Origin of the sequence: Stenotrophomonas sp. TWI1183, assembly GCF_039673115.1 — a bacterium.
Taxonomy (GTDB): Bacteria; Pseudomonadota; Gammaproteobacteria; order Xanthomonadales; family Xanthomonadaceae; genus Stenotrophomonas; species Stenotrophomonas maltophilia_AA.
In genome coordinates, this window is record NZ_JBDJKZ010000024.1 from 1 (window position 1) to 57,671 (window position 57,671).

The 57,671-nt window shown below is 66.8% G+C and carries 40 protein-coding genes and 1 pseudogene (1 of these 41 running past the window's edge); 13 read left to right on the plus strand and 28 right to left on the minus strand.

What is annotated here, in order from left to right:
* On the plus strand, window positions 1-1,189 hold a 1,189-nt coding region (locus ABE434_RS17180; protein WP_346479651.1), incomplete at its 5' end, for a DUF1254 domain-containing protein.
* 5 nt (window positions 1,190-1,194) lie between these two features.
* Here the strand turns inward: ABE434_RS17180 and ABE434_RS17185 are convergent.
* The 7 genes and pseudogenes from ABE434_RS17185 to ABE434_RS17215 form a co-directional block, all read right to left on the minus strand.
* Window positions 1,195-2,064, minus strand: a complete 870-nt coding sequence (locus ABE434_RS17185; RefSeq protein WP_346479652.1) for an aldose epimerase — start codon at window positions 2,062-2,064, stop codon at window positions 1,195-1,197.
* The gene (locus ABE434_RS17190; RefSeq protein WP_346479689.1) at window positions 2,054-3,070 is read right to left on the minus strand and encodes a glycoside hydrolase family 43 protein; all 1,017 of its coding nucleotides are present in this window, start codon (window positions 3,068-3,070) and stop codon (window positions 2,054-2,056) included. Before ABE434_RS17190 ends, ABE434_RS17185 begins: the two co-directional genes overlap by 11 nt.
* Window positions 3,053-4,516 (minus strand): annotated as a pseudogene (locus ABE434_RS17195) (MFS transporter); the annotation flags it as partial. The gene ABE434_RS17190 and the pseudogene ABE434_RS17195, both read right to left, overlap by 18 nt.
* Before the next feature lie 10 nt (window positions 4,517-4,526).
* A complete protein-coding gene (locus tag ABE434_RS17200; RefSeq protein WP_346479690.1) occupies window positions 4,527-7,151 on the minus strand; it encodes a glycoside hydrolase family 3 C-terminal domain-containing protein in 2,625 nt (874 codons plus the stop codon).
* Between the two features lie 71 nt (window positions 7,152-7,222).
* Window positions 7,223-8,914 (minus strand): glycoside hydrolase family 43 protein, encoded by a 1,692-nt coding sequence (locus tag ABE434_RS17205; RefSeq protein WP_346479653.1) that lies wholly within the window; start codon window positions 8,912-8,914, stop codon window positions 7,223-7,225.
* Entirely contained in the window at window positions 8,914-10,953 is a 2,040-nt protein-coding gene (locus ABE434_RS17210; protein ID WP_346479654.1) for a sialate O-acetylesterase, read from the minus strand. The genes ABE434_RS17205 and ABE434_RS17210 overlap by 1 nt, the downstream gene beginning before the upstream one ends.
* Entirely contained in the window at window positions 10,950-13,064 is a 2,115-nt protein-coding gene (locus ABE434_RS17215) for an alpha-glucuronidase family glycosyl hydrolase (protein ID WP_346479655.1), read from the minus strand. Before ABE434_RS17215 ends, ABE434_RS17210 begins: the two co-directional genes overlap by 4 nt.
* A 111-nt stretch (window positions 13,065-13,175) precedes the next feature.
* On the opposite strand from ABE434_RS17215, the gene ABE434_RS17220 reads away from it, so the two are divergent.
* Entirely contained in the window at window positions 13,176-14,231 is a 1,056-nt protein-coding gene (locus tag ABE434_RS17220; protein WP_346462363.1) for a LacI family DNA-binding transcriptional regulator, read from the plus strand.
* 17 nt (window positions 14,232-14,248) lie between these two features.
* Here the strand turns inward: ABE434_RS17220 and ABE434_RS17225 are convergent, their stop codons facing one another.
* The 8 genes from ABE434_RS17225 to ABE434_RS17260 all read right to left on the minus strand — a co-directional run bounded on the left by ABE434_RS17225 (window position 14,249) and on the right by ABE434_RS17260 (window position 27,729).
* Window positions 14,249-16,813 (minus strand): exo 1,3/1,4-beta-D-glucan glucohydrolase, encoded by a 2,565-nt coding sequence (locus ABE434_RS17225; protein ID WP_346479656.1) that lies wholly within the window; start codon window positions 16,811-16,813, stop codon window positions 14,249-14,251.
* The gene (locus ABE434_RS17230; protein WP_346479657.1) at window positions 16,810-18,219 is read right to left on the minus strand and encodes a sugar porter family MFS transporter; all 1,410 of its coding nucleotides are present in this window, start codon (window positions 18,217-18,219) and stop codon (window positions 16,810-16,812) included. Before ABE434_RS17230 ends, ABE434_RS17225 begins: the two co-directional genes overlap by 4 nt.
* A 47-nt stretch (window positions 18,220-18,266) precedes the next feature.
* Complete coding sequence (gene xylA / locus ABE434_RS17235; RefSeq protein WP_346479658.1) at window positions 18,267-19,601, minus strand: xylose isomerase; 1,335 nt, start codon at window positions 19,599-19,601, stop codon at window positions 18,267-18,269.
* Between the two features lie 42 nt (window positions 19,602-19,643).
* On the minus strand, window positions 19,644-21,137 hold the full coding sequence (gene xylB / locus ABE434_RS17240) for a xylulokinase (RefSeq protein WP_346479659.1): 1,494 nt from the start codon (window positions 21,135-21,137) through the stop codon (window positions 19,644-19,646).
* Between the two features lie 64 nt (window positions 21,138-21,201).
* Window positions 21,202-22,731 carry a tryptophan halogenase family protein gene (locus tag ABE434_RS17245; protein WP_346479660.1) on the minus strand — a complete coding sequence of 510 codons (1,530 nt, stop codon included), beginning with the start codon at window positions 22,729-22,731 and terminating at the stop codon, window positions 21,202-21,204.
* A gap of 13 nt (window positions 22,732-22,744) precedes the next feature.
* Window positions 22,745-23,764, minus strand: a complete 1,020-nt coding sequence (locus ABE434_RS17250; protein ID WP_346479661.1) for a cupin-like domain-containing protein — start codon at window positions 23,762-23,764, stop codon at window positions 22,745-22,747.
* A gap of 3 nt (window positions 23,765-23,767) precedes the next feature.
* The gene (locus ABE434_RS17255) at window positions 23,768-24,526 is read right to left on the minus strand and encodes a SapC family protein (RefSeq protein WP_346479662.1); all 759 of its coding nucleotides are present in this window, start codon (window positions 24,524-24,526) and stop codon (window positions 23,768-23,770) included.
* 68 nt (window positions 24,527-24,594) lie between these two features.
* Window positions 24,595-27,729, minus strand: coding sequence for a TonB-dependent receptor (locus ABE434_RS17260; RefSeq protein ID WP_346479663.1), 3,135 nt, complete (start codon window positions 27,727-27,729; stop codon window positions 24,595-24,597).
* A gap of 299 nt (window positions 27,730-28,028) precedes the next feature.
* Here ABE434_RS17260 and ABE434_RS17265 point away from each other — a divergent pair, with 299 nt between their 5' ends.
* On the plus strand, window positions 28,029-29,117 hold the full coding sequence (locus ABE434_RS17265) for a LacI family DNA-binding transcriptional regulator (protein WP_346479664.1): 1,089 nt from the start codon (window positions 28,029-28,031) through the stop codon (window positions 29,115-29,117).
* Between the two features lie 24 nt (window positions 29,118-29,141).
* On the opposite strand, the gene ABE434_RS17270 is transcribed toward ABE434_RS17265, so the two are convergent.
* Window positions 29,142-29,666: a GNAT family N-acetyltransferase gene (locus ABE434_RS17270; protein ID WP_346479665.1), complete on the minus strand. Its 525-nt coding sequence runs from the start codon at window positions 29,664-29,666 to the stop codon at window positions 29,142-29,144.
* A gap of 145 nt (window positions 29,667-29,811) precedes the next feature.
* Here ABE434_RS17270 and ABE434_RS17275 point away from each other — a divergent pair, with 145 nt between their 5' ends.
* Window positions 29,812-30,159: a hypothetical protein gene (locus ABE434_RS17275; protein ID WP_176988922.1), complete on the plus strand. Its 348-nt coding sequence runs from the start codon at window positions 29,812-29,814 to the stop codon at window positions 30,157-30,159.
* Window positions 30,160-30,179: 20 nt separating this feature from the next.
* Here the strand turns inward: ABE434_RS17275 and ABE434_RS17280 are convergent, their stop codons facing one another.
* Genes ABE434_RS17280 through ABE434_RS17295 form a run of 4 tightly spaced genes read right to left on the minus strand, consistent with a single transcriptional unit; the run spans window position 30,180 to window position 33,705 of the window.
* Entirely contained in the window at window positions 30,180-30,557 is a 378-nt protein-coding gene (locus tag ABE434_RS17280) for an antibiotic biosynthesis monooxygenase family protein (RefSeq protein ID WP_241696436.1), read from the minus strand.
* 48 nt (window positions 30,558-30,605) lie between these two features.
* Window positions 30,606-31,430 carry a carboxymuconolactone decarboxylase family protein gene (locus ABE434_RS17285; RefSeq protein WP_346479666.1) on the minus strand — a complete coding sequence of 275 codons (825 nt, stop codon included), beginning with the start codon at window positions 31,428-31,430 and terminating at the stop codon, window positions 30,606-30,608.
* 8 nt (window positions 31,431-31,438) lie between these two features.
* Window positions 31,439-32,629, minus strand: a complete 1,191-nt coding sequence (locus ABE434_RS17290; RefSeq protein ID WP_346479667.1) for an MFS transporter — start codon at window positions 32,627-32,629, stop codon at window positions 31,439-31,441.
* Between the two features lie 17 nt (window positions 32,630-32,646).
* The gene (locus ABE434_RS17295; RefSeq protein ID WP_346479668.1) at window positions 32,647-33,705 is read right to left on the minus strand and encodes an alpha/beta hydrolase; all 1,059 of its coding nucleotides are present in this window, start codon (window positions 33,703-33,705) and stop codon (window positions 32,647-32,649) included.
* Window positions 33,706-33,811: 106 nt separating this feature from the next.
* Between ABE434_RS17295 and ABE434_RS17300 the strand changes: the two genes are divergently transcribed.
* A complete protein-coding gene (locus tag ABE434_RS17300) occupies window positions 33,812-34,705 on the plus strand; it encodes a LysR family transcriptional regulator (RefSeq protein WP_346479669.1) in 894 nt (297 codons plus the stop codon).
* Window positions 34,706-34,708: 3 nt separating this feature from the next.
* On the opposite strand, the gene ABE434_RS17305 is transcribed toward ABE434_RS17300, so the two are convergent.
* From ABE434_RS17305 to ABE434_RS17325, 5 genes are all read right to left on the minus strand, one after another.
* On the minus strand, window positions 34,709-35,194 hold the full coding sequence (locus ABE434_RS17305) for a DUF2165 family protein (protein WP_346479670.1): 486 nt from the start codon (window positions 35,192-35,194) through the stop codon (window positions 34,709-34,711).
* A 179-nt stretch (window positions 35,195-35,373) separates the two neighbouring features.
* Entirely contained in the window at window positions 35,374-35,721 is a 348-nt protein-coding gene (locus ABE434_RS17310) for an RcnB family protein (RefSeq protein ID WP_346479671.1), read from the minus strand.
* A gap of 134 nt (window positions 35,722-35,855) precedes the next feature.
* Window positions 35,856-36,383: a DUF6622 family protein gene (locus ABE434_RS17315; RefSeq protein ID WP_346479672.1), complete on the minus strand. Its 528-nt coding sequence runs from the start codon at window positions 36,381-36,383 to the stop codon at window positions 35,856-35,858.
* 196 nt (window positions 36,384-36,579) lie between these two features.
* Window positions 36,580-37,584 (minus strand): PHB depolymerase family esterase, encoded by a 1,005-nt coding sequence (locus ABE434_RS17320; protein ID WP_346479673.1) that lies wholly within the window; start codon window positions 37,582-37,584, stop codon window positions 36,580-36,582.
* 49 nt (window positions 37,585-37,633) lie between these two features.
* On the minus strand, window positions 37,634-39,037 hold the full coding sequence (locus tag ABE434_RS17325) for a GntP family permease (protein WP_346479674.1): 1,404 nt from the start codon (window positions 39,035-39,037) through the stop codon (window positions 37,634-37,636).
* A gap of 157 nt (window positions 39,038-39,194) precedes the next feature.
* Here ABE434_RS17325 and ABE434_RS17330 point away from each other — a divergent pair, with 157 nt between their 5' ends.
* From ABE434_RS17330 to ABE434_RS17345, 4 genes are all read left to right on the plus strand, one after another.
* A complete protein-coding gene (locus tag ABE434_RS17330) occupies window positions 39,195-41,393 on the plus strand; it encodes a TonB-dependent receptor (protein ID WP_346479675.1) in 2,199 nt (732 codons plus the stop codon).
* A gap of 11 nt (window positions 41,394-41,404) precedes the next feature.
* Window positions 41,405-42,283: an alpha/beta hydrolase gene (locus ABE434_RS17335; RefSeq protein WP_346479676.1), complete on the plus strand. Its 879-nt coding sequence runs from the start codon at window positions 41,405-41,407 to the stop codon at window positions 42,281-42,283.
* Entirely contained in the window at window positions 42,280-42,762 is a 483-nt protein-coding gene (locus ABE434_RS17340; RefSeq protein ID WP_346479677.1) for a MaoC family dehydratase, read from the plus strand. Before ABE434_RS17335 ends, ABE434_RS17340 begins: the two co-directional genes overlap by 4 nt.
* Before the next feature lie 69 nt (window positions 42,763-42,831).
* On the plus strand, window positions 42,832-46,167 hold the full coding sequence (locus ABE434_RS17345) for a PAS-domain containing protein (RefSeq protein WP_346479678.1): 3,336 nt from the start codon (window positions 42,832-42,834) through the stop codon (window positions 46,165-46,167).
* Window positions 46,168-46,209: 42 nt separating this feature from the next.
* Here ABE434_RS17345 and ABE434_RS17350 read toward each other — a convergent pair whose 3' ends face one another.
* A complete protein-coding gene (locus ABE434_RS17350; protein WP_346479679.1) occupies window positions 46,210-46,884 on the minus strand; it encodes a response regulator transcription factor in 675 nt (224 codons plus the stop codon).
* 88 nt (window positions 46,885-46,972) lie between these two features.
* On the opposite strand from ABE434_RS17350, the gene ABE434_RS17355 reads away from it, so the two are divergent.
* Complete coding sequence (locus ABE434_RS17355; RefSeq protein WP_346479680.1) at window positions 46,973-48,826, plus strand: 3-hydroxybutyrate oligomer hydrolase family protein; 1,854 nt, start codon at window positions 46,973-46,975, stop codon at window positions 48,824-48,826.
* A 24-nt stretch (window positions 48,827-48,850) separates the two neighbouring features.
* A complete protein-coding gene (locus ABE434_RS17360) occupies window positions 48,851-50,512 on the plus strand; it encodes a fatty acid--CoA ligase (protein ID WP_346479681.1) in 1,662 nt (553 codons plus the stop codon).
* Between the two features lie 594 nt (window positions 50,513-51,106).
* Here the strand turns inward: ABE434_RS17360 and ABE434_RS17365 are convergent.
* Both ABE434_RS17365 and ABE434_RS17370 read right to left on the minus strand, forming a co-directional pair.
* Window positions 51,107-52,489 (minus strand): aldehyde dehydrogenase family protein, encoded by a 1,383-nt coding sequence (locus ABE434_RS17365; RefSeq protein WP_346479682.1) that lies wholly within the window; start codon window positions 52,487-52,489, stop codon window positions 51,107-51,109.
* Window positions 52,490-52,523: 34 nt separating this feature from the next.
* The gene (locus ABE434_RS17370) at window positions 52,524-54,179 is read right to left on the minus strand and encodes an acetolactate synthase large subunit (protein WP_346479691.1); all 1,656 of its coding nucleotides are present in this window, start codon (window positions 54,177-54,179) and stop codon (window positions 52,524-52,526) included.
* Between the two features lie 114 nt (window positions 54,180-54,293).
* Between ABE434_RS17370 and ABE434_RS17375 the strand changes: the two genes are divergently transcribed.
* Both ABE434_RS17375 and ABE434_RS17380 read left to right on the plus strand, forming a co-directional pair.
* Window positions 54,294-55,481, plus strand: coding sequence for a DUF6708 domain-containing protein (locus ABE434_RS17375; protein ID WP_346479683.1), 1,188 nt, complete (start codon window positions 54,294-54,296; stop codon window positions 55,479-55,481).
* 161 nt (window positions 55,482-55,642) lie between these two features.
* Window positions 55,643-57,671: the start of an autotransporter outer membrane beta-barrel domain-containing protein gene (locus ABE434_RS17380; RefSeq protein WP_346479684.1), read on the plus strand. It continues 2,621 nt past the right edge of the window; only the first 2,029 of its 4,650 coding nucleotides appear in the window; it begins with the start codon at window positions 55,643-55,645; its stop codon lies beyond the right edge, outside the window.

Genomic DNA, 57,671 nt, shown 5'->3' on the forward strand with positions numbered 1-57,671 from the left:
GGACGACACTGCCTTCGTGACGCCGAATTCGGACACCCCCTACTCCTTTGCCATGCTGGATCTGCGGGCAGAGCCGGTGGTGATCACCGTGCCCAGGATGGCGAAGGATCGTTACTTCGTCTTCCAGCTGATGGATCTTTACACCTTCAATTTCGACTACATCGGCAGCCGCACGACCGGCAATGACGGCGGCAGCTTCCTGATCGCCGGGCCGGGCTGGAAGGGGGAAGCGCCCAAGGGCATCACCAAGGTGATCCGTTCGGAGACCGACCTGGTCAGCGTGGTTGGCCGTACCCAGCTCTTCAACGCGGCAGACCTGGAGAACGTGAAGAAGATCCAGGCCGGCTACAAGGTGCAGCCGTTGTCAGCCTTCGCCGGGACACCAGCCCCGCCGCCGGCACCCGCCATCGCATGGATCACGCCCACGCCGGCGGCGCAGGATCGGACGTCGCTGGAGTTCTTCAACCAGCTGGCGTTCCTGCTGCAGTTCGCGCAGCCGCCGCACCCGAGTGAGGCTGCCCTGCGCGAACGCTTCGCCACGCTGGGTATCGAGCCGGGCAAGCCCTTTGATGCGAACCGCCTGCCGCCGCCGATGCAGGCTGCGCTCAAGGAGGGCATGGCCGAAGGGCAGAAGCAGATCGATGACAAGCGCGCGTCGCTGGGCGGCAAGACCGATGCCCTGTTCGGCAGTCGGGACTTCCTGAAAAACGACTACGTCGCCCGTGCGACCGGGACCCAGGTGGGCATCGGCGCGAACTCCCGCGAAGAGGCGATGTACCCCATCCTGGACAAGGATTCCGAAGGCCAGCCCCTGGACGGCAGTAAAGGCGCCTACACCCTGCGCTTTGCCACGGACCAGCTGCCGCCCGTGGACGCCTTCTGGTCGGTCACGATGTACGGACTGCCGCAGCAGCTGCTGGTCAAGAATCCGATCAACCGCTACCTGATCAACTCGCCGATGCTGGCTGGATTGAAGAAGGATCCTGACGGTGGGCTGACGATCTACATCCAGGCGGACTCGCCCGGCAAGGAGAGGCAGGCCAACTGGCTGCCCGCTCCCAAGGGTCCGTTCGTGATGTTCATGCGCTACTACCGTCCCAAGCCGGCGCTGCTGGAGGGCCGCTGGACCACCCCCGCCGTGGTCAAAACGACCGATGGCGGAGCAGCGGCGAAACAAGCCGATCAGTGACCCGGCTACCGATCCCCGGGCGCCGGAACATCGCCTGTGTCGATCTGCCACCTCAGCTCGAAGGTCAGCTCCAGCCGCTGACCTGGCTGCAGATGGTTCGGTGCCAGCGTGAACCCATCGGGCGGGCCGGTCTGTGGCTCCACGCAGGTGGCGTGCGCGGCGCCGTCGTAGATCACCCAGTGATCGGTGTCCGCTCGCATACGCAGCCGCTGGCCGGCTGAGACGAGCATGACGTCGGCGGGGCTTACAAAGCAGTCATCCCAGGGGCCGGGCGCCGGACTCACACAGGGCAAGGTGGCGATGCCCTCCCCGTCCCGGGGGTACATCGCCTTGGGAGCGAACAGCAGTTGGTCCGGTTTGCGGAACCAGGGATGCCAGCCGAGTACGGCTGGCATCGGCTGGTCGCCAGCCTGCACGACAAGTTGCAGATCGAGGCCGTCGGAATGCACGTGGATGGCCTGTGTCGCTGTGCCACCGAAAGGCCAATACCCATCCTCAGGAAGCGCCAGCGACAGCGCCGCGCCGTCCGCCCCGAGACTGTCGATACGCCACGGCCGTGAGAAGCCCACCCCGTGGATCGCGTGCCCGCCAAAGTTCCGCGGCAGCACATACGGCTTGCCATCAAAGGAAAATTGCCCCTGCCGGATCCGCCCAGCCCACGGCACCATCGGATAGCACCCCCATCCGATCGCAGCCGCCCCACCCTCCTGCTCACCCACCAGCCAGTCCACACCGTCATAGCGAATCTGCGCAATGCGTCCACCGGCTTCCGGTGCGAGCGCGACCTCCAGCTTTCCTGCCCGCAACCAGTACAGGCGCCCACCCGGCAGCGGCGCCTGCGCATCATCTTTCGGTGACGCCGCTTCAAGCGCCATACGGATGGATCGTCCGGATGCTGCCGTCGGCTTCCATCTGCAGCGGCGTGCACTTGACCGAGCGCAGATGGGTCACGCCGCCCGACAACAAGGCGTCATGGTAGAAGAGATACCACTGCCCCTTGAACGCACAGATGGAGTGATGCGTGGTCCAGCCCACAACGGGCTTCAGGATCACCCCGGCATAGGTGAACGGTCCGTACGGGCTGTCACCGATGGCGTAGCACAGCAGGTGCGTATTGCCCGTGGAGTACGACAGGTAATAGCGGCCCTGGTACTTGTGCAGCCACGGTCCTTCGAAGAACCGGCGCGCATGGTCATCGGCACGCAGCGGCTGTCCGTGCTCGTCCAGGATGACGACCTCTCGCGTTGGCTCCGCCAGCCGCGTCATTCCCGCCTCCAGTCGCCCGACACGCGGTCCCAGTGCGGGCGCTTCCCCGGTCGGCTCTTCATGCGTCGCATCGAAGCGGTTGTCACGGTACTTCTGCAACTGGCCGCCCCAGATGCCGCCGAAGTAGAGGTAATGCGTGCCGTCGTCGTCTTCGTATACGGCCGGGTCGATCGAGTACGTGCCCTCCATCGGCTCGGGTTCGGCAGTGAACGGTCCCTCCGGGCGATCCGCCACCGCCACGCCGATCCGGAACATGCCCTGCCCGTCCTTGGCCGGGAAATACAGGTAGTAGCGGCCGTCGCGGTGGGCCGCGTCCGGTGCCCACATCTGCTGCGCAGCCCAGGGTACGTCGCGCACATGCAACGCCATGCCGCAGTCGATGGCGTCGGCCTCGGGCGAGTCCATCCGCAGCACGTGGTAATCCTCCATGCCGAAATGCCCACCGTCATCGTCGAAGGGCGCGCCGCCGTCGATATCGTGCGACGGATAGATGTACAGGCGCCCCTCGAACACGTGTGCCGACGGATCGGCCGTATAGATGTGGGTCACCAGCGGCTGGGAGATGGCATGTGCCGCGAGCTGATCAAGCGTGTTTCCCTGGCGACGCAGATGCAGGTCATGCTCGATGCGCGTCTCCATCCCTTTGTCGATCTTGTAGAGGAAGAGCAGCGCAACCGCGACCAGGAAGGGAATGGAGCAGTAGAGGCTCACGGTCAGGCGGATTCCGTCCACCACGGCCTGGGGCTGCTGTTCCGCACCGGCCTGATAACCATGGTGCGCGAGAATCCCGGCGACCAGTGCACCGCCGATGCTGAGCCCGATCTTCAACCCGCACAGCATCGCGGAGAAGATGATCGCGGTGGCGCGGCGATGGTTCTTCCATTCCGAATAGTCGGCAACGTCGGCGATCATCGCCCACAGCAGCGGGATGGTGATGCCGTAGCAGAATCCGTGCAGCATGAAGGCGCCAAAGGCCACGCCGACCGCCGTGGGCGGAAACAGGTAGAACACCAGCAGGAACACGGTGGATACCAGCAGCGCACCGCCGAAGACATCACGCTTGCCGAAGCGGTCGGCCAGGCGGCGGGAGACGCCGATGCCCAGGATCATGCAGAGGATGCCGCAGGCGTTGAACAGGCTGAAGGCGGACGTCGCTGGATCCTCAGGCCAGGTGAAGCCGGACAGGCCCCATCCGTTGAGGGTCGCGTTCACTCCCCCGATGAAGCGGTTGAAGCCGGAGGCGTCGAGAAAACCCGCCAACGCGGCTTCGCTCATGTAGTACTGGAAGTAGTAGATGTAGGTGCCGCCCTTCAGGGCGAGGTTGATGAAGACCAGCACCGTCAGGGCCAGCATCACCTTCCACGGCCGGTTGTGCAGCAGGTCGGACAGGTCCTGCATCACCCCGCCGGTCTGTTCCTTGGCCGGCACGATGCGCTCGCGGGTGGTGGCGAAGGTGATCAGGAAGAACAGCGTGCCCACGACCGCAAACACGGTCATTACCCGCTCGAAGCCCTGCACGCGATCCCCGTCGCCCAGGATCAGCACCAGCGGCAGCAACAGCACCTGGATGATGAACTGCGCGATCATCACCGCCACGAAGCGGTAGGCCGACAGGCTGTTGCGTTGGGCCATGTTGCCGGTCAGCACGCCGCTGAGCGCGGAGTACGGCAGGTTGTTGGCCGCGTACACGAACATCAGCAGGCCATAGGTCACCAGGGCGTAGATGACCTTGCCATGCCCGCCGAGGTCCGGCGTACTGAAGGCCAGCAGCGACAGCGCGCCGAAGGGAATCGCCGTCCACAGGATCCAGGGCCGGAACTTTCCCCAGCGGCTGACCGTGCGGTCAGCGGCAATGCCGATCAGCGGGGTGAACACGAAAGCGCCCAGCAGGCCGATGACAAGGATGATCGTCGCCGCCGTGGCGGGCGGCAACCGGTACACATCGGTGTAGAAGAACGCCAGGTAGGTGATCAGCGTCTGGAAGATCAGGTTGGCCGCGAGGTCGCCCAGGCTGTAGCCCAGCTTCTCCCGGACGGACAGCGTGTGCTCGGGAATACCCATGTGGCGGGCATCAGTCACGACGTGCCTCCACGGTGAAGCGGCTCTGCGCACGGGCATCGGCGCTGGAGCCGCCGACCCTTACTTCGTACTCCCCCGGCGGGACCGCATAGGTGCCGCGTGCGTCGTCGTACTGGCGCAGCGCCTGCTGTGCGTGCAGATCGAATGCCACGGTGCGCCGCTCGCCAGGCGCCACGTGGACACGCTGGAAGCCCTGCAAGGTCTGCTGCGCATCGCCTGCGCCGGCGGCCAGTCGCCGCACATACACCTGCACCACTTCATCACCCGCGCGCTTGCCCGTGTTGGAGACGTCCACCTGCACCTTGAGCGTGCCGTTGTCGGCGATGCTGGGCGCATCCAGACGGAGTCTGCCGTAGCCGAACCGGGTATAGGACAGCCCGTAGCCGAACGGATACAGCGGCGTGCCGCGGAAGTAGCGGTAGGTGCGGCCCTCCATCGTGTAGTCGTCGAAGGCCGGCATCGCCTGGCCCGCGGTGTAGAAGGTCACCGGCAGCCGGCCCGCGGGATTGGTGTCGCCGAACAGCGCTTCGCCCACCGCGGTGCCACCGCGCTGCCCGGGATACCAGCTCATCAGGATCGCGGACAGGTTCGCCTGGGCCCATTCCACCGCCAGCGCCGAGCCCCCGGTCAGCACCATCACCACCGGCTTGCCCGTGGCATGCAGCGCTTCCAGCAGGGCGCGCTGGGTGGCGGGCAGGCGCAGGTCGGTGCGGTCGCCGCCCGCGAAGCCCGGATAGTTCACCGTCATCTCCTCGCCCTCGACATCGCCGGTCAGGCCGCCGACGAAGACCACCACGTCCGCGTTGCGGGCGGCATCGACCGCCTCCTCGAACGGCGGCTTCGCGCCGGGCATGCGCCAGCCCAGCCGCACGCCGGCGTCGCGCTCGTTATCGAAGTACTCCAGCGTGAGCTCGTAGGCGCGGCCCGCCTGTAGGTCCAGGTCGACACCGTCGCTGCGCAGGCGATCACTGTTGGCCCAGTGGTCCAGCACCCGCTTTCCATCGACGTAGAGACGGAAGCCGTCGTCGGCGGCCGCCTCGATCCGGTAGCGGCCCGAGACCGGCGGCAGCAGCTGGCCCTGCCAGCGGATGCTGAAGCCATCGTTGGGAATGCCCTGCCCCGGCGCCGCTTCGCCGCGGGCCAGCAGGTTGTCGGTGGGTGAACCCCGGTCCCAGCGGAAACCGATCTGTGCATCGGTGCGAACCAGGGCCGGCGTCCCTGACAGATCGGGCGTGCGGAAGTACTCACCGCGCAGGCCACGTTCCGGGGAATCGGCCGACGGCCGCAGGTACGCTGCCTCGATCAGCGGTGTCGCACCGGGATCGTCGCGCCCTTCGACCAGGTCGACGCCGCGTGCGTACTGCACCTCGACGCCCTTCGCCGCGTCGCGGATCCCCTGCAGGATGGTCACCGGCGCGGCCGGCGTGCCGAAGTAGTTGCCGAGCAGGGCCATGGTGTCATCGGCGGTCGGGCCGACCACGGCAATGCGCTTGAGGCTGCGCGACAACGGCAGCACGCCATCGTTCTTCAGCAGCACCAGTGAGTGCTGCGCGGCCTTCAGGGCCAGTGCGTCGTGCGCGGGGGCCTGGTTCACCGAGGCCGGTATCCGCGCCCAGCGCACGCGCTCGGGCGGATCGAACATGCCCAGCCGCATCCGCGCGGTGAACAGCCGCGTCACCGCATCGTCGATCTCCGCCTCGCTGATCAGCCCTTGGCGTACTGCGGCCGGCAGCGTCGCGTATTCCTGGCCGCACTCCAGCTCGGTGCCGTTCTTGACCGCCAGTGCCGCGGCGGCCTCGCGGCTTGGCACGATTTTGTGATGCTTCCAGATATCGACGATGGCCCAGCAGTCGGACACTACATAACCCTTGAAGCCCCAATCGCGGCGCAGCACGTCGCGCAGCAGGAACGTGCTGGCGCTGGCGGACTCGCCGTACACCCGGTTGTAGGCGCCCATCACCGCGTCGACCTGGCCTTCCTTCACCAGCGCCTCGAAGGCCGGAAGGTAGGTGTCGTACAGGTCGCGTTTGCTGGGGCGCGCGTCGAAGTGGTGGCGGTCGGCCTCGGGGCCGCTGTGCACGGCCAGATGCTTGGCCGTGGCGTCGAGCTTGCGGTACACCGGGTCGTCGCCCTGCAGGCCGTGCACGAAGGCGACGCCCATGCGCGCGGTCAGGTACGGGTCCTCACCGTAGGTTTCCTGGCCCCGACCCCACCGAGGATCGCGGAAGATGTTGATGTTCGGCGACCAGTAGGTCAGGCCCTGGTAGCGGCCATGCGACCCCTCGCGCACGAACTGGTGATGTTTGGCGCGCGCCTCGTCGCTGATGGTGGTCGCGACCTGCGCCATCAACGGCACGTCGAAAGTGGCAGCCAGCCCGATCGCCTGCGGGAAGACGGTGGCCTGCCCTGCCCTCGCCACACCGTGCAGGCCTTCGTTCCACCAGTCGTAGGCCGGAACGCCCAGGCGCTCGATGGCCGGCGCGGCGTTCTGCATCTGGGCAGCCTTTTCCTCCAGGGTCATCTGCCCCACCAGCGCGGCGGCGCGGGTTTCAAAGCTGGCCGAGGTGTCCAGCCAGGGCTGGGTTTCCGCGGCATGACCGGCGGTCGCCGCTGCCATGGCAGCGCACAGCACCAGGGTGCGGAAGGTGGGGCCACGACGGCCACTGAAGAGGTAAGGCGCACGCGTCATCATTTGCTCCTCAAGGCGCGCTCGTCGCGCGCGAATGGTCCCAGCAGCGCGCCGACAAAGCCGCCTGCGCGATCCGTACTCAACACCGTTCCGTCCACGTCGTCGGCGAGCGTCTGCCAGCCTTGCCCATCACCCGTGTCGAAGGCGAACGCATAGCTGCCCTCGTCACCGGCGATCTTCAGGCGCAGCGACGTGGACGCCGTCGCGGTGCGCGTGGCCAGGGTGCGGGTCGCCCCGCTGCCATCGCGCCCTTCCAGGAAGATCGCCACGCGATCCCCGCCGAGGCTGCGCACGCCCACGAAGTACCAGTAACTCTCGCTCTGGAACGCAGCAAGGCCCGCCGCCACACCCGTCGCCGGCCGCGTCATTTCAGTGCTGGCCTCGAAGCGCAGATGCTGCTGACGGCGACCAAGGAAGGCAGGGTTACGCAGCGTGTCGAGGTTCTCCGGCAGCGGATGCACGGCCAAGCTGCCCGGGCGCAGGCCCAGGTCTGCCCACGCCCGTTTGGGTACGCGCACCTGCAACCATCCCGTGCCGAGCGTCGGTGCATCGAAACCTTCGCGATCGACGAAGTTGCCGGTTGATGGCGCCTGGGAGGTATCGCCCCGCATCCATGACGGCGCCTTGACCACATACGGGATGGCCTGCTCGGCCGGCAGGATCACCGGCCAGCCATCCCGCCACTGCACGGGCAGCAGATACGTCTCCCGCCCCGTGTTGTAGTGGCGCGTCTGGTAATTGCGACTGGCCAGGAACACCGCCCACCAGGTGCCGTCCGGACCTTCCACCAGATCGGCATGGCCGGCGTTGGTGATCGGCAGCGGCCGGTCGTCCGGCAGGTCGCGCTGGGTAAGAATCGGATTGCCCGCGTACGGGAGGTACGGCCCCCAGACCTTGCGGCTGCGCAGGACCACCTGGGAATGCTGCGGCCCGGTGCCCCCCTCGGCGTCGGAGAGGTAGTACCAGCCATCGCGCTTGAAGACATGCGGCCCCTCGATCCAGATCGGGTTCTTCGCCGGCTCCACCCCGCCGTCGATGAGCACCCTGCGCGGCCCTACCGGCTTGAACGCGGCCAGATCGATCTGCTGCATCCAGATGGCGCGGTGGCCTTCGTAGCGCTGCGGACCGGGCGGCACATCGTTGTTGACCAGGTAGACGGCGCCGTCTTCGTCGAAGAACAGCGACGGGTCGATGCCCTCCACGCTGGGCAGCCAGTGCGGGTCGGACCAGGGGCCGGCAGGGTCACGCGCGGTCGCGATGAAGTTGCCGCCACTGTCGACGGCCGTGGTGACTACATAGAACATGCCGTCGTGGTACTCGATCGCCGGCGCGAAGATGCCGCGCGATACGCTCAGTCCATCGAAGTCCAGCTGCGTCGGTCGGTCGATTACGTTGCCGATCTGTTTCCAGTGCACCAGATCGATGCTTTCGAATACCGGAATACCCGGGAAGTAGGTGAAGCTGGAATTGACCAGATAGAAGCGGTCGTTGGCGCGAACGATGCTCGGATCCGCATGGAAGCCGGCCAGGATCGGGTTGCGGAAGTGACCGGCTGGAAGAGGTGTTTCGAACGCCGCGTCGTGACCCGAATATTCGAACCAGTCGAAATAAACCGGCGGCGCCGGCGCAGCGCCCAGTGGCGACACCGTCGCCGACAACAGCAGAACGACCGTGGCCATCAGTAGGCGCATCAGCGAACCTCCGCAGCGTTAAGGGGAATCTCGAAGGGGCCGGCCGGCGCACCGCTGCTGTCGCGCAGCGTGCAGACCGGACCGTCGGCCCAGCAGTAGCGGACACGCAGGGGGGCGCCACGGTAGTGCCGGCCGCTGGCCGGCTCCACGCAATCCAGGCAATCCAGGCAATCCAGGCAATCCCGGCACGACAGCACCACGTCGCGCCCCTCCAGCACCGCCTCGGCATAGCGGCAGTGCCGTGCGTCGGCATCACAGAGCTCGAATCCTATGGGGCCGTTCGCACCGGTCGTGACCAGGGTGCCGGTGACGTTGTCGAACGCGATCCTTGTTTCGCCCTGCGCACGCGACGCCGTGCGAACCGTCGGGCCGGAAGGTGCCAGCCCGCGTTCGCCGTAGACCACGTGACGCGCCACCCGGGCCAGGCGCCGGCCCAGCTCCTGTTTGTTGGGCGGGTGGATGTCGTACGCATCTCCGATGTCGATCGCCACCGCGAGCCCGGTATGCGGGTCTTCCGCCGCGACGCGACGCTGCGCCTCGCGCACCTGTGCCCAGCCACTCTCCACCGGCGCCTGGGGCGGCTGCCCATAGCCGGCCAACTGCACCACCAGCAGCGGCATCCGCGCACCGAACCGGCTGCGCCAGTCATCGCGCAGGCTGCGCAGCCGGTTGGCATAAGCGGCGCCGTCATCCGTGTTGGACTCGCCTTGGTACCAGAGCATCCCACGCAGGCCATAGCTGCCGAGCGGCGCGATCATGCCGTTGTACAGCGTCGACAGACCCGTGGCGGCATGCCAGGGCGCCAGCGGCGGTGCCTGTGCACCGGGCGCCACCCGGTAGTGCCACGGTGCGTCAAGGACGATGCGCGTGCCGTCGTCGAGCTCCACCGCGTGGGCGGCGGCCGGTCCCGACAGCCCACCCTCGCCGTAGGTATCCAGCACGTTGATCACCACCGTGTTCTCACCGGCGTTCAAGAGACCGGCCGGAAGGGTGTAACGCCGCGCCTCCCCTGCACCGTACTGGCTGCCCACCGCCACGCCGTTGACCCAGGTCATGTCCGTCTCATCCACGGCGCCCAGCGCAAGCCGTGCGCCCTGCGCCGCCTGCGCGGCGGTCAGCGTGACCTGGGTGCGGTACCAGACCATGCCGTTGTACGTGGCAAGGTCCGGCACGCCCCAACGCTCCCATGCCCCCAGCGCGGCGGGGGCCGTGTGCCATGCCGTGTTGTCTGCGCCCGGTTGCCAGGGAGTGTCGCCTTGCCGGGCTCCCTCGCGCTTCGACCACCACTGCTGCCATACCTCGCCCCAGCCCGCGGTTGCCGCCGCAGGGTTGCTTGCGTAGAGCGCGAGCAGGTCAAGCGCGGGGTCCATGCCGCCCTGCGTACGCAGCGCGTCGGCGCTGGTCCACGCCTCGATCCGCGAGCCGCCCCACGCGGTCTGGATCAGCCCCATCGGGACGTTGACGGTCTTCTGCAGTTCACGCGCAAAGTAGAAGCAGGCCGCTGAAAAGTCGCGCACCGCGGCTGGCGACGCCGGCTTCCACGCCGTCGGCGCCGGGAACGTGCTCTGCGGCGTAACGGCTGCCGCCTTGGGCACGGTGAACAGGCGGATCGTCGGGTGCGTGGCAGAGGCGACCTCACTGTCTGCGTCGAGCGCGCGCCACACTGGCAGTTCCATGTTCGACTGCCCGGAACACAACCAGACATCGCCCATCTGGACGTCATGCACGATCTGGGCGGTCTGCCCTGCGCGGACGGTCATTTCGTGAGGGCCGCCAGCGGGAATGGGTTTCAGCGTTGCACGCCACTGGCCGCCGGCATCCGCGCGCGTGGTGACGGTTTGTCGCGCGAACGCCACGGAAACCAGAGTGCCGGGCGCAGCATGGCCCCAGACCGGAATCGGTTGGTCGCGCTGCAGCACGGCGTGATCCTGGAACAGCGGATGCAACAGCGGTGTTGCCGGTTCCTGTGCCACGGCCGGCATGGCAGCGCATGCCACGGCGGTCGCCAGCATCCAGACGATCACCCGTGTCCGACTCATCGCCCATCTCCCGGCGCGGAAGGAAACTGCAAGCGCTGGTACCAGGTCAGCGCGTGTGGCGGCGCGGTTTCGTCCGCAGGCAAGGGCCTGCCGCTGATCGACTGGAAGTACGCGATACTGGCATCGCGCCACCACTGCGCTTCGCGCCGCTGGATGCCGAGGAAGGCGGCGACCTGCGCATGCCGCTGCGCATCCACCCTGCCCTGCAGGCCTGCCCAGGTGGCCTGCATGCCCTCTACCTGGCGTACACCCAGGGAGTAACGCCCCACCAGTTCGTCCCACAGCGGTCGTCCCGAGGCCATGCGGTGATCCCACGAGACATGGTGGAACCACAACAGGAACGGCTCCGGCACCCGCGTCAGGTCGCCGTACACGGCGGCCAGTTCGGGGGCGTACTGGGCCACCGCGTTGCTGCCGCGCGCGGTGCGATCGAAGCCGATGCCATCGCGGTCGGCGCGGTGGTAGTACACGGCGGTCCAGTCCGCGCGCGGACCGCCGTCCACCCAGGGGCCGGGCCCGTAATGATGCCCGCGCGCCATCAGGTGGTGCAGGCCCAGCGGCGTCATGTAGTTCACCGCGGCCTCGCGCGAGGCCATCATCATGTCGACGATGGGCGCCACCACCTCGGGATCTGGTGCGAACGTCATCGCTGCCCAGTCCGCCGCGATGTCGCGGGCGGACTGGTCCGGATTCCAGGCAAGACGGCCGAAGGCGTACCAGTTGGCCTGGTCGAAGTGCGACCCACTCCAGGTGCGATCGCTGCCGATGTTGGCCACGCCGGCGATGCCGGTCAGGCGCTGCGCGACCGTGGCGCCCGCGCCGCGTGCGTGGGTATCGGACTGCAGCACCTCCTCGTACAGCGGCCCCAGGTACACCAGATGCGTGGCGAAGCCGAGATACTCCTTGGTGATCTGGACCTCCATCATCAGCGGCGTGCGTGGCATGGCCCCGAACAGGGGATGGAACGGCTCCCGCGGCTGGAAGTCGATGGGCCCGTTCTTTACCTGCACGATCACGTTCGGGCGGAAGTCACCGTCCAGGCCGGCAAATTCGGCGTAGGCCTGGGTGGCGCGGTCCTCGGGCACCCCATGCGCGTAGACGAAGGCGCGCCACATCACCACGCCGCCATGCGGTGCCAGCGCGTCAGCCAGCAGATTGGCGCCGTCCGCATGCGAGCGGTCGTAGTCCTGCGGTCCGGGCTGTCCTTCCGAATTGGCCTTGACCAGGAAGCCGCCGAAATCCGGAATGCGCGCGTAGATCTCGTCAGCCTTGTCGCGCCACCAACGTTGCACGTCCGGGTCGAGCGGATCGGCGGTTTTCAGCCCGCCCAGCTCGATGGGGGCGCTGGAGCGCGCGCTCAGGTACACGCGGATGCCGTACGGCCGGAACATGTCCGCCAGCGCGGCCGCTTTGATGAGATATGCCGGCGCAAGGCTCTGCGCGCTCGCGTTTACATTGTTCAGTACGGTGCCGTTGATGCCGAGCGAGGCGTTGGCACGCGCATAGTCCGTATAGCGTGGGTCCCGCCACTCCGGCAGGGTCTGCCAGTCCCACAGCGAGCGACCCGCATAGCCGCGCTCCACGTAACCGTCCAGGTTGTCCCAGTGGTCGAGCACGCGCAGCCCGAGCCGTGGCGATTCGCGAACCTCGAGGGCATCGAGTGACGCGCCGGTCTGCAGCAGTCGCAGCAGATGGAACACGCCATACAGCACCCCGATATCCTGGCGTGCGGCCACCAGCAGCACCTCGCGCCCGCCGATGTGCGCACGCCTGAGCAGGTAGCCATCGTCGCCGAGTGATTCCATGTCCTTGCGGAGGGGCGCGATCACGGCCGACGAATCGGGGGTGCCCAGCACCACGCTGGGGTCCGCGCTGGGCGCCCTCTGCATCCGCGGCGCGCGACCCAGCAGGCCGGTGAGGCCACGCACAAGTTCCTCGCGCGCGGCACGCTGCGTCTGGGTCTGATCGGGGGCCACGACCCCGCCCAGCCGTGTCCGGTAGTCGGTCGCGAGCGCGGGTTCCAGCGGTGCGTAGCGCAGCCAGAGGGCGTAGCCGTCCTCGGCGCGCACGCTGCCCGCGCAGGCGAAAAGTGCCAGGGCGATACCCAGCATCCAGTGACACCGCTCGACATTCCGGCGGAGCAGCAGTGTCGCCAGCAAACCTTGTAAGCTGCGGACGTGCCCGCCTCGCGGCAGCGTCACAAAGAAGAAAGGCAACACGCATTGGACAAGCCGAAGAAATCGGTCCGCCGCAAAACCAGCGGCGTGACGATCGACGAGGTGGCTGCCCTGGCCGGGGTCTCGCCGATGACCGTGTCGCGCGCGATCAACCAAGGCAAGGTGCGCGATGTCACGCGCGAACGGGTGATGCGCGCGGTGCGCGAACTGGGCTACACGCCCAATTTGGCCGCGAGTTCGCTGGCCGCGGCGCAGCACACGCGGATCGCGCTGATCTATACCAACCCCAGCGGCGCCTACCTGCGGGAGCTGCTGGTCGGTCTGCTGCGTGTCGCGTCCAACGCGGCCATCCAGCTGGTCATCCATTACTGGGACAACTTCGACCCCGAGGCCGAGCGCAACGCTGCGCGCGCCCTGGCTGGCCGTGTGGATGGCGTCATCCTGCCGCCCCCGCTGTGCGAGTCGCAGGCGGCCGTGACCGAACTGGTCAGCGCCGGCATCCCGGTGGTCGCGATCGCGTCGGGGCACCTGAGAGACGATCTTTCCTGCGTCCGCATCGACGACTTCCACGCGGGAAAGGAGATGGCCGAACACCTGATCCAGCACGGGCACCGTCGGATCGGCTTCATCTGCGGCCGCAGCGACCTCAGCGCGAGCGCGCGACGCTACGATGGGTTTGTCACCGCCCTGCAGGAGGCAGGGCTGCAGGTCGAACCCGGCCTCGTCGAACAGGGGGATTACACCTACCGTTCCGGGCTTGCCGCAACCGAGAAACTGCTGTCCCAGCGTCGGCCACCGACGGCCATCTTCGCCAGCAACGACGACATGGCCGCAGCGGCCATCTCCGTTGCACACCGACGCGGCCTCGAGGTGCCCCGTGATCTGTCGGTGGTGGGCTTCGATGACACGTCGGCGGCGACGACCGTCTGGCCCGAGCTCACCACCCTCCATCAACCGATCGCTGCGATGGCCGACGCCGCCATCGATATCCTGTTGCGCACCATCCGCCGCAAGGGCGATGACACGCGCGTGTTGACCGATCACGTCATGCCGCACCGGCTGGTGGTGCGCGACTCGGTCGCGCGCCCGCCCAAGCGCTGAGGGCGGAAGCCGCATCGTCACGCGCCGGGGCATGCGATGGTGGCCTCCGCTTCGTTCAAGGCGCCCAGGGCAACGCGTGACACCGAGAGCGTCATCGCGCCTGCCGTCCCGATCGACCAGGGGCGATCCAGCTTGCCGACCGCCGCGCCTGCCGCCGCCAGACACTTCAAGGGCACGCCCACGTGGGTCCATTGGCCCACGGGCAGCTTTGCCAGCGCCGGTCCGAGCGCGACCCGTGCCGAACAGCCCGTGCCGCAGCCCACGGACAACCACGCCTCGCCCTGGGGTGCTGCGTCGACGCGCATCGTGGTCAACAACATCAGATCGCCGTTGCTCTCGCGCTGCAGGTCCAGTGGCGTGTGCGACTGCAGCGCGACGATCGCCTCACCCTTGCCCGACCACGCGAGACGGCGGCCATCTTCCTGCGCCAGGTGATCCACACCGGTGATCTTCAGCAGGTCGCCCTCGAGGGATTCCGGCACCTGGGTGACAGTTACCCCCTGCCCTGTGCTGCCCTCCAGCCGCAGGGCCATGCCGGAGCCGGCATCCCCACGCGCGAAGAACACGCCGACGGCCCCTTCGTTGCCCGTCACGCCCGATGCTTCCGGCAGCGCGGCCAGATCACCGTTGTCGGCATAGGTCAGGCCGAAGCCGAAGGCGAACAGGGGGTCGTAGTCCTTCTGCCCGACATTGTTGGCGTACTGCGTCGCGGTGCGCGGCCAACTGAAGCTCAACGTGCCTTTGAAGTCGTGCTGCACGCTGCCATCCGGCCTGCGCAGCAGCACATCGGCAATGCCGGCCCCTTCCGAGCCGGGCAGCCAGGCCGCCACGAAGGCATCGGCGGCATTGATCTCACGGTTCACCCAGAGCGGGCGTCCGCTGAGGAACACCGCGATCACCGGAATGCCGTCGGCCTTGAGCCGCTTGATCAACGCGAGATCCGCGTCGTCCCCCGGCTTGTAGGCCAGGGTGGGCAGGTCGCCCTGGAACTCCGCATAGGGGTTCTCGCCGAACACCACCACGGCCACATCCGGTTTCGTGGTGTAAGCGCCATCCACCGCCAACTGCGCTTCGCCGCCAGCGACCTTGGCCTGCTGCGCGATGCCCTCGTAGATCGTGTCCGCGTTCGGGAAGTCCTTGCGGGTGGTGCCGGTGCCCTGCCAGTTCAGCGTCCAGCCGCCCGCCTGCTTGCCTACGTCGTTGGCACCGTCACCGGCCACCAGGATGCGTTGCTTCGGCGACAGCGGCAGCACGCCGCCCTGGTTCTTCAGCAGCACCAGCGATTCGCGCACCGCCTGGCGTGCAACCTGACGGTGCTCCGGCGCACCGACGAGTGCGAACTGCCCACCGACCGCGCGCGACGACGGCTTGCCCGCTTCGAACAGGCCCAGCCGCATCTTGACCCGCAGGATCCGGCGCACTGCATCGTCCAGGCGTTGCTGGGGAAGCGTGCCGTCCTTCACTGCGGCCAGCGTGGTCTCGTAGAAGCCCTTCCAGCTGTCCGACGCCATGGCCATGTCCAGGCCGGCATTGATCGTGGCCGGGCAATCGGTGGTGGTGCAGCCCTTGACCTGCCCGTGGCCGTTCCAGTCGCCCACCACGAAACCACCGAAGTGCATGCGCCCCTTCAACGCATCGGTCAGGTATGGCTTGTTGCCGTGCATCTTCTCGCCGTTGACGCTGTTGAAGGACGCCATCACCGTCTGCGCGCCCGCCGCGATGGCGGGCGGATAGCCGGCAGCGTGGATGCGCACCAGCTCGGCCTCGCTGATCCGGGTGTCGCCCTGGTCCTTGCCGTCGGTGGTGCCGCCATCCCCGAGGAAGTGCTTGACCGACGCGATGACATGGCGACCGTCGAGGAAGCCTGGCGAGCCCACCTTGCCCTGCAGGCCCTCGACCATCGCGCCGGCATAGCTGGCCACCACCTCGGGCGACTCGGAGTACCCCTCGTAGGTACGCCCCCAGCGGTCGTCCTGTGGTACCGCCACGGTCGGCGCGAACGCCCACTCCATCCCGGTCGCACGGGTTTCCAGCGCGGTGATCTCACCGATACGGCGCAGCAGGTCCGGATTACGGGTCGCGCCCAGGCCGATGTTGTGCGGGAACAGGGTCGCGCCGGTGATGTTGCTCTGCCCGTGGACGGCGTCGATGCCGAACAGCACCGGAATCGCCTTGCCGCCCTGCGAAGTGTCCATCGAGGCCGCATAGAACGCATCGGCCAACGCCAGCCATTCGGCCGGCGAGGCATCGTAGCGGCCACCAGGATCGGAGTTGCCGCCCGCAAGGATCGAGCCGAGCCGGTAGGTGCGCAGGTCCTCCGGCGTGATGCTGGCAATGTCGCCCTGCACCAGCTGACCCACCTTTTCCTCCACCGTCATGGTGTCCATCAGGTCGGTGATCCGCTTCTCCAGCGCGGCATCCTGGGGCAGCGGCCAGGCCACCTGCGGCCACGGATCCGGATCGGCCGCCGCCGGTGCAGCAACCTTGTCATCGTTTCCGCAGGCAGCCAACACCCCGATCAGTGCGGCCAGCAGCACGCCACGGCGGGCATGGGCAAGGCGTCGATTCGTCATCGTGTTCATCCTTCCATCTGCTCCAGTTCCTTGCCCTTGGTTTCGTGCACATACCTGAGCACGAAGAAGACCGAGATGACGGCCGACGCCAGGTAGAGGCTATAGGTCGCCGCGAGCCCGATGGCGGCCAACAGAATGGGGAACGTCACCGTGACGGCGAAGTTCGCGGTCCATTGCGCCGCGCCCGCCACGGCCAGTGCCGAGCCGCGGATCTGGTTGGGGAACATCTCGCCCAGCATCACCCACATCACCGGGCCCCAGGAGAGATTGAAGAACACCACGTAGGCATTGGCCGCCACCAGCGCCAGCGTGCCCATGCTCCCGGGCAGCTGCAGGCGCCCATCGACCAGCGAGCCACTCGCGAAGGCGACCACCAGGAGCGCCAACGACACCGCCATACCGGCCGAGCCGACCCACAGCAGCGGCTTGCGCCCGATGCGGTCGATCAGCAGCACGGTGACGATGCAGGCGCCGATGCTGAGCGCACCGGACAGCACGTTGATCAGCAGTGCATCGTTCTCGGAGAAACCGACCGCTTGCCAGAGCACGGCGCCGTAGTAGAACACCACGTTGATGCCGACCAGTTGCTGGAAGATGGCGAGGCCGATGCCGACCCAGACAATCGGGCGCATCTTCCCGGTGGCCTTGCTGCGGAGATCCGAAAGCCGCGGGCGATGGTGATCGGTCGACAGCGAGGCGTCGATCTCGGCCAGCTTGGCCTGTGCCTCGGCACCGCCGAACAGCCGCGTCAGCACGTGCAGCGCCTCGTCCTTGCGGTGCTTCACCACCAGGTAGCGTGGGCTCTCCGGAATGGTCAACAGAAGCGCCAGGAACAGCAGCGAGGGCACCGCCTGCATCCAGAACATCCAGCGCCACGCCGCGTGCCCGCCCCACAGCGCTTCGGTGGACGCACCCGCCGTGGCTGCCAACAGATAGTTGGACAGGAAGGCGACGGTGAGCCCGCTGATGATGGCGATCTGCTGAACCGTCGCGAGGCGGCCACGGTAACGCGCTGGCGCGACTTCGGCGATGTACGCCGGCGAGATCACGCTGGCTGCGCCGACCGCAAAGCCCCCCATCACCCGCGCGATGATGAACATGGTCGACGACGCCGCCGCGCCCGCTCCGATCGCCGACAGCAGGAACAACACCGCCGAGACGATCAGCACGTTGCGGCGCCCCAGGCTGTCGGACAGCCGGCCGGCGCTGAAGGCACCGATGGCACAGCCCAACAGCATCGAGGCGATCTCGAACCCCTGCATCCACTCGCCTGACCGGAACGTCTGGTGCAGGCCGTCCTGGGTGCCGTTGATCACGCCGCTGTCGAAGCCGAACAGGAATCCGCCAATCGTCGCCACCACGCTGATCAGTACGATCAGCCGGGTGTTCTCCCCACCGCTCACTGCCTGGTTCATTGCCCTGCCCCTCCCCGGTTCGGTGTCATCGCTGCGAACTGTCGCGCTCAGCGCAGCAGGTACTGGTTGAGCAGGTTCTCGTAGCGTTCCTGCTTGCCGCTGGTCTGGTTGGGCTCACCGCCCTTGGCACCCAGTGCGGCCAGGTCCGTGAGGCTGAGCGCGCCTTGCGCGAACTCCTTGCCGGCACCACTGTCGAAGCTGGCGTAGCGCGCCGTGCGCCACTGTTCCAGCGGCGAGTCGTTGAGCAGCGCGTGGGCCACTTCCAGCCCGCGTGCGAACGCGTCCATGCCGCCGATGTGGGCGATGAACAGGTCTTCCATGTCGGTGGATTCGCGACGCAGCTTGGCGTCGAAGTTCAGGCCGCCCTCCAAGCCGCCCTGCCGCAGGACGACCAGCATCGCGCCCACGGTGTCGTAGAGGTCGGTCGGGAACTGATCCGTATCCCAGCCGTTCTGCGCGTTGCCGCGGTTGGCGTCGATGCTGCCCAGCAGGCCGTGGTCCGAGGCGACCTGCAGATCGTGCTCGAAGGTGTGGCCGGAGAGCGTGGCGTGGTTCGCCTCGATGTTGAGCTTGAAGTCCTTGTGCAGGCCATGCTCCTTCAGGAAGCCCGCCACGGTCGCGCTGTCGAAGTCGTACTGGTGCTTCATCGGCTCCATCGGCTTGGGTTCGATCAGGAAGTTGCCCTTCAGGCCGATGCTGCGGCCATAGTCGCGTGCCATCGTGAGGAACCGCGCGAAGTGGTCGACCTCGCGCTTCATCTGCGTGTTCGCCAGCGAGGCATAGCCTTCGCGGCCGCCCCAGAACACATAGTGCTCGCCGCCCAGTTCAACCGTCGCTTCCAGGGCAGCCTTCACCTGCACGGCGGCGCGCGCCACCACGGCGAAATCCGGATTGGTGGACGCACCATTCATGTAGCGCGGGTGCGAGAACAGGTTGGCCGTACCCCACAGCAGCTTCATGCCGGTCGCATCCTGCCGGGCCTTGGCCAGGCCCACCATGTGCTTCAGGTTCTTCTCGTACTGGGCGACGTCGTCCGCATCCGGCGCCAGGTCGATATCGTGGAAGCACCAGTACGGCACGCCCAGCTTGGTGAAGAACTCGAACGCCGCGTCCACCTTGGCCTCGGCGGTCGCCATCGGCGAGCCGGTTTCCCACGGGAAATTGCGGGTGCCCGGACCGAACGGATCATGCCCGGCGTTGCAGAAGGTGTGCCAGTAGCAGGCCGCGAAGCGCAGATGCTCCTGCATCGTCTTGCCACCGATGACCTTGTCCGCGTCATAGACCTTGAACGCGAGCGGATTGTCCGAGCCCCGGCCTTCGAAGGGGATGCGGCCGATGCCGGGGAAGTATTCCTTGGCGCCGATGAAGGGTTGATTGCTCATGGTGCGTCTTCCTGTCGTTGTGCGAGGTGGTGCGTAGAGGGATCAGCCGCGATACAGCGGCGTGAGGGCGTCGAGATGTCGCAGGAAACGTGCATAGGCCGTGGCATAGGCGTGCGTACGCATCGGATCCGGGTGAGCGGACTGCAGCGGATCGACCGCCACGTGCCGGTCCGCGATATCGGCGATGGAGGCGGCGTCACCGCGCGCGTGCCCCAGCGCCCACAGGGCCTGCAATGCCGCACCGAACGCCGCCCCCTCGGACTGGGTCGGCACGTCCACCGGCAGGCCGAAGACATCGGCCACCATCTGCCGCCACTGCGCGCTGTTGCTGCCGCCACCGGTCAGCACGATGCGGTCGAACCGCATGCCCGCGCGGACGAAGGCGTCGTATCCATACTTCAGGCTGTAGGTGGCGCCTTCCATGGCCGCGCGGTAGAGGTGCGCCGGGGTCATGTTCGTCGTGTCCAGACCGGCCAGGACGCCCTTGCCCAGCGGCAGGTCCGGCGTGCGTTCGCCATTGAGGAACGGCAGCATCACCAGGCCGTCGGCACCGGGCGAGGTCGCCCGCAGGTGGGCATCACCGTCGCGGGTACTGAAGCCGAAGGCATCGGCGACCTGTTCGGTCACCACGGTGCAGTTCATCGTGCAGATCAACGGCAGCCAGCCACCGGTGGACGAGCAGAACGCGGCCCAGGCGCCGTCTGGATCGACCACGGGCGTGTCCGAATAGGCGAACAAGGTGCCCGAGGTACCCAGGCTCATCGCCAGTCGGCCGGGCACGACGCAGCCGGTACCGATGGCCGCCATCATGTTGTCGCCCCCGCCAACCGCAACCTTCACCGTCCCGGGAAGCCCCAATACGCCCGCCGTGGCCGGATCAATGTCGAACAGCTCGTCGGGCGCGGCGATGCGCGGCAGGCAGAGGGCCAGGTCGCGCTCCGGATCGGTCGCGCGCAGCAGCTCGGCTGACCAGGTCCGGGTGCGCACGTCCAGCCAGCCCGTACCCGACGCATCGCCATGCTCGCAGAAGCGCTGGCCGGTCAGCACGAAGTTGAGGTAATCGTGCGGCAGCAGGATCGTGGCGAGCCGTGCGTAGGCGTCGGGCCGATGCGTCTTCGTCCAGGGCAGTTTGGACGCGGTGTAACCGGTCAGGATGGGGTTGCCGGCCAGCGCGATGGTGCGCGCTGGTCCGCCGAGTGCGTCCATGATCTGCACACACTCGGCCGAGGTGCTGGTGTCGCACCACAGCTTGGCCGGTGCGAGCACCTCCCCCGCTGCGTCGACCGGAACGAAGCCGTGCTGTTGCCCCGAGACCGCCAGCGCGGAGATGCGGGAACGAACCTTGGAATCGATCGCGCGGAAGCAGGCCTGAAGGGCTGCGACCCACGCGGCCGGCTGCTGCTCACGGCTGCCATCGGCGGCGGACGCCAGGTCCAGGGGCGAGCTCGCGCTGGCAATGAGCTGCCGCCCGGCAGGGTCGTAGACCACCACTTTCAGACTCTGTGTACCTGCATCGATTCCTGCAACCAGATCCATCTATCTCATCCCGTGGGTGTATGGAGGTAGCGCTACCATTTCTGTGCAGCAGCGTGCTGCCCTGCTAGGCCAAGGCTGAGGCCCGCGGCCAGACGTCCTGCGCCGCCCGGCAGTAGCGTTCGATGAAGGCTGCCTGCGACGGCATCGTCGCGACCGCCTGCTCCACCGGCTGGCGGATCCGCATCAACAGCGTCCGCAGGTCCGCGTCGCTGATGGCAGCGGCAAGCGGATGCGGGGGGCCCGGCTGGATCCCCTGCCCCATCAGCACGCTTGTCCAGGAGTCCACCCGGAAGAGCTCGCCGGGGTCCTGCCAGGCATGCGCACGTTCGCGCCAGGCGCGCAGCCGGACCGCAAGCGATTCCGGCAGCTCCATCTCACGACAGGCCTTCCACATCGGCTCGTCGCGCTGGTTGGCGTGGTAGTGCAGGATGATGAAGTCGCGCACGTGCTCCATCTCCTGGCGGCTGACGTCGTTGTACAGGTCCATCAGCGCCGGGCTGATACCGTCGAACGGGAACAGCTGGATCAGGCGCACCACCGCACTGATGGTCAGGTGGATGCTGGTCGACTCCAGCGGCTCGATGAAGCCACTGGCAAGTCCCAGCGCGACCACGTTCCTGTTCCAGGCCTTCAACCGGCGCCCGCTGCGGAACGGCACCAGCCAGGGATCGCGCAGGGGCGGCCCGTCGACGTCACGCAGCAGCTTGGCCCGCGCCTCGTCATCGGACATGTGGCGGCTGGAGAACACCAGCCCACAGCCGACCCGGTGTTGAAGCGCGATATGCCATCGCCACCCGGCTTCGTGCGCGATGGCGCGGGTGTACGGCACCGGCGGGCCGACCGACTCGGTCTGCACGGCAACGGCGCGGTCACTGGGCAACCATTCGTTCCAGTCCTCATAGCCGGTATGCAGGGTCTGCTCGGTCAACAGGCCGCGGAACCCGGTGCAGTCGATGAACAGATCGCCCTCGATGACCTGCCCGTCTTCCAGCACCAGGGAGGCAACGGCGCCGTCGTGGGCATGTTGCCGGACCTCGCGGATCTTGCCTTCCACCCGGCGCAGCCCGTGGCCTTCGGCTTTGCGGCGCAGGAATTTCGCGTAGAGCCCGGCGTCGAAGTGATAGGCGTAATTGACCTGGGGCTGGGTCTGCAGCGAGAACCTGTCTTCCCGCGAGGCCACGCTTTCCAGGCAGAAATCGCCCAGGTCCGACGGCATGCCGCGGCGCAGGCTGTCCAGCCAGAAGTGGTGGAACGGCGTGGCCCAGGTGCCCTGCCCGATCGTGCCGAACGGATGGATGAAACGATCGCCGGGCCGACGCCAGTTCTCGAACGAGATCGACAGTTTGAACGTGCCGGCGACGGCCTGCAGGAACTCCTGCTCATCGATCTGCAGGAATCGGTGGAACGTGCGGATGGGTGGCACGGTCGACTCGCCGACACCCACCGTACCGATCTGCTCGGACTCCACCAGGGTGATGTCCAGCTGGTCGCGGAACTGGTGCGCCAGCGCACAGCCGGCCAGCCAGCCTGCGGTGCCGCCACCGGCGATGACGACCTTGCGGATACGCCCTTCGGTTGTGTTCGCCACGTTCAATGCGGTGCTCCCATCAGCGGTTGAGTCGAGCCAGCAACTGGGCGCGCATGCGGCGCGCCTGCGTCTCGTCGAACGGTGCCAGGTCGCCCCGGGCGGCATCGGGCAGGTGGTGTCCTGCCCGCTCACCCGGACCGAATACGTAGTACTCGAAGATTTTTGCCCAGGCCTGCTTCTCGCGCGCCGGCAGGTCGCGCACGGCCCACATCGCGTGATGGAGTGCCGGCAGCGGTGAGGAAAGGAAGGCCGGCGAACTGCGCCACCAGTAGTTCACCAGCACATTGAACGGCGCGAGGCTGCGCACGTGATGCCACCACAGGCCGGGAATGAAGATCGCATCGCCCGGTTCCAGCTCGGCGGTCCGTGCGCTTGCCAATGCATCACGGAACCGTGGGTGGCGCGCGAAGTCCGGGCGGTCGAAATCCACCACGCTCACCACCTGCCCGCCCGGGGTGGGCTCCAGCGGCCCTGGATACAGATTGTCGATCTGCTCGGGCGGAAACAGCGTGAACCGGCGCCGGCCCACGGCACAGCACGCCAGGTTGTCCGGGGTGTCGAAATGGCAGGAGGCGGTCACGCGGTTGCCGATCCAGATGCTCGCCGAGGCCTCGATGCCCTGCCCCGCCAGCCCGGCGTCGTTGGCCTGCGCGAAGCCGGGCAGCGCCCGATCGATCAGCAGCGACGCGAGATAGTAGGTGGGTGGCCTCGGGTCGTCGAGATGATCGGCAATCCCGTCCAGCACCTGGCTCAACAACCCACGCCGGACCTCGACGTTCAATCGGGTGAAATCCGCGTTGTAGAACGGGCGCCCCTCGATCTCGGGTCCGCCAAAGGAGTATTGGACAGGGATTCCCGCATCGAAGCCGCGCAGATACCCCATCGCCGCCTGCGTGGAGCGCAACCCCGCCTGCACCAGTCCCCAGTCCCGCGCGATGCCGCGCAGCACCACCGGCTCGCCGGCGGCCACCAGCGCCTCCAGCGGAAGCGCGCCGGGCTCCAGGTCTTCCAGGGTCTGCATGGCAATGCCGTCCAGCACCGGTCAGTTCCTGCCCGCCGCCGCAGCGGCATCCTGCAGGCGCAGACGTTTCTGCTTCTCGGCGATCAGGCGCCGCATGTTGTGCAGCGACGCCAGCATCAGGTACGCGCCTTCCAGGTAGCCGGCGCGGTTGAGTCCGGCCAGCGCGGGGCCGTCCAGCTGGCCAAGCCGGTCACGGTCGATGGCGTGCAGACCGTTGACACCCACCCGGTGCTCCTGGGCGATCTGCACGTCGAGCGTGACCGGTTGAATGAGCCCTTTGGCATCGAGCGCGGCAAACATCTGCGCGCCGAAGGCGTGGCCATCGTGAATGCCACGCAGCACGCCTGCGATGTGGTCCAGATACGGCGTGTTGCCCCCCTGCGGCAGGAACACCGGCTCGCCCTGCATCGCATTCACGCGCGGATGATCCAGATCCACGTGCAGCACTGCTTCCTGGACGAGCGCGCCATCGATGCGGTTTTCCTGGAAGCCGATGAGGAACGGCCCCTTGGCTGCCGCCCCGGGCAGGTAGGACGCATTCCATCGGCCGTCCTGCAGGAACAGATTTTCGTGCTGCTCGAACCCGAGCAGGACCACCGACTGCCACTCGCCCGTGGCGACGTCCCTGCGAAGGAAAATGGGATATTCGCGCTGCAGTTCGGCGAATTCGCTCGGGTAGGCCGGGACCATGCCGACCGCGTCGCCGAACTCGGGGCCGAAGTCGGTGGCCACGCGCAGATCGCGGTGGGCGATGTTGTTGAGCATTTCGTAACGCGGCATGGTGTTCTTTCAACCCCATCAGGACCCTTGAACGGGTGCCGCCACCAGGGCAGCGGCACCCACACACATCAGAACCGGTACCGAACGCCAAGCATATAACGCGGACTCTGGTCTGCCAGCTTCACGATCATCTGCGAGGTGCGCGAGCGCCAGCGGACGTCCTCACCGGTCAGGTTGATCGCCTCCAGGCCAAACGACCAGTGATCATCCAGGGTGTAGTTCACGCTGAGATCCCACTGTTCGTAAGCTTCCACGTAGTACGGATTACGGCTGGCGCCCTGGTTGGCCAGGATCAGGTACTGGTCACGCCAGTTCCAGGCCAGGCGCACCGACCAGCCGTATTTTTCGTACATCAGCATGGCGTTGGCGGTGTCGCTGAGGCCGGTCAGCGAGAACTGGTCGATGCCCGGGTCGCCCCCGTTGTTGTAGCCGACATCGCCGTTCACGAGGGTGTAGTTGGCCAGGACGCCGAACCCGGTGTCGCCGAAGAAGTACTGCCCACCGAGCTCCCAGCCATGCAGCTTGGACTCGTTCTGGTTGATGGGCCGGTTGACGTTGAACTGGTACAGCGGGTCGGCCGCCGTGCCATACAGATCGTAGCTGGCTTCGGTGGCCAGGACCTGCGCGTCCGTACCGTTGTAGGCACCCAGTCCGGCGGGATTGTTGCGCAGCAGCGCCAGCGCGGTGAACAGCGCGGTGTCGTTGCCGTTGCAGGCCGCCGCATTGGCCGCACCGACCTGGGTCACGCAGGCGCCGCTGTTGAGGAACGCCAGCGCCGACTGTGCATCCGGACCGGAAGTGGGATCCCGCAGGCCGTACAGGTTCTCCTGGACCACGGTGTTGCCGATGAAGTTGGCGACCCGCTTGTTCCAGTACGTGACCGACACGTAGCTCGCGTCAGCGAAGTACCACTCCAGCGCCAGGTCGAGGTTGTCCGACTCCAGCGGCTTCAGCTGCGGGTTCTGTGCCGTGCCGCTGGCCCGCGAAGACGGATCGATCAGCACGGAGCCGAACGGCTGCTGTGCGCTCGGGCCTGCATAGAGGTTGCCGATCGGCGCGCGCGCGATGCTCTTGCCGAACGAGACGCGCCCCTTCAGGTCGTCCATGAGGTCGATGCTGAAGTCGAGGTTGGGCAGGATGTAGCTGTAGCTGTTCTTCTCGGTGAAGGGCTGTTGTTCGTCGGACAACACCACGCGGAAGTCGTTGTTGGACTGCCATTCGATCGCCTCCGGAATGGCGATGACCGACGTCGACACCACATCGGTGGTTTCATAGCGCACGCCCAGACGGGTATTGGTGCGCAGGCCGCCCAGCTCGCCGTCCAGTTCGACCTGGAAATAGGCCGATTTGGTCTTCTCCTCCACCAGGTTGTCGGCAGCGCGCTGCGGACTCACGCCGAGACTGGCGCCATAGTTGTCCGCCGCCCACTGCGCGAGGCGGCCGGCATCGCCGCGCCAGGCGGTGAAGCTGTTGGCATTGAAGTCGTTGAACAAGCCGACGATGTTGACCGGCTGCAGCAGGTCCATCAGCCCGTTGGCAACATCCCCGTCAACGTTGGCCACGCCCCAGTCGCCCAGGGTGTTGTAGTTCTCCGCGGCCTGGATGCGGTGGGTGGTCTGCTTGCTGGAGTCCACGCCAAACTGGAAGCGGCCCTTGTCGAAGCTCCACTCACCGTCGACGCGGCCCTGCTTGATCTCGCTGATCTGGGTCTGCGAGTTGATGCGCAGCACCTGCGACCCGATCTCGCCCGGCACGAAGCCCGGATTGACCACGCCATTGGTCTTGGCCAGGGCATCGGCCGTGCTTGGGTACCAGACCTGGGTGCCCACTGGCAGGCCGTTGTTGAAGTTCATTTCCTGCACCCACGACCCACCGCAATGCGGTCCGGTGGTGCAGTTGTTGGTGCCGGCGATGCTGCTGAAGATGGAGCCGCCACCGGTGAGCGGATCGTTCGGGCGGCTTTCGTTCTTCGAGTCGTGCGCGTCGAAGCTCAGTTTGAAGCGGTCGGTGACGTTCCACTGGGCATTGAAGCCGAGCGATCCCAGCTTGTACTTCTGCATGCTGCGCTGCTGTTCTAGCCCGAAATCCTTGGTCCCCGCGACTTCGCGGATATAGATCGGGGTTGCGACCGCGCCGCTGGTGTCGAAGGTGACATCGGTGTAGTTGCTGTTCTGCAACCACATGCCCTGTTCGCCACGATTCTCGGTGATCTCGTTCGTCGAATAGGTGTAATCGAGGGTCAGGGTCACCGCATCTGTCGGTGCGAACTGCAGCACCGCCTGGCCATTGACGCGCTCACGCTCGAACTCGGAGAACGCATAGCGGAGGTCGTTCGGGCGACCGTACAGTGCGCCCACCGCGGGTGCGTTGACCACGGTCGGGTTGCCCGGCATCGTGCCGGTCCACGGCTGGATGTTCCAGTAGTTGTTGGTGGCCTGCACCGAGCCACCCTTGCGCTTCTGGTAGCTCGCACTCACGCCAACGCCGAAGGTCTTTTCCGGGTTGCTGTAGCTGAAGATGCCGGACAGTTCCGGCGTCAGGTCGCTGTCGAACGGTTGGCTCTGGTCGGAGACGACCTTCGCACCGGCACTGGCGACGGTGCCATCATGGTCGAACGGCCGCGCCGTCAGGATGTTGATGGTGGCGCCGATGCCACCGCTGGGCACATTGGCCTGGCTGGTCTTGTAGACCTCGATGCCGTTGATGGCCTCGGCGGCCAGCTGGGCGAAGTTGAACGCGCGGGTGCCGCCGTCGACACCGCCGATGGCGACCTGTCCCGAGGCACCGAACGCATCAGCACCCGGCATCTGGCGCCCGTTGAGCGTCACCATGTTGAACTGCGGGCCAAAGCCTCGCGCCGTGACCTGCGCCCCTTCGCCATCACGGCGCTCGATGGAGATGCCGGTGATGCGCTGCAGGGACTCGGCCAGGTTGGTGTCCGGGAACTTGCCGATGTCCTCGGCACTGATCGCATCCACCACGCCGGCCGAGTCGCGTTTGATGTCCATCGCCTGGCTGAGGCTGTTGCGGATGCCGGTGACCTGCACGGTATCCAGCTGCGTCGGGCTGCTGGGCTGGGCCTGCGCTTGGGCGACGGGCGCCGGCGTTGAGGCGTCCTGTGCGAAGGCGGGATTGATGACCAGGACGCCGCCCACGAACGTGAACATGGCCCTGGAGGTGAACTTCGCCAGCGTGCGGCTCATGAACGAGCCCCCCGGCCTTGGGTACGACGGAACGTAGAAGCGCTCATGACTCTCCCCTCTGACATATACGATCGAATGGATGTACCGCCCCTCCTGGGGGCACGTACGGGCGATGCCCGTCTTCCACACCGAACATCGCAGTGCGCTGTGCGCTCACTGCGACTCACACTCGCTTTCAGGCTTGCCAGAACAGCCGCGTGGTAAAGGGGGGGTACCCACTGGCCCTTACCCCGGCCAGGTGGTAGCGCTACCATCACGTCACGGCCGCAGACTAATCATCCGGGGTCGCGCTTGTCATCATGCAGCGCAGCAAAGGAAACGAGCCCTTGAAGAACAGCCACAGAACCGTCCGTCGAAAAGTGAGTGCCATCACCATCGACGACGTCGCGGCGCACGCCGGGGTATCCGCCATGACGGTGTCCCGGGTCATCAACGGCCATGCCGGGGTACGCGAAGGCAACCGCGAGCGTGTCATGCGCAGCGTGCTCGAACTGGACTATCGGCCCAATCCTGCAGCGAGCGCCCTGGCGGCGGCGCAGCACACCTGCATCGCGCTGATCTACACCAATCCCAGTTCCAGCTATCTTCGCGAACTGCTGGTCGGGGCCCTGCGCGGCTCCACCCGGGCCGCGGCGCAGCTGATGATCGCGACCTGGGATGACCTGGGCGCGCAGGCGCGTCGCGAGGCGGCACGGCAACTGTGCAGCAGCGTGGCGGGCGTGATTCTTCCCCCACCCCTGTGTGAGTCGAAGGACATCGTCGACGAATTCCTGCTCGGCGGCATTCCCGTCATCTCCATCGCGTCCAGTCATTTCAGCGACAGGGTGTCCTGTGTGCGCATTGACGACCGCCAGGCAAGCCACGACATGGTGTCGCACCTGATCAGCCAGGGACACACCCGCATCGGTTATATCAAGGGCGATCCGAATCAGACCGCCAGTGCGCACCGCTGGCAGGGCTACCGGGATGCGCTGGATGACGTGGGCATCGCGTACGACGCTGCACTCGTCCAGCCCGGCTGCTTCACCTACCGCTCCGGACTGGAGGCGGCCGAAGGGCTGCTGGCCCTGCCGCAGCCACCCAGCGCGATCTTCGCCAGCAACGACGACATGGCGTCTGCCGTTGTTTCCGTGGCGCATCGTCGCGGCCTGGAGGTGCCGCGCGATCTCTCGGTGGTCGGTTTCGACGACACCTCCGCGTCGACGATGGTGTGGCCGGAACTGACCACGATCCGTCAACCGGTGGCGGAGATGGCGGACACTGCCATCGACATCCTGTTGCGCGAGATTCGACGCCCGGCCGCTTCGGCGCGCGGCATCGTCAACCACGTGCTTCCACACCAGTTGGTCACGCGGGCGTCCGTATCGAGGCCTTTGCCGGACCTCTAGTCGTCTGGCGCGGAGGCGGCCACCTTACAGGCGACGCTCCAGGACCTGGCCCGGCCAACCGTCTATGTTGAAGGTCGACAGCCTTTCGTAACCGCACGATTCGTAGAAACGCACCAGGTCGCCACTGCCTCCGCCATAGCAATCCACGCGCAGGTAGGCAACACCCGCGGCACGTGCCTGCTCGTCGGCGAACGCCATCAGCCGGCGGCCGATACCGCGCACGCGCGGATCCCGCGAAGCAACCAGCACACGGACATAGAGCTCTGGCTGGGTCGCCGCGGGCACGTAAGGCATGGCCTCGCCCAGCGCCAGGAATGCGCGTACCTCACCCTGCCCTGTTTCAGCCACCCAGGCGCCGGGCAGCGCGCAGGCATCGGTCACCTGGGTGATGCGGCGCGGAATGGACGACCATGCTTCGCTGCCCCACTGCTGCGGGTTGCCGATGGCCACGAACCACGCAATCACTTCGTCGAACAACCGCAGCACAGCGGGCGTATCGGTCACCCTGGCGCGACGGATGGTCAGCGCTTCCTTTCCTGGATCAGTCACGCATGTCACTCCTGCCGGTGGCGCTACGCCACGTCCAACAGTAGTTTGCCGCCATCTGTGGCAGACACCAAGTCTACCGAGGCGATGTCTGCGCGATATCGTGCACTGTTATCATGGGTGGCTGTATGGACAGGGATGTTGAAGGATGTTGAAGCTGCGGCTGGCGCAACGCTGGGAGCGATTGGGCGTTCGAGATGCCGACGTCGGCGTGATGCTGTTGTTCGCACTGCTCGCCGCGTTCCTCGCCTGGGGCGCCTATGAGATGGCCTATCCCGAACACGGCTGCATGCGGATGGGCAAGGGCAACAGCGGCCCGCTCCAATGCGACCCAGGGGAGCTGATGAAAGAAGCGATGTGGCCGATGTTGCTCAGCGCCCTCAGCGCCTACGCCGTCCTCTATGGTCTGTGGGGCTGGATCAAGGACATGGCGAGGCCGCTGACGCTGGACGGCGATACGGCCAGCGCTCCGGATGCCGATCAGCAAGGGCCTTGAGCGGGCCGCTGCCCGTCGGCTCACTTGATCTTCAACTCTGGTAGCAGCGGATCGACGTCCACCAGCTCCAGCGACGTGACCATGTGCAGTGTTCCGTTCTTGTACGCGAGGAAGTGCGGGCTCTTTACATGTGCTTCGTAGGCCTGGCGGTTGGCGTAGATCTCCAGGATGGTCAGTCGTGTCGGATCCTCCTTGTCAAACACCGCATACAGCGACAGAACACCAGGCTCAAGCGCCATTGAAGCGCGGACCTCTTCAGCCAGCGCCTCCCGATAGGCGGGGAGATGGGCAGCGTCCACGGTGATTTTCGACAGTCTCGTCATCTGCGCCTCCTCTGCCCGAGCGCTGAAGGAAAGCGCGATCAGACAGATTGAGATGCCCCACATTGCCTTGTTCATTGCTCTCTCCGACGCCTGCGCGTCATTCGATGAAAACCTCTCTCCGCGTCACTCGGTGCGCAGGGAGTCCAGGTGATGTTCAATGGCCTCGCGCGCACGCGTTGCCGCCTGCGGGTCGAAACGTGCGTCAAGAACATCGGCCAGCTCACGCAGTTGCTCGACGCTCACGCCGATGTTCATGCTTATCCCGACGTGAGACTGCAGCTGGGGTTCCACCCCGGACATCGCAGCCAGCATACTGACAGTGGCCAGCTCGCGGCTCTGCCAATCCAGGTTGTCACGTTCGAAGATGTCCCCGAACAGGTGGGTCCGTAGATAGGCGTTGGCCTGTGGCGCGAACTCGAACAAGGGTCCGGCGACCGGAGCACCTGCCAGCGCGGTTTGATTGGCCGTCCCTGCCGCCAGCAACGCATCGCCCTTGGGTATCGGCTTCACCGGTTCGCGACCGGCCTCATCGTGGATGCCGCGCTGCCTGCGCGCGTCCAGTACCTTCATCATCTCGCCGAGTGCATTGAGGCTTCGGGGAAAGCCGGCATAGGCGTACACCTGTACGAGGATCTCGCGCGCCTCGGCCACGCTCAGCCCGGCGTCCAGGCCGCGATTCACTGCCTCGCCAAGGCGGGCCATGTCACCCGCCGCTGCGGCAGCGCTGATCGGAATGATGGCCTGCTGCCTGGCATCCAGTGCGGTGGCCGGCTCGTCAGTAGAATTGAGATTCATCGATGTCTCCTTCGTATGCATGTCGGAGTGGACCTCCGGGTTGGACGCTACCTTCGTGAGCGCCACGATGTGATGATTCTGCTCGGCCGACCCTGCCGGCAGCGCACCGAATGCGAGGCAAACGCTCAGCAGCTGCGCAGTGATCGACGTCATGCGCCTCATCAGCTTCGGGCCTCCGCAGCCATCGCCGACGGGGCGGCGGACCCGGCGTCCGCGGCCGTGACATAGGCCAGCAGCGCCGCAGACACCAACACGCCGGCACTGGCCAGGAATGTGCCGGCGAAGCCGACGCTGTCCAGCAGCAGGCCGCCGAGGGTGGAGCCCAGCGCGATCGAGCACTGCACCACCGCGACCATCAGCCCCCCGCCCGCTTCGGCGTCGTCGTTGCTGAAGGTGCGCGCCAGCCAGCTCCACCACCCCACCGGTGCCGCCGTGGCCAGCAGGCCCCATGCTGAAAGCAGTGCGGCCGTCGGCCACAGCTGCGGACCCAGCGGAACCAGTGCCGCGGCGATCACCGCCATCAAGGCAGGAACCGTCACCAGCGTGCGGTAGAGCCCGCGCCTGAGGAACGCCCCGATGGCGAGTGTCCCGACCAGGCCGCTTACACCGATGGCCAGCAGCACCAGCGGGACAGTGGCATCACCCGCGTTGGTAACCCGTTCCAGGAACGGTCGCACATAGGTGAACAAGGCGAACTGGCCCATGAAGAAGGCGCCGCACGCGGTCATGCCCAGCGCCACCACCCGCCGCCGGAGCAGCACGAGCACGCCGCGTTGTGGCTGCCTGCGCTCCGCTGCCATGGACGGCAGGCAGGCCCACTGCCACGCCAGCGCGACAGCCGCCACCGGCAGCAGGCACAGGAATGCCCCGCGCCACCCGATCACACCGCCCAGGTAGCTGCCCAGCGGCGCGGCGATCACCGTTGCCAGCGCGTTGCCGCCGTTGAAGATCGCCAATGCGCGGGGCACCTGCGCTGGGGGCACCAGCCGCATGGCGGTCGCCGCGGACAGTGACCAGAACCCACCGATCACCACGCCGATCAGCGCACGGCCGATCATGTAGACCGGATAGTTGGGGGCCAGCGCCACGACCAGACCCGACACCGCCATCAACGCAGTCAGCGTAAGAAGCAACGTTCTGCGGTCGATGGTCCCGGCCAGCCGGGAGATCGACAGGCTGGTCAACACCGCGAAGGCGCCCGAGATGGCAATCCCATAGCCGGCAAGGCCCTCGGTCACGCCAAGGTCCGCGGCCAAGGGTGTAAGCAGGCTCACCGGCATGAATTCGGATGCGATCAACGCGAAGACGCACAGCGTCATGGCGAGCACGCCGCCCCAGTTGCCCTTGTCCACGGTGGTGTCGGGACGACTCATTTCCCGGCCAGGCTCTGCTGGAAGAACGTCGTCAGCTTGGCGAACGGAATCAGGTCGGCGCGGTCATACAGGTCCACGTGCCCGGCACCCTTCACCCAGTAGAGCTCCTTCGGTTCGCCGGCCCGCCGGTACGCGTCTTCGCTGAACTCACGGGAGTGCGCGGTGTCGCCGGAGATGAAAAGCATCGGCCGTGGCGAAAGGGTCTCGATATCGTTGAACGGATGGAAGTTGATGAACTTGACCAGGCTGCTGAACAGCGGCTGCGTGGTCAGTTCAGGGCGCTCGCCGGCGGCCGCGTAAGCGCCGCGCGGCGTGCGGTAGAAGTCGAAGAATTCGCGCTGCACGTCCGGGGTATCGGGCTCGAGCGTGTTCACGGTCCCGGGCACATACACGCGCTGCCCGCCCTTGAACTCCACCAGACGCTGCTGCGCGGCCGCCTGGATCATCTGGTTCCGCTGCTCCAGCGATTGCGCATTATTCAGCCCCTGGCGCACGGCGGCGCCCATGTCATACATGCTGACCGTCGCGATGGCCTTGATCCGCGGGTCGATCTTCGCTGCGCTGATCACGAAGCTGCCGCTGCCACAGATGCCCAGGCCGCCCACCCGTTCCGGGTCCACGAACGACTGCGTGCTCAGGAAGTCCACGGCCGCACTGATGTCGTCCGAATAGATTTCCGGCGATACCAGGTGACGCGGCGCGCCCGCACTTTCACCCCAGAAGGACAGGTCGATCGCGAGCGTCACGAAGCCCTGTTCGGCCAGCTTCTGTGCGTACAGCTGCGAGCTCTGTTCCTTCACCGCGCCCATCGGATGACCGACCACCACGGCCGGCGCGCGGCTATCGCGTCCCAGACCCTTGGGCCGGTACAGCGTGCCCACCACCTCCATCTGGTACTGGTTCTTGAACCGGACGCGCTCGCCGGTCACCCGGTCGCTCCTGTAGAAATTGTCCGCCCCCGTGGTCCTGGTGGCCGCTGGCGCGTCAGAAGCCCACGCGGAATGTGGAACGAGGAGGCTGGCGAGCAGTGCCAGCAGCAGCGTGGTGGGTTTCATGCGGACCGCCTCTGGAGGAGTGAGGACGCCACGATAGGCCCGGGCCGTTACCGCGATAAGCCGGCTGGAAGTTGATGCATTACTGAGTTGAGCTCACAATTGGCCCATGAGCGCAGTGAAGACCAACGACCTGCAAGCCTTCCTGGTGGTGGCGCAGGAGCAGAGTTTCACCAAGGCGGCGGCCCGCCTGGGCGTCACACCGTCTGCGCTGAGCCATTCCATGCGGCTGCTGGAAGAGCGCCTGGGCATCCGGCTGCTGGCCCGGACCACGCGCAATGTCGCCCCGACCGAGGCAGGCGAGCGCCTGATGCGCTCCATCGCCCCGCACTTCGAGGCCATCGGCGCAAGCGTCGAGGCACTCGGCGACCTGCGCGACCGCCCGGCCGGGACGCTGCGGATTTCCTGCACGGACGACTCCATGGAGACCATCATCCGTCCCCGCCTGGCCGGGTTCCTCGCCGAGTATCCGGACATCACGCTCGAGTTCTATGTCGACTACGGCTTCACCAATGTGGTGGAACAGCGCTTCGACGCCGGCATCCGGCTGGGCGAGGCGCTGAGCAAGGACATGATCGCGGTCCGGGTGGGTCCGGATTGGCGGCTGGTCGTGGTGGGGTCTCCCGATTACTTCGAGACGCATCCCAAGCCCAGGAAACCCGCCGACATCACGCGCCACCGTTGCGTGAACATCCGGCACCGCCCGAACGGGTCCATCTATGCCTGGGAGTTCGAGGAAAAGGGCAAGGAGTTCACCGTGCGTGGCGACGGGCCGCTGGTGTTCAACAGCATGGTGCACGTCATCAATGCCGCACTCGACGGGCTGGGCCTGGCGTATGCGCCCGAGCCCATGGTGGCCGATCACATTGCCGAGGGGCGGCTGGTGGCCGTCCTGGACAAATGGTGTGTGCCCTTCCCCGGCTATCACCTCTACTATCCGAACCGTCGGCAATCCTCGCCGGCATTCTCGGCGCTGGTCGCGTGGCTCAAACGGGATGCCTAGCGCTCACGCCCATGACCCGTTGAACAGGAAGAATGCGCCCAGGATCCAGACGAGCAGCATCAGGTGCCCGCGCTGCAGGTCGTCCTGACGGATCCAGTACGCAAACCAGAGTCCGCCGAGGTGCATGGCGAGCAGCAGGAGGCTGAAGAGGCTCAGCGCCAGGTTCAACCACGGCCGGGCCTGATCAATGCCACTCGCAAACAGAAGCAGACAGCATCCCACCGCCATCGCTGAAAGCGCCAGGAGCTTCAGGGCCAGCAGCGCAAGTGCTGCGCTTCTGCTCAGGACACTGGACGTCACCGCACGCGTCGCAAGCGCGGTCTCAACCGGCGGCGCCTGCCGCAGCAGTGCCATGGACAGGGTGAGGCCCACCGCACCGGCCAGTTCGCGGAATGCTCTGATGTTGTCGATGACGGCGATTGCCAGCCAGACAGTCAAGCCCATCGCGTAGACGGATTGGAACAGCCAGATCGACATCGGCAACGACATGGGAGAACCATCCTGAGGAAGCTGGCTGACCAGCCTATTACCTCAACCGCGATTCAGGTCAACAGCGACCTCTTTCCCCTCGCGCCAAACCCCAGCCCGACCTCATCGAGGCGAGGGCTGGGGCAGTTTGACCGTGTGACGCCACGACCCGCCGTGGCGGCCAGCCGGGGGGCGTGTTCCTATCGGTGCAGTGCGTCGATGATCACGCCTGTTGCGATCTCCACCAGCAGGTACTCGGTATCCGACTGTCGAACCCAGCGATGACCGCGACCAGGGTCCCGCAGACGATAGTGCGCGTAGTCGTCCACCCAGTAGCGGCGGTCGACCTCAGCCCAAGGCAGCCTCTCCCCGCGTCGCCATGCCTTTTTCTGCCATCCCGGCGGTGGGGCATCGCGGTTGTGGGGGCCGCCGGCGTGAGGGGGTGGGCCATTGCCCCGTGCGTGGTGCGGCGGGTCGGCCCAGGCGGGAGCTGTGGCCATCGCCACTGCGGCCATCAGCGTAATGCCAAGCAAGCGTCGGGTTGTCATGGGACAGCCTCCACTTCGGCCGCAGCGTGCGTCGTCACAGCGGCGAATATAGGCCGCTGCGTGTGAATGGATCGACGCGCCCTGCCCTGACCCCACGGGTGCCCCGGTTCCACGTCGGCCAGGGCTTCACAGGCTCAGCCCGCCGCTTCCAGCTTTCCGCTTGGCATGGCAAGCCGCGCGGCGCGCAGGTATCGCACGTACTTGCCAATGAAGATGCCGGTGAAACCGCCCGACAACAGCAGGTAGGCCGCGCGGAAACTGCCATCGGCGCTCAGTGAAGGAGACGCGGAGAGCGCAACCTCGAAACCGTACTTCACCGCGAACGTGACCAGCAGCAGCGGCAGCAGGCTGTAGTCCGCGCTGCGCCACACCTTCCCCGTGGACGCGTTGAGGGTGAGCGTTGCGCGTCGCAGCAGCATCCACCCAAGGGCCATGCCCGCCCCGATGCCGACCAGCCACTCGGCCCACGCCTCCCAGGAACCGCCGAAACGGTGGCCGAGCGACCAGGCTCCCCAGGCGGTGAAGAGGGCCGGCACGATGGCCAGTTTCGTGAGCGAGGTTTCACCGGGTTTCATGGCAGCGATGCCGCGGCTGACCAGGAAGACCAGAAGCGCCCAGACCCACACAGGGGTATTCGAGATTAGGTGCTGCAGCATGATCACGGGGAGTCCTTGATGTGGGTCGGTGCCGGCGATGCAACGCCGCGCGGGAATGGCTCCATTCTCGCTTTGCACCGACCCATCACAAGTGACAGGTGTCAGGCATCCGAAAGTACATTCTCCGGGGCTCCATCGTCCGGTATCCCGGGTAGATCGGGCGCCCCTCCCCGCCCTCTGAGCGGGCCTTCGGTCCGCGCCTTCAACGCTGCTGATCCCTCAGGAACAGCCAGGTAATCAGCGTGGCATCCGGCCCCTTCGGATCGGTGAACGGTAACCCGGACTGGCTGCCGCTCCAGGCATGCCCCATCCCCTGCACCACATAATGCTGGGCCAGCGTCCTGCCCCCATAGGTGTACGTGTCCACCGTGTAAGCGCGCCCGCCGGGCACCTGGCCCTGGAAAGTGCTCGTCGGCACATACTTCACCGAATCGTTGTCCACGCCATCGTCGGCCAGGTCATTGGTCTGCAGGAACTGGCGCACGGCCTGCTGTCCGTTCACCGGGTTGACCGTGGCATCGGCGCTGCCATGGAACACCAGTACCGGCATCGGTCGCGGCGAGGGTGAGCCCGAGCACTGCCACGCGAGCCGTCCGTTGCTGTCGGGGGAGTAGATGCTGCCCGCCAACAGCGCGTAGGCGCTACCCGACACCGTGGTGGCGCCCTTGTACATGCCGCCGGAATGCACCGCGCCAGCGGCGAACACGTCCGAGTAGCACGCCAGCATGATTGAGGTCATCGCCCCACCGGCGGAAATGCCGGTGACGTAGACCCGGCGCGGATCGATGTTGTAGCCCGCCTTCACCTGGCCCACGATTCCGGCCAGGATCGATGCCTCGCCACTGCCCCGCGCCTGGTTGATCGGCAACTGCCAGTTCCAGCAGCGTGCGGGATTGGCGGTGACGTTCTGGCGGGGGAAGACCACGATGAAACCTTCCGTATCGGCCACCTCGTTGAAGCCCGATGCCTCGCCCATCAGGTTCGGCCCGTTGACGCAGCCGTGCAGCACCAGCAGCAGGGGCAAGGGTTGGCTTTCCTGGTAGCCGGCCGGCACCCACACCTGGTACTCGCGGCTGCCGGACACATTGCCGTAGAGGCCCACATCCCAATGCCCAGCGGGGCCTGTCGCAAGGGCGCTGCCCGCCGTTGCCAGCCAGATGCACACCACCAGAAGTGCCGCCTTGATCGAATCGATTCCAGATGTCATCGCCAGATCCTCATGCGTGAGTTGTGGGTAGGGTGTTGCGACGCCGCCGTCAGACCCAGCCGGTGGCGTAGTAGATGCCGATCACCACGAACACCGCGAGGGTCTTGATGACGGTCACGGCAAAAATGTCCTTGTAGGCCTGGCGATGGGTCAGCCCGGTCACCATCAGCAGGGTGATGACGGCACCGTTGTGCGGCAGGCTGTCCATGCCGCCCGAGGCCATCGCGGCGACGCGATGCAGCACCTCCATCGGGATGCCGGCGGCCTGCGCATTGGCAATGAAGGTGTCCGACATCGCAGCCAGGGCGATGCTCATGCCGCCGGACGCCGAGCCGGTGACGCCGGCCAGGCCGGTGACCGTGACCGCCTCGTGCAGCAGAGGATCCTTGATGAAGCCCAGCGCGTTGGCCACGACCATGAAACCCGGCAGTGCGGCGATCACCGCACCAAAGCCGTATTCCGACGCGGTGTTCATGGCGGCCAGCACCGCACCGCCGATCGCGGCCTTGGTGCCCTCGGCGAACTTCGTCACCACCGGTCGCCAGGCCAGCGCCAGTACCGACAGGATGCCGACCAGCAGCGCACCGACGACGGCCCAGATCGCCCCGATCTTCGCCACGTCCTGCACCACCGGTACGGAACTGCCCAGTACCGATGGCACGAAGCTGTGCTCGGCCCCATACCAGTGCGGCATGCCCAGCGTGAACAGCTTGTTGGAGACGAACACCAGCACCAGCGGCAGGATGGCAATGCCCGCATGCGCCAGATGGGTGCCGGTGAACGGTGCCGGCTCGTTCATCAGGGTGGCCGAATCGCCGTACCCCTCGCCGTTGCGCAGCGCGACCCGGCGGCGCCACTCCAGGTAGGTCATGCCCACCGCAAGCACGAAGACGCTGCCGAGCGTGCCCAGCACCGGGGCCGCCCAGGTATCGGTGCCGAAGAACGTGGTCGGGATGATGTTCTGGATCTGCGGCGTGCCGGGCAGCGCGTCCATGGTGAAGCTGAAGCCGCCCACGCCCAGCGTGGCCGGAATCAGGCGCTTCGGGATGTCACTCTGGCGGAACATCTCGGCGGCGAACGGATAGACCGCGAACACCACCACGAACAGCGACACGCCGCCATAGGTGAGCAGGCCCGAGACCAGCACGATGGACAGCATCGCCCGCTGCGGCCCGAACAACCGGATCGCCGCACCGACAATGGAGCGGGAAAATCCGGACAGTTCGATGAGTTTGCCGAACACGGCGCCCAGCAGGAACACCGGGAAGTAGAGCTTGAGGAAACCGACCATCCTGTCCATGAACAAGCCGGTGAACATCGGTGCCACCAGCGAGGGGTCGGTCAGCAGCACGGCGCCGAGCGCGGCGATGGGCGCGATCAGGATCACGCTGTAACCCCGGTAGGCGGCCAGGATGAGGAAGCCCAGTGCTGCAAGTACGATCAATAACGACATTCGGCGCGTCCCGCTGAGGATGCGCCCAGTATCCCGATCTGGCGGTCGCTGCCGACTGGACCTAGGTCCACTCGCCGGTGTACCCCGGCACCGCTAGCCTAGGCTCCAGGGGTGGCAATGGGCCATCTGCAATGCACATGCCTGGGGGGAGGACCGAATGAAGCGGAACTGTTTGAGCCTGATGATCGGCACGCTGTTGGCCTCCGGGCCGGTACTGGCGCAGGACGCACCACAGGCCGCGCCATCGGCGGGCAGGACCGCATCGGCCACCACGCTGGACAGCATCACGGTCACCGCGCGCAAGCGCGAGGAAACACTGCAGGAAGTCCCGGTGGCCGTCACGGCCTTCACCGCCGAAGCCCTGGACAGGATGAACGTGCAGGACATCAGCGACCTGGACGGACAGGTGCCCAACCTGACCATCTACGCTGCACGCGGTGCCAGCAGCACGGTCACGGCGTACATCCGCGGCGTCGGCCAATCCGACCCGACCTGGGGGGCTGACCCGGGCGTGGGCATCTACCTGGACGACGTCTACATCGCGCGCCCGCAGGGTGCGCTGCTGGATGTGTTCGACGTATCGCGCATCGAGGTGCTGCGCGGCCCGCAGGGCACGCTGTATGGCAAGAACACCATCGGCGGTGCGATCAAGTACATCTCGCGTGGCCTGCCGACCCAGACCGAAGGGTTCGCCCAGATCACCGCGGGCAACTACAACCAGCTGGATGCCAAGGCGGCCATCGGTGGGCCGCTGGGCGGGCCGGACAGTGGCCTGCGTGCCCGCGTGGCGGTGGCCAGCATGAATCGTGACGGCTTCGGCGAGAACACGTTCAACGGCCAGCCGGTCAGCGACAAGCAGATCAATGCCGCGCGTTTGAACCTGGGTGCGTACGCGGGCGACGATCTCGACGTGCAGTTCGCCTTGGACTGGGTCGATGACCAGTCGGGCATGCGGGGTTCCAGGATGCTGGCACCCAACCCGTTCCTGCGGGCGTACCCGCCGATGGATGACCGCTACGACATCCGTTCGGGCATGCGCAACCTCAACAGCGTGGAGACGAAGGGCGCCTCGGCGACGGTGAACTGGCGACCCAGCGAGGACGTGGCGCTGAAGTACGTGGTGGCCAAGCGCGAATCGGACAGCGAGGCTAACATCGACTTCGACAGTACGCCGGTGAAGCTGGCCGACGTTGGCGGTACCTACAACGACAACCAGGTCAGCAACGAGGTGCAGCTCAACTACGATGCGGGGGGCCGTGTGCGCGGCGTCGTGGGCCTCTACCAGTTCAGCGGTGAAGCCGGTGGTCAGATCCAGAACAACTACTTCAGCGCGCAGTTCGCGGACAACCAGGGCAAGGTGCTGACCGACAGCATCGCGCTGTATGCGGACTGGACCTTCGACCTGACCAGCAGGCTCAAGCTTGACGCAGGCGCCCGCTACACCGACGAAGACAAGCGCGCGATCGTGCTGAACCGCCTCTATTCCGATCCGACCTTCAGCCGGCCGGTCGCCGTGACGGCGGATTTCGACAAGAAGACCAACTTCAAGAACGTCTCGCCGAAGGTCTCTCTGGACTATCAGGTCACGCCGGACATCATGGTCTACGGTCTTGCCACGCGGGGATTCAAGTCGGGCGGCTACAACATCCGCGCCAACGCCGTGGCGGTGCCGCGCTCGGCCGAGCCGTTCGATGACGAAACCGTCGACAGTTTGGAGATAGGCAGCAAGATGGCCTTCCTCGACCAGCGTCTGTTCCTGAACCTCTCGGCCTTCCACAACAAGTACAAGGACATCCAGCTGTCCGTGTTCACCGGCATCGATACCAATGGCGATGGCGTGGATGACGGCTTCTTCGGCGACTTCACCAATGCCGGCTCCGGCACCATCAATGGTCTGGAGATCGAGTACCAGTACCTGCCCAGCCAGCACTGGTTGATCTCGGGCAACCTGGCCTGGCTGGACGCCAAGTACGACGAATACCTGGATCGCGGCGTCAACGTCGCCGACCAGATGAAGTTCACCAACGCACCGGACTTCTCGGGCGCGTTGAACGTGGAGTACCGCACCGAGCTGGCCCGCGGCGGCAATCTGTCCGCACGCGTGAGCTACAGCTACCAGAGTGAAGTGTGGCCGACCACCGACCTCAGCCCGGTGATCCGCCAGGACGGCTACGGACTGGTCAACGCCGGTGTGATCTGGAAGCTCGATGAGGCCTGGACGTTCTCGCTGCAGGGCACCAACCTGGCCGACAAGGCGTATCGGACCACCGGCTACAACATCCCGGCTGTCGGCACGCTGATCGGGTTCTATGGTCCGCCGCGCCAATATAGTCTCAGTGCCCGTTACGATTTCTAGGAATCACCTGCATGACGCCGTCTTACGATGATCTGTACTGGAACAGTGACGATGGCCTGCGCCTGCACGCGCGCGACCATGCGCCACAAGCGGGGCAAGCGCCCCGGGGCACGGTGGTCTGTATCCCCGGTCTGACCCGCAACGGCGCCGATTTCGATGCGCTGGCCGGTTCACTGACCGCGGCCGGTTGGCGCGTGATCGCTGTCGACCTGCGCGGGCGCGCAGGTTCAGAACGCGCGCCGGACCCGTCCGGCTACAACCCACGGGCGTATGCCGACGACATGGTGGCGCTGCTACGCTCGCAGAACATCGATAAGGCCGTGTTCATCGGTACTTCGCTGGGCGTGCTGGTGACCATCACCCTCGCCTCCCGTGCGCCCGGACTTATCGCCGGCGCGGTATTGAACGATGCCGGCCCCAAGGTGCCGCGCGACGCCCTGGCACGGATCGGCAAGTACGCCGGCAAGCCCGTGCCGCCGATGGATCCGGCGCAGGCCACCGCCTACGTGGAATCCATCGGCAAGGCCGCGTTCCCCCGCTTCACCGCCGAGGACTGGCGGGCGATGGCCTCACGCACCTTCCGCCAGCGCGAGGATGGGATGCTGGTGCTGGACTACGATCCGGCGGTGATCCGCACGACCCGGCCGTGGGTGCTGTGGCTGCTGCGCCCGGTGCTGTGGCGCGCGGTGCGTGGGCTGACGGCACGCGTGCCGGTGCTGGTGGTGCGTGGCGCGTTGTCGGACATCCTGCCTGCCGATGTGGCACGGCAGATGGCCGCGACATCGACGAACGCCCGTCTGGTCGAGGTGCCGGAGGTGGGCCATGCGCCGACCTTGTCCGAACCGGCGGCGCGTGACGCGATCCTGGCCCTGCTGGAGCGTGTGCGATGACTGCCGCTGCATCGAGCGAAGCGCTGCCTGCCGCCCTGCAGGCCCTGCAGCAATGGGCGGCCCACGAGCGGCTGGGCGGCGTCATGCGGATCGCGCAGCCGCGCATCGATGCGTTCGCGGACGCCACCGGTGACCACAACTGGATCCACGTCGATCCGGTCCGCGCAGCGGCCGGGTTGCCGGGCGGGCAGACCATCGCGCATGGCTTCCTCCTGCTCTCGCTCACTGTCGAAGAGGATGTGGCCGCCCTGGTCGGCTTCCCCGGCATCGCCCATGTACTGAACTACGGGTTGAACAAGGTGCGCTTCCTGGCGCCGGTGCCCAGCGGCTCGGAGGTGCGGGTGCGCTCGCGGCTGGTGTCATTGGAAGCGCGCCAGCCGGGTCAGTGGCTGCTGACCCAGCACAAGACCGTGGAAGTGGTCCCCGGCGGCGAGGTGGCACTGGTCGCCGAGCAGCTGTCGTTGATCGTCGCCGGCTAGTCCCGCTCCGCCCCACACCGCATGGCTGGCGTGCTGCACGCCGGCTGCGGTTCTCTCTACACTGGAGCGATGTTGACGCCCTCCATCGTCCTGTTCGCCTGCATCGCGTGGACCGTACTGTTGTTCGGCGTCGCGCTGTGGGGCGAACGCCAGGGGCACCGCCTCACGAAGGCATGGCCCGCCATCTATGCGCTGTCGCTGGGCGTGCACTGCACCGCATGGACGTATTACGGGGCAGCCTCGCAGGGCGTGCAATGGGGCTTCCCGATCCCGCCGACGCTGATCGGCATGGCGCTGATCTTCGCTTTCGGCCTGCCGTTCCTGGCGCGGCTGGGACGACTGGCCAAGCAGCACAACAGCGCGACCATCGCCGATCTGGTGGTCGCGCGGCTGCGTGCCGATCAAGGGCTGGGTGCCACCATCACCCTGGTCGCGTTGTTCGGCATCATTCCCTACATCGCACTGCAGCTCAAAGCGGTCAGCCAAGGGCTTGGCACCTTGCTCGGCGATCAATTCGCGCCCGTCGGGTGGCAGCTGGACATGTCGTTCTGGTTCGCGCTGACGATGGCGGCGTTCACCACCCTGTTCGGTGCGCGCAAGGCGTCGGCCACCGAGCACAACCGCGGCATCGTGGTCGCGCTGGGCCTGGAATCACTGTTGAAACTGGCGGCGCTGCTGGCCATCGGCCTGTATGCCGGGCTGTCGGTGCAGCAGGTGGGCACGCCCCTGCTTGAGAAGATGGCTGAGCTGCCGCCGCCAGCGGTCCTGCCGGACTACCTGACCATGGTGGCACTCGGTGCGATGGCTGCGTTCACCCTGCCCCATCAGTTCCATGTGGGTGTGGTCGAGCTGCGCCAGTCGTCGGACCTGAAGACGGCGCGCTGGCTGTTCCCGGTGTATCTGCTGCTGATCGGACTGCCGTCGGTGCCGATGGCGCTGGCCGGTGCCGCGCAGCTGCCGCCCTCGGTGTCGCCCGATCTGTACGTGCTGGCCCTGCCGCAGGCGCGAGGGCACCACCTGCTGGCCTTGCTGGCCTACCTGGGCAGTCTGAGCGCCGCCACCGGCATGATGATCCTGTCCGGGCTGACCCTGTCGATCATGCTCGGCAACCATGGCGTGGGGTCACGGCTGCTGGGAGGCGTCCATGGCGTCAACGCCGGTGCCGACCTGCGTCCCCGCGTGCTGGCCTTCCGCCGCGCCGGCATCCTCGCCGTCTTCCTGATGGCGTGGCTGTACAGCCGCGCGATGAGCGGCACCGAGGCACTCAGCGATTTCGGCCTGATGTCGTTCACCGCGCTCTCGCAGTTGGCACCGGCGGTGCTGCTGGCGGTGTACCGCCCGCGCACGCCCTCCCCGGCGATCATCGCCGGCATCGTGCTGGGATTGCTGGTCTGGCTGTGGCTGGTGCTGCTGCCGATGGTGGTCCCGACCCCACCGCCGTCGGCCAACCCGGGCGGGCTGCACTGGCTGGCGATGTTCTCGTTGCGTCCGCAACCGGGCCATATCGCCATCAGCATGGGCGCCAGTCTGGCGGTCAACCTGGTGACCGTCGTGCTGGTGTCGCGTGCGGTACGTCCCTCGCTGCCGCGACAGCGCGACGCGGTGGCGGCGGCGTCGTTGCGCAAGACCGCCGGTCGCTTCCTCGGCCAGGAGCGGGCACGGCAGCTGATGGACGGGCACGCCGGGCAGATGCTGGATGACGACCGGGTCACCGCCATCGAACGTGAACTGACCGCCGTGGTGGGTGCGGGCATGGCGCGGCTGCTGGTGGAAGCCGCACGCGATGGCGGCGCCGCGCCCCTGGACGCGGTCACCCGCGCGGTGGGCGAAGCCACCCAGGTGCTGCGCTTCAACCAGCGCCTGCTGGAAGCGGCGCTGGAGAACATGAGCCAGGGCATCAGCGTGGTCGACGCGCAGCTGCAGCTGGTGGCATGGAACAGCCGCTATGCCGCATTGTTCAAGTTCCCCCCGGAGCTGCTGCAGGTGGGGCAGCCGGTGGTCAACCTCACGGCGTGGGCGTTGGGCCAACTGAAAATCGGCGACACCCCCGGCGACACGCCCGACAAGGCACTGCAGCGCCGCGTGGTGCACATGCGGCGCGGCACGCCGCATCTGTCCGAACGGATCTTCCCGGATGACACGATCGTCGAGATCCGCGGCAACCCGATGCCGGGGGGTGGTTACGTGGCGACATTCACCGACGTCACTGCCTTCCGCCGGGCCGAGGACGCACTCAAGCGCAGCAACGAGACCCTGGAGCGCCGCGTGCAGGACCGCACGGCCAGGCTGGAGCTGGCCGTGCACGAAGCCGAGCGCGCGAACGTGGCCAAGACCCGCTTCCTGACGGCGGTCGGCCACGATCTGATCCAGCCCCTGCACGCGGCGCAGTTGCTGACCGATGCGATGTCGCAGCACATCGACTCCGAGTTCCTGGACAGCTTCCTTCGCCAGATCCGTGGCGCCTTGGACTCCACCGACGACCTGCTGTCGGGCCTGCTGGATATTTCACGGTTGGAGGCCGGCGGGCTGGTCGCCGATCCGCGCCCGTTCGCGCTGTCCACCGTGCTGGATCCGCTGGCGCAGGAGTTCGCCGTGCTGGCCGCCGCGCACGGCCTGCAGTTCCGTTATGTGCGCACCCGCGCCTGGGTGCACAGCGACCCCTTGCTGCTGCGCCGCGTGTTGCAGAACTTCCTGGCCAATGCCATCCGCTACACCCGCGCCGGTGGTGTCCTGCTGGGGGTGCGTCGCCAGGGCCACGGGCTGTTGATCGGGGTGCATGACAGTGGACCCGGCATCGCGCCGACGCAGCAGGCGGTGGTGTTCGAGGAGTTCCATCGCGGTGACCGCAGCATCGGGCAAGGCTTGGGTCTTGGCCTGACCATTGCGCACCGGATCGCCGCCCTGCTGCATGCGCCGCTGCACCTGCACAGCGTGCTCGAGCGCGGCTCGGCCTTCTCCATCACCGTGGCGCGGTCAGTGCCTCCCGCAACACCACGAACGGAGCCCGCCGCCAGCGGCAGCAGCGCCATCAAGGGCCTGCGGGTGCTGGTGGTCGATAACGATCCGGACGCGCTGGAGGCCATGCGGCAGATGCTGCTCTCCTGGGGTTGCGACGTCATTGCAGTGTGCGACCCGAGCGCGCTGGAGGCGTCGGCGCACGAAGCCGCGTTGTGGTTGTTCGACTACCACCTCGACGATGGCGATACCGGCGTCGCGCTCTGGAAACGGCTGGTTGCCGTCCATGGCCCGCGGCCGACCGTGATTCTCAGCGCCGATACCGTCGGTGACACGCGCGACGCGGTGCGCGAGGTGGGTCTATCGCTGCTGAACAAACCATTCAAGCCTTTGGCGCTGCGCTGGGCCATCAATCACCTGTTGGCCAAGCCGGGCACGGCAACGCCCTGAGGCCCCGGCAATGCGCTGGCCAAGCGATGTCCGTGCCGCGGATCAGGCGTCCTGTGCCGCTTCGAGCTGTCGGGATGGATCGGTCAACCCCATTTCGTGCAGCACGCGGATGGCCTGCGCACGATTGCGCACCCCCAGGCGGCCCATGATGCGGGTCATATGCGCCTTGACGGTGCGCAGCTGCACGCCCAGCCGGTCGGCGATCTGCTTGTTGAGCAGTCCTTCGGCCACCAGGCTGAGCACCTTGTATTGATGCGGAGACAGGCTGGCCAGGCGCGCGGCAAGATCGGCGTCCTTGCTGAAGGGCGCCACCCGCGCCACCGGCTCTCGCAGCATCGCCGGGATCCAGCGCTCACCTTCCAGCACGGACTGCAGCGCAGACTGCAGATCGGTCAGCCCCGAACTCTTGGGCAGGTAGCCTGCCGCACCCAGGTCGATCGCGCGGCGGATGACGTGCGGCTCTTCATTGGCCGAGACGATGATGATCGCCAACCCAGGCTGCAATGCACGTATGGTCGCCAGCCCGGCAAGCCCGTGGTTGCCCGGCATATGCAGGTCCAGCAGCATCAGGTCGATCTGCTGGTGCTCGATCGCTTCCAGCACGCTGTGCAGTGAATCGGCCTCGCTGATCTGCAGATCGACCACCGCCTCCTCGGCCGCGCGATGCAGCGCAGCGCGGAACAAGGGGTGGTCATCGGCAATGAGCAGGGTCGGCATGTCCAGCCGAGGTTAGCAAATCGTCCGCGATCGGGCACGGGTACCTAGGTACGCTGGCGCGTCCCGACCGGCTTGCTAGTGTGGCGCCATGAACATCCGTCGCCCCGTTGTACTGCTGTACGCCGCGCTGCCGCTGTTGTCGGGGTGCCTCGCCGTTGCCCATGCCGCCCAACCCCGTGCGGATGGTGCCGCGCCGGTGTTCGAACAGTGGCGGGAAACCACGCATCGCGGCAACGATGACCTGCTGACGGCAGGCTTGGGAATCGATGCACTGCGCTTGGCCACCGCACCGGCATTCGTCAGCCCAGCGCGACCGACGGCCGGGGAAGCACGGCGCCGCGCGATCTGGAGCAGTTGGCGCGGCATCGCCGACCTGACCCCGGGCGGTGGCTTCGGCGATGTCTACGGCAGCCTGCAGCCGGCCCCGGGGCGCGAGTTCTCGGCCTACGCGCGCGTCCCCGGCGCCCGCCATCCCCATCGCGTGCTGGTGCAGGTGCCCGACACCTTCGATACCTCCAGACGCTGCCTGGTCGTCGCCGCCTCGTCCGGCTCGCGTGGCATCTACGGCGCGATTGCGGTTGCCGGGAGCTGGGGCCTGGCCCATGGGTGCGCCGTCGCCTACACCGACAAGGGCGCCGGCAGCGACTACTACGACCTCGACGCCCGCATCGGCGTCCAGGCCGACGGCACGCCTGCTGGCGAGGGCCCATTGGCCTTCGTGCCCGCAGCCACGGCGGCCGCGCACGGCGTTGCGTTCAAACACGCGCATTCGGGAGACAACCCCGAGGCGGACTGGGGCCGACATCTGCTGCAGGCACTGCAGTTCGGGCTGCAGGCACTGGACCGCGCCTACCCCCGCTCCGCTCCCTTTACCACGGCGACGACGCGCACGCTGGGGGTGGGCGTATCCAATGGCGGTGGTGCCGTGCTGCGTGCGGCGGAGATCGAGGGCGCCGGGTTCGATGCGATGGTGGCGGGCGAGCCCAACGTGTCGGTCGCGGGCGCGCCACCGCTGTACGATTTCGTTACCCGATCGGCGCTGCTGATGCCCTGTGCGTTGCTGGCACTCGATGATCTGCCACAGCCACCCCTGCAGTCACAGGGAGCACCGGCAGGCGCGCAGCGCTGCGCCCTGCTGAAGTCCGGCGGATGGGTCCAGGGTGATGACACCGCGGCACAGGCACAGTCTGCACGCCAGCAGCTTGCCGACGCAGGGCTGAGCGACGGCGCCCTCCGCGCCGGCGCGTTTCCGACCGGGTTCGATCTGTGGCGCGCGATCGCGGTGACCTACGCATCGGCCTATGGACGCTACGGCCCGGGCGAACATCCCTGTGCGTACAGCTTTTCGGCCGCCGCTGCTGACGGTAGCCCCGGTCCGGCGGCTGTCGAGGGTCGTTCCACCTGGTGGAGCGAAGGCAGTGGCATCCCACCGGGCAGTGGCGTGGTGCTGGTGGACGGTGGCGCGGCACAGTCGGCAGAGGATCCGCTGCACGGTTTGAATTGCCTGCGCGCGCTTGGCAGTGCCGACAGCGCCGATGCACGGCGGGTACGCGCCGGCATCGCCGAGGCGGCGGTCAAGGCCCCGCGCCGCGGCCTGCCGATCGTGGTCATCCATGGCCTCGACGACGGCCTGGTGCCGATCGGGATGACCAGTGATCGTTACGTGGCGCTCGCACGCAGTGCCGGAGCGCAGATTGCGTACTGGCGGGTGGACAACGCCCAGCACTTCGACTCGCTGTTGGGCTTCCCGGACTACCGGACGCGTTACGTGCCGTTGCTGCCCTACATGTTCGCCGCCCTGGACCAGGTGTGGGATCACCTTGAGGATCCCGCCCGCGCTCTGCCACGGGATGCGCTCATCCACCCGACACCCCGTGCGGACGCCCCGCTGCTGCGCGACACCCTGTCCATTCCCGCGCCCCAGGCCAGTCCCGGCCGCTGACGCGCTGTCTCCCAGGAAAACCCCATGTCGCTCTCCACCGCCGCGTCCTCGTCCCTCCCCGGGCCCCATGCGTATCCGCTGCTGATCAAGCAGCTGCTGCATACACCACTGGCGGTGCGTCCGGAGCAGGAGATAGTGTGCGGCGAAGCGGTCCGCTTCGACTACCGCACCTTGCAGGCGCGCATCGGCCAGTTGGCCGGCTTGCTGACGTCGCTCGGGGTGAAGCACGGCGATACCGTGGCGGTGATGGACTGGGACAGCAACCGCTACCTGGAGAGTTACTTCGCGGTGCCGATGATCGGTGCGGTACTGATGATGGTGAACGTCCGCCTTGCTCCCGAACAGATCGCCTACACGCTCAATCACAGTGGCGCGCGGGTGCTGCTGGCCAATCGCGAGTTCCTGCCGGTGCTCGAAGGCATCGATGAACAGCTGCCGGATCTGCGCACCCGGATCCTGCTGGATGATGCCGATGGCCCGCTGCCGACCGGTTTCGCAGCCGAGTACGAAGCCGGCCTGCGTGAGGCCACGCCCATCACCCACTTCCCGGACTTCGACGAGAACACCCGCGCCACCACGTTCTACACGACCGGCACCACCGGCCTGCCCAAAGGGGTCTACTTCACTCATCGGCAACTGGTGCTGCACTCACTGGCGGGGATGGCGGCCCTGGGCAGTGCAGCCAGCCAGGGGCGCCTGCATCGTGACGATGTCTACATGCCGATCACGCCGATGTTCCACGTCCATGCCTGGGGCCTGCCCTACGTGGCCACGCTGATGGGCCTCAAACAGGTCTATCCCGGCCGCTATCTGCCGGGCCGCCTGCTGGAGCTGATCGCGTGCGAGAAGGTGACCTTCTCGCACTGCGTGCCGACCATCCTGCATATGCTGCTCGACCATCCCGCCGCTGCACAGACCGATCTTGGCGGCTGGAAAGTGGTCATCGGCGGCGCTGCCTTGCCCCGCGCACTGGCGCAACGGGCTCTGGCCCGCGGCATCGACATTTTCGGTGGCTACGGCATGTCCGAGACCTGCCCCCTGCTCACCCTTGCCCAGATAGATACCGAGGCCGTGGCGGGTTCGGCTGAGGCGCTGTCGTTGCGGACCAAGGCCGGCATCCCGGTGCCGCTGGTGGACCTGCGGATCGTGGACGACACCATGAACGACGTGGCCCACGATGGCATCGCCACCGGCGAGGTGGTGGTGCGCGCGCCCTGGCTCACCGAAGGCTATCTGCACGACCCGGATGCGTCGGCGGCGCTATGGGCGGGCGGCTATCTGCATACCGGAGACATCGGCAACATCGACGCCGGCGGCTACCTGCGCGTCACCGACCGCATCAAGGATGTGATCAAGACGGGCGGCGAGTGGATTTCCTCGCTCGCGCTGGAAGACATCATTGCCCTGCATCCGGCGGTCAGCGAGGTCGCCGTGATCGGCGTCAGCGATGCGAAATGGGGCGAGCGACCGCTGCCGTTGGTGGTCACCCATGCCAACAGCGCGGTGACCGAAGCCGAGATCATCGAACTGGTCGCAGCGCGCAGCCGCTCAGGCGATATCTCCCGCTACGCGATCCCGGACCGGGTCAGCTTCGTGGAGGCGATAGAACGCACCAGCGTCGGCAAGATCAACAAGAAGAAGCTGCGCAGCCTGCATGACCAGGGCGCGGCCAACAACGCCCGCTGAGTGGATGGATCTTCTAAGCCAGGCCGGTCGGCAGGAGGCGCGCATGGCGAGCGCACGGGCGGGATATGCTTGCTGCCATGTAACCATGGATAGAGACCTGCCCACTTATGCTTATCGAAGAACGCATCCTCATCGCAGTCTCACCTGGCGTCATTGACCACATTTGGAGCGAGGTCGATCGATGGCATCTTTGGGATCCGGATACGAAGCAGGCCGAGCTCAATGGGCCATTCGCAGTCGGAACCAGGGGCCGGATAGTTCCCAGCAAAGGCATGGGCGTTCCGATGGTTGTCACCGAGCGTTCCGAGGGTCGTTCATTCACTGTAGAGGGCCACATTCCTCTGTTTCGCATGCACTTCGAGCACACGGTATCTCCGGCCAGCGGCGGCGCCGAAGTTGTCCACCGCGTGTGGTTCACGGGCGCTCTTGCGTTTCTGTTCGGGCCAGGCGTTGCCAGGCAGGTTCGGGAAGGGCTTCCTCGAACCATGCGTTCACTGAAAGCCTACGCGGAAGAACGGGCCGAGCCACATCTACGGTGATGTTGGGCTGACGCGGAGTGCCGGTAGGCGGCGCTCCGCATTTCGCGCGCCGGGCTCAGCTCCTGCGCATCAGGATCATCTTCTCCTGTGACATGTCCCGCATCGTGTACGGAATGCCCCCGGTGCCGTAGCCCGACTCGCGGCGGCCGGCGAAGGGCATCCAGTCGGTGCGGAACGCCGTGGGGTCGTTGATCATCACGGCCGAGGCATCCAGCCGGTTGGCGGCGCGCAGGGCGATGTCGATATCCTGGGCGAACACACTGGCCTGGAAGGCGGTAGGCAGGGAGTTGGCGCGCGCGATCGCCTCGTCGAGGTCGGTGTAGCGATAGACCGCCACCACCGGGCCGAAGATTTCCTGCGTGGTCACCCGCGCGTCACTGGCCGGATCGAGCAGCACGGTGGGCTGCAGTGTGGTCTCCGAGAGGCGCTTGCCGCCCGTGGCGAGCTGCGCGCCGCCGCGCACGGCCTCCTCGATCCATTCGGTGACGCGGTCCGCCTCGCGTGGCTGGATCAGCGGGCCTACCTCGGTGTCCTTCAGCGTGGGATCGCCGGTGCGCAGGCGTTCGACCCGGGCGATGAGGGCTTGGGTGAAGTCATCGGCAACCGCGTCGTGGACGAAGATGCGCTGCGTGGAGACGCACACCTGGCCCGCATGGTAGTAGCCGCTTTTGACGATCGGCTCGATGACCTTGGCCAGATCGGCACTGCGGTCGACGAGGGCCGGCGCAACGCCGCCATGCTCCAGCGCCGAACGTGCACCGTGTGCCAGCTTGGCATGCAGCGACCACCCTACCCGCGCCGAGCCGATGAAACTCAGGAACGCAACGCGGCGGTCGGTGGCCAGCGCTTCGGCAAGGTCGTTGCCTTCCGGGAGGAAGCTCTGGCACCACGGTTCGGGCAGCCCGGCCTCATGCACCATCGCCACGAATTCCAGGCAGGACAGCGGCGTTGCCGAGGCCGGCTTGATGATGACCGGGCAACCGACCGCGATGGCCGGTGCCACCTGGTGGACGATGAGGTTCAGCGGGTGGTTGAAGGCCGAGATCGCCGCCACGATGCCGATGGGCTCGCGGGTGGTGAACGCCCAGCGTCCCTCCGACGCTGCCGACAGCCCCATCGGTATTTCGCGGCCGGCAAAGTTGCGCAGCTCATCGGCGGCGTTGTGGACGCCATCGATGGCGCGCGTGGTCTCGATGATGGCATCCGGCAGCGGCTTGCCGCCCTCGCGGGCAATCTGCAGGGCGAGGTGGTCGCGCCTGGCGTCCATCAAGCCGGCGAGCCTGCGCAGGATCGCGATGCGCGCGTGCGGCGCGAGCCAGCCGTCGCGGTCCTTGAAGACCCGTTCGGCGGCGCTGAGCTTGTGCTCCAGCGCGGTGGCAGTGTCGAAGCCGATTTCTGCGATCGGGGCGCGGTCGAAGGCCTGTACAACGGTCAGCATGCGGGACTCCTTGAGGGGGTGGCATCGGAGGCGATCATGCGCAGCCCACGTTCGGGGTGCGGTTGCGCAGTTCATCAACCAGCACGCGGGTGTTCTCGGAATAGTCGATGGGCACGTCCAGCACGTGGACGCCGCCGCCCGCGAAGGCGGCTTCGATCATCGGCACCAACTGGTCGACGGCCGTCACCCGGCTGCCCTTCGCGCCGTAGGCCTCGGCATACTTCACGAAATCAGGGTTGCCAAAGCGCATCCCGAAATCCTCGAAGCCATCCACCGCCTGCTTCCAGCGGATCATGCCGTAGGCACTGTCGTTGAGGATCACTACGACAAGGTTGAGCCCGAGCCGGACGGCGGTTTCCATCTCCTGCGAGTTCATCATGAAACCGCCATCGCCGCACACGGCCATGACGCGCCGCTTCGGGTACAGCATCGCGGCCATCATGGCGGACGGCAGGCCGGCCCCCATCGTGGCCAGCGCATTGTCGACCAGCAGCGTGTTGGCGACATGTGTGCGGTAGTTGCGCGCGAACCAGATCTTGTACATGCCATTGTCGAGGCAGACGATGCCGTCATCCGGCATGGACTGGCGCACGTCATGCACCAGCCGCTGCGGCGTCACCGGGAATCGGTCCTCCTCCGCGCGGTCGTTGAGCCGGGCCAGGATGTTCTGGCGCAGCTCGATCATGCCCTCATCGGCCGTCAGGCGCCCCTCCAGCCGATTGGCCAGGGCATCCACCGAGGGGCCGATGTCGCCCAGCACCTCGATATCGGGGTGGTAGACCTGCTCGACCGTGGCCGACTGGAAGCTGATATGGATGACCTTTGGGCCACCGCCGCTCTTCATCAGGAACGGGGGCTTTTCAACGGTGTCATGGCCGATGGCGATGATCAGGTCCGCGCGGGCGACGGCCTCATGTACATAGTCGCCCTCGGACAGTGCGGCCGTACCCATGTAGAGGTTGGAGCCACCGGTCACCGCACCCTTGCCCATCTGCGTGTTGAAGAACGGCAGCCGCGTGCGCGCCACGAACGCGGACAGCGCCTCGGTGAGCCACGGCCGGCTTGCGGCCGCGCCGATCATCACCAGCGGTCGCTTGGCAGCGAGGATGGCGGCTTCCGCCCTATCCAGCGCGGCAGCAGGCGCGATCGGACGTTCCAGGGGATGCACCGGAATGACGGGCACATCGTCCACTTCCTCACCGGCGACATCCTCCGGGAGCTCCAGGTGAACCGGGCCAGGGCGTTCTTCCATCGCCACGCGGAACGCATCCCGCACGGTGGCGGGAATCGCGGCCGGGCTGACGATCTGGCGCGTCATCTTCGTGAGCGGCTTCATCGACGCCACGATGTCCACGATCTGGAAGCGCGCCTGCTTGGCGCTCATCACAGCCTTCTGCCCGGTGATGAGAATCATCGGCCACGCACCAAGGTGGGCATAGGCCGCGCCGGTCGAGAAGTTCAGTGCGCCCGGGCCGAGCGTGGCCAGGCACACGCCGGGCCGCCCAGTGAGCCGGCCGTGGGTGGCGGCCATGAACGCGGCCGCCTGCTCGTGGCGGGTGAGGACCAGCTGGATGCGCGAGTTCCGCAGCGACTCTAGGAAGTCCAGGTTCTCCTCGCCCGGCACGCCAAAGATGCGGTCTACGCCTTCGTTTTCCAGCGCCTTGACCAGTAGATCCGAGCCCTTCTGCATAGCATTGATCCTTGCGGTGAGGATGGGTTCACTATACGCCGGGTTGTTTTCCCGCCCGGTGACAGTCGATATCCCGTGTGAAATCATGCAACGTTGTCCATCCGGCAACAGCGCGTGTTCAAACGTCTCTTCAAGGGAAGCAACAAGGAGGTTGCGGCTGAACCAGGTCCCGACGTCCGCAGTCAACGTCCTTCAGCGGGGGAAATCCGGGTCGAAGGCCTGAGCGAGACCCTGTTCCTGTCCCCGTTGCCGGTTCACACCGGCCAGGTCCAGGCATCCCGTCGAAACTTCTCGGACGTGAATGATGTGTTCCTGGAGATGGGCGGAAGCAACTGGGGAACGGTGGAGGGAAGCAAATGGCTGGCCGGGGCCATCTCGTTGCTGGTGCTGATGGTGGTCGGCGTGCCGGCCCTTATGGTTCTGTATGGCGTGCTCGCCTATCCGCAGAACTGGCCGGATCCCTGGGGCGAGTTGAAATCGTTCATCCAGGTGTTTGCACTGGGGTCGCTTGGCGGCCTGCTTCCCTTGGGAGCATTCGCCTACGGCCTGCTCGGTGACACATTCAAGCGTGACAAGCCCTACCCCGTGCGCTTCAACCGCCAGCGCCGCGAAGTCTGCTACATCGACCGCAAGACCCGCCGCGTCCTGATCGTGCCATGGGAAAGCGTTGTCGCCTGGGTATCCAGTTCCCAGGGCGTGACCGCTTACGGCGCGACCCGCCAGTACACCTTCGGCATGGGGCTGGAGGATGAAGCGCTGGACAGGGTGCAGTTCATCCTGTTGTCCCAGCCGAGTGATTCGCACTCCCTGGGCATGTGGACGGCGATCCGCAACTACATGGAAGACCATCAGCAGTTCAATGCGCCGAACCCCTGGTTCAAGGCACTGGGCCTCACGCCCAGCGCGGATCGCCTGAAGACCTACGAGGGCATGCACACCTTCGAGATCGAGCGTGAGGATGCGCGCGCGATGGGTTCGCTGGACGATGGCGGCGACGATCTGACCCCGGAGCAACGGGAGAAGTACGGATACAGCACGCGCTCCTACTGGCCGCTTCGTCGCTGGTACCTCTGGCGCCTACTGACGTTCTGGAAGGCGCCTTATCTGCTGGCCGAATGGGTTCATCGCCGGGACCGACCTGTGCTGCCGGACACTGTGGTGGCCTGGTCCCAGGCACTGCCCGAAGCGCAATGGGCCACGCCCAGCGCCGCGCTCGTGAAAGCCAATCAGATCGTGAAAACGGCGATGGATAAACAGGGCGCGACCTTCGTCGATGCCTGCAAGGCAGCGGGACTGCAGTGAGGTGCCACGGTGGCGGCATCCGTAGTTTTACTGCCCCCACCTCGCACGTATTGCGGTTGAGCCCGCAGGGTGTTGTGACCAGACTCGGGTGACACGCGGCGCCCCGCACGCGTCACGACGGGGGGCGTTCCCCGGCAGTCTGCCCTCCCAGGTGAGGTCCCATGGCCAACACCCGCTGCACGCGGCAACGCGTGGCGTCCCGCATCGTGTCGCCGCGCAGCAGCCTGCTCCTGGTGGGCTTGGCGGCATCAGCCCCCTGGTGCGCACTGGCACAGAGCGTGGACGCGGCGAGCTGCGTGACGGTGCCCGCGACCGTCCCGGCCCAGCAGGTCCGCGCCGATGGCACCGTGCTGACGATCGCCGGGGGCACCTACGCGCCGACCACGGCCGGCGCGCCTGCGTTCTATGCCGCCAACGCCGGCGTGATCAACGCGACCGGCGCGGTGGCGCTGATCACCAGCACGGCCAACACCGCGACGGTGTGCTCGACCCGCAGCGGCGCGGTCAGTTTTCTGACCGCCGGCTCTACGGTCAGCCGGCTGGGCGCCGGTGGCCCCGCGGCGCGACTGGAAGCAGGCACCACGCTGACCTCGATCGGCACGCGGTTTTACACTTCGCAGGCCAACAGCGAAGGCATCCAGGTGGCCGGCGGCAGCTTCACCGGCAGCGGCGATGTGATCGCTACCGGCATCATGCTGGGCACCCAGCCGGGCACGCCAGGAACCTACGGGCTGCCGGTGGACGCCGGCGGCACCCTGGTGACCGATCCCGCGGCCTACGTGGGCAAGGCGGCCACGGCGGCGCATGGCATCAGTGCCATTGACGGGACGGTGCGGCTGAACGTGGATGGTGCCGGTGCACCTACGGGCGGGACCACCTCAATCTACATCCTGGGCACCGGGGCCGGCGCCAGCAATGGCAGCCACGGGCTGTTCGGCAGCAGTGGCGCGCAGTTCGATGTGCACGCCGTGAATATCGTGACCCGCGGCAACAACAACAGCGGTGGGCGATTTGCTACCGGTGCGCGGCTCCAGGCGTCGCAGCTCGCCATCGACACGGAAGGCACCGGCGCGACCGGGCTGGCGTTCGTCGATGCGCAGGGGGTGCTGGCCGGTGTGACCATCAACGCCACCGGCATCACCGCGCACGGGGTGTCGGCCACCGGCACCTCGCAGGTGCAGCTTGATGGACTGGACATCCGGGTGGCGGGACAGAATGCGCACGGCGTGCTCGCCGGCGGCGGCAGCACCGTGACCGTGGGTGGCACGCCCGGGGTCGTGATCGCTGCCGGTCAGGGTGGCAATGCGCTGCGCGCGGAAGGCAGCGGCAGTGCGATCGCGGCGAACGGGCTGCGCCTTTCCACGCTGAGCAACGCCGCCATCGGCGCCCACGCACTGACCGAAGGCACGCTCGCGTTGAGCGGCAGCGAGGTCTACACATCAGGCATTGCCGGCGGCAACGCAGCGGTTGGCCTGCAGGCGGCCAGCGGCGGCACGGTGGTCAGCCAGGGCAACACCCTGCTGACCGGCGTGCAGCTTGGCACCGATCCGTCCGCCGCCAGCTATGGCCTGCCTGTGGATGCCGGCGGCAATGCCACCACCGATCCTTCCGCCTATGTGGCAACCGGCACCACCGGGGCGAACGGGGCGCAGGTGTCCTCCACGGGTGGCACGCTGCGGCTGGACGTGGCGGCCGATGGCTCACCGTTGGGCACCACGACCCGTATCGAGACCTACGGCAACAACAGCACCGGCGTGCTGGTGGCCCAGGCGGCTTCCGCGACCTCGCGGCTGCAGGCAGCCAACACGGTGATCACCACGCACGGGATGAACTCCAATGCCGTACTGGTCCAGGGCGCGGCCGGCGGGGTCGGACCGCAGGCGGCGTTGCTGCGCCTGGACACGCGCACCACCGATCTCAATTCCCATGGCGTGTACGGCCAGGCCGGCGCGCAGATAAGCATCGCCGACAGCACCCTGACCTCATCGGGAAGTGGCGCGGGCATCCGTGCCGATGGCGCGGCCACCCGCGTCACCGCACGCAATCTCTACATCGGTGGCGGCGGTCCGGGGGGCATCGGCCTGAACGCCACCGGTGGCACCATCGACAGCGCTGGAACGACCATCATCAACTCAGGCCGCCCTGGGATGACGCTCAACGCCAGCGGTGGCACTGCCGGCACGCTGATCT

What these genes read in the sequence shown, in the direction of transcription:
- ABE434_RS17185 (WP_346479652.1), bottom strand. Translation starts at nt 2,064, where the DNA reads ATGGCGCTTGAAGCGGCGTCACCGAAAGATGATGCGCAGGCGCCGCTG.
- ABE434_RS17295 (WP_346479668.1), bottom strand. Translation starts at nt 33,705, where the DNA reads ATGAAACCCACCACGCTGCTGCTGGCACTGCTCGCCAGCCTCCTCGTT.
- ABE434_RS17365 (WP_346479682.1), bottom strand. Translation starts at nt 52,489, where the DNA reads ATGCTGACCGTTGTACAGGCCTTCGACCGCGCCCCGATCGCAGAAATC.
- ABE434_RS17200 (WP_346479690.1), bottom strand. Translation starts at nt 7,151, where the DNA reads ATGGCAGCGGCGACCGCCGGTCATGCCGCGGAAACCCAGCCCTGGCTG.
- ABE434_RS17230 (WP_346479657.1), bottom strand. Translation starts at nt 18,219, where the DNA reads ATGAACCAGGCAGTGAGCGGTGGGGAGAACACCCGGCTGATCGTACTG.
- ABE434_RS17275 (WP_176988922.1), top strand. Translation starts at nt 29,812, where the DNA reads ATGTTGAAGCTGCGGCTGGCGCAACGCTGGGAGCGATTGGGCGTTCGA.
- ABE434_RS17305 (WP_346479670.1), bottom strand. Translation starts at nt 35,194, where the DNA reads ATGTCGTTGCCGATGTCGATCTGGCTGTTCCAATCCGTCTACGCGATG.
- xylA (WP_346479658.1), bottom strand. Translation starts at nt 19,601, where the DNA reads ATGAGCAATCAACCCTTCATCGGCGCCAAGGAATACTTCCCCGGCATC.
- ABE434_RS17285 (WP_346479666.1), bottom strand. Translation starts at nt 31,430, where the DNA reads ATGACGTCGATCACTGCGCAGCTGCTGAGCGTTTGCCTCGCATTCGGT.
- ABE434_RS17310 (WP_346479671.1), bottom strand. Translation starts at nt 35,721, where the DNA reads ATGACAACCCGACGCTTGCTTGGCATTACGCTGATGGCCGCAGTGGCG.
- ABE434_RS17280 (WP_241696436.1), bottom strand. Translation starts at nt 30,557, where the DNA reads ATGAACAAGGCAATGTGGGGCATCTCAATCTGTCTGATCGCGCTTTCC.
- ABE434_RS17360 (WP_346479681.1), top strand. Translation starts at nt 48,851, where the DNA reads ATGTCGCTCTCCACCGCCGCGTCCTCGTCCCTCCCCGGGCCCCATGCG.
- xylB (WP_346479659.1), bottom strand. Translation starts at nt 21,137, where the DNA reads ATGGATCTGGTTGCAGGAATCGATGCAGGTACACAGAGTCTGAAAGTG.
- ABE434_RS17335 (WP_346479676.1), top strand. Translation starts at nt 41,405, where the DNA reads ATGACGCCGTCTTACGATGATCTGTACTGGAACAGTGACGATGGCCTG.
- ABE434_RS17370 (WP_346479691.1), bottom strand. Translation starts at nt 54,179, where the DNA reads ATGCAGAAGGGCTCGGATCTACTGGTCAAGGCGCTGGAAAACGAAGGC.
- ABE434_RS17255 (WP_346479662.1), bottom strand. Translation starts at nt 24,526, where the DNA reads ATGCCGCGTTACGAAATGCTCAACAACATCGCCCACCGCGATCTGCGC.
- ABE434_RS17320 (WP_346479673.1), bottom strand. Translation starts at nt 37,584, where the DNA reads ATGACATCTGGAATCGATTCGATCAAGGCGGCACTTCTGGTGGTGTGC.
- ABE434_RS17300 (WP_346479669.1), top strand. Translation starts at nt 33,812, where the DNA reads ATGAGCGCAGTGAAGACCAACGACCTGCAAGCCTTCCTGGTGGTGGCG.
- ABE434_RS17340 (WP_346479677.1), top strand. Translation starts at nt 42,280, where the DNA reads ATGACTGCCGCTGCATCGAGCGAAGCGCTGCCTGCCGCCCTGCAGGCC.
- ABE434_RS17205 (WP_346479653.1), bottom strand. Translation starts at nt 8,914, where the DNA reads ATGCGCCTACTGATGGCCACGGTCGTTCTGCTGTTGTCGGCGACGGTG.
- ABE434_RS17225 (WP_346479656.1), bottom strand. Translation starts at nt 16,813, where the DNA reads ATGAACACGATGACGAATCGACGCCTTGCCCATGCCCGCCGTGGCGTG.
- ABE434_RS17215 (WP_346479655.1), bottom strand. Translation starts at nt 13,064, where the DNA reads ATGCTGGGTATCGCCCTGGCACTTTTCGCCTGCGCGGGCAGCGTGCGC.
- ABE434_RS17265 (WP_346479664.1), top strand. Translation starts at nt 28,029, where the DNA reads ATGCAGCGCAGCAAAGGAAACGAGCCCTTGAAGAACAGCCACAGAACC.
- ABE434_RS17210 (WP_346479654.1), bottom strand. Translation starts at nt 10,953, where the DNA reads ATGAGTCGGACACGGGTGATCGTCTGGATGCTGGCGACCGCCGTGGCA.
- ABE434_RS17350 (WP_346479679.1), bottom strand. Translation starts at nt 46,884, where the DNA reads ATGCCGACCCTGCTCATTGCCGATGACCACCCCTTGTTCCGCGCTGCG.
- ABE434_RS17355 (WP_346479680.1), top strand. Translation starts at nt 46,973, where the DNA reads ATGAACATCCGTCGCCCCGTTGTACTGCTGTACGCCGCGCTGCCGCTG.
- ABE434_RS17260 (WP_346479663.1), bottom strand. Translation starts at nt 27,729, where the DNA reads ATGAGCCGCACGCTGGCGAAGTTCACCTCCAGGGCCATGTTCACGTTC.
- ABE434_RS17345 (WP_346479678.1), top strand. Translation starts at nt 42,832, where the DNA reads ATGTTGACGCCCTCCATCGTCCTGTTCGCCTGCATCGCGTGGACCGTA.
- ABE434_RS17330 (WP_346479675.1), top strand. Translation starts at nt 39,195, where the DNA reads ATGAAGCGGAACTGTTTGAGCCTGATGATCGGCACGCTGTTGGCCTCC.
- ABE434_RS17325 (WP_346479674.1), bottom strand. Translation starts at nt 39,037, where the DNA reads ATGTCGTTATTGATCGTACTTGCAGCACTGGGCTTCCTCATCCTGGCC.